Source organism: Bradyrhizobium sp. SZCCHNS3016, assembly GCF_032484535.1.
In the GTDB taxonomy this organism is placed as follows: domain Bacteria; phylum Pseudomonadota; class Alphaproteobacteria; order Rhizobiales; family Xanthobacteraceae; genus Bradyrhizobium.
This window is the reverse complement of the sequence record NZ_JAUETE010000009.1, coordinates 113,821-171,072: the sequence shown is the minus strand read 5'-3', so window position 1 is coordinate 171,072 and position 57,252 is coordinate 113,821. Positions and strand designations below refer to the sequence as shown.

The 57,252-nt window shown below is 66.0% G+C and carries 52 protein-coding genes (1 of these 52 only partly in view); 33 read left to right on the top strand and 19 right to left on the bottom strand.

Annotated features, from left to right (window positions below; genetic code table 11):
- A protein-coding gene (locus QW881_RS18665; protein ID WP_315757985.1) for a flavin-dependent oxidoreductase crosses the window boundary here: on the top strand, window positions 1–910 show its 3' portion. It extends 338 nt beyond the left edge of the window; only the last 910 of its 1,248 coding nucleotides appear in the window; its start codon lies off the left edge, out of view; the stop codon is at window positions 908–910.
- Between the two features lie 10 nt (window positions 911–920).
- Here the strand turns inward: QW881_RS18665 and QW881_RS18660 are convergent, their stop codons facing one another.
- Window positions 921–1,379, bottom strand: coding sequence for a cupin domain-containing protein (locus QW881_RS18660; protein WP_008963203.1), 459 nt, complete (start codon window positions 1,377–1,379; stop codon window positions 921–923).
- 21 nt (window positions 1,380–1,400) lie between these two features.
- A complete protein-coding gene (locus QW881_RS18655; protein WP_315757984.1) occupies window positions 1,401–2,585 on the bottom strand; it encodes an ABC transporter substrate-binding protein in 1,185 nt (394 codons plus the stop codon).
- A 305-nt stretch (window positions 2,586–2,890) separates the two neighbouring features.
- On the opposite strand from QW881_RS18655, the gene QW881_RS18650 reads away from it, so the two are divergent.
- The 4 genes from QW881_RS18650 (at window position 2,891) to QW881_RS18635 (ending at window position 6,677) form a co-directional block, all read left to right on the top strand.
- Window positions 2,891–3,385 (top strand): MarR family transcriptional regulator, encoded by a 495-nt coding sequence (locus QW881_RS18650; RefSeq protein ID WP_315741180.1) that lies wholly within the window; start codon window positions 2,891–2,893, stop codon window positions 3,383–3,385.
- Between the two features lie 165 nt (window positions 3,386–3,550).
- Window positions 3,551–5,242, top strand: coding sequence for a benzoate-CoA ligase family protein (locus QW881_RS18645; RefSeq protein ID WP_315757983.1), 1,692 nt, complete (start codon window positions 3,551–3,553; stop codon window positions 5,240–5,242).
- A gap of 21 nt (window positions 5,243–5,263) precedes the next feature.
- Entirely contained in the window at window positions 5,264–5,710 is a 447-nt protein-coding gene (locus tag QW881_RS18640; RefSeq protein ID WP_315741182.1) for a RidA family protein, read from the top strand.
- Window positions 5,711–6,404: 694 nt separating this feature from the next.
- Window positions 6,405–6,677 carry a hypothetical protein gene (locus QW881_RS18635; protein ID WP_315757982.1) on the top strand — a complete coding sequence of 91 codons (273 nt, stop codon included), beginning with the start codon at window positions 6,405–6,407 and terminating at the stop codon, window positions 6,675–6,677.
- A 420-nt stretch (window positions 6,678–7,097) separates the two neighbouring features.
- On the opposite strand, the gene QW881_RS18630 is transcribed toward QW881_RS18635, so the two are convergent.
- A complete protein-coding gene (locus tag QW881_RS18630; RefSeq protein WP_315757981.1) occupies window positions 7,098–8,465 on the bottom strand; it encodes a vWA domain-containing protein in 1,368 nt (455 codons plus the stop codon).
- Window positions 8,466–8,471: 6 nt separating this feature from the next.
- Window positions 8,472–9,431 (bottom strand): MoxR family ATPase, encoded by a 960-nt coding sequence (locus tag QW881_RS18625; RefSeq protein WP_315757980.1) that lies wholly within the window; start codon window positions 9,429–9,431, stop codon window positions 8,472–8,474.
- 262 nt (window positions 9,432–9,693) lie between these two features.
- Here QW881_RS18625 and QW881_RS18620 point away from each other — a divergent pair, with 262 nt between their 5' ends.
- From QW881_RS18620 to QW881_RS18575, 10 genes are all read left to right on the top strand, one after another.
- Window positions 9,694–10,107, top strand: a complete 414-nt coding sequence (locus QW881_RS18620) for a TspO/MBR family protein (RefSeq protein WP_315758084.1) — start codon at window positions 9,694–9,696, stop codon at window positions 10,105–10,107.
- 248 nt (window positions 10,108–10,355) lie between these two features.
- The gene (locus QW881_RS18615; protein WP_315757979.1) at window positions 10,356–11,255 is read left to right on the top strand and encodes a LysR substrate-binding domain-containing protein; all 900 of its coding nucleotides are present in this window, start codon (window positions 10,356–10,358) and stop codon (window positions 11,253–11,255) included.
- Window positions 11,256–11,698: 443 nt separating this feature from the next.
- Window positions 11,699–13,075 carry an MFS transporter gene (locus QW881_RS18610; RefSeq protein WP_315757978.1) on the top strand — a complete coding sequence of 459 codons (1,377 nt, stop codon included), beginning with the start codon at window positions 11,699–11,701 and terminating at the stop codon, window positions 13,073–13,075.
- A gap of 42 nt (window positions 13,076–13,117) precedes the next feature.
- The gene (locus tag QW881_RS18605; protein WP_315757977.1) at window positions 13,118–14,143 is read left to right on the top strand and encodes an amidohydrolase family protein; all 1,026 of its coding nucleotides are present in this window, start codon (window positions 13,118–13,120) and stop codon (window positions 14,141–14,143) included.
- Window positions 14,144–14,161: 18 nt separating this feature from the next.
- Window positions 14,162–14,857, top strand: a complete 696-nt coding sequence (gene ligK / locus QW881_RS18600; protein WP_315757976.1) for a 4-carboxy-4-hydroxy-2-oxoadipate aldolase/oxaloacetate decarboxylase — start codon at window positions 14,162–14,164, stop codon at window positions 14,855–14,857.
- Window positions 14,858–14,863: 6 nt separating this feature from the next.
- On the top strand, window positions 14,864–15,787 hold the full coding sequence (locus QW881_RS18595) for an NAD(P)-dependent oxidoreductase (RefSeq protein ID WP_315757975.1): 924 nt from the start codon (window positions 14,864–14,866) through the stop codon (window positions 15,785–15,787).
- An 8-nt stretch (window positions 15,788–15,795) separates the two neighbouring features.
- Window positions 15,796–16,710, top strand: a complete 915-nt coding sequence (locus QW881_RS18590; protein ID WP_315757974.1) for an amidohydrolase family protein — start codon at window positions 15,796–15,798, stop codon at window positions 16,708–16,710.
- 12 nt (window positions 16,711–16,722) lie between these two features.
- Window positions 16,723–17,112, top strand: coding sequence for a protocatechuate 4,5-dioxygenase subunit alpha (gene ligA / locus QW881_RS18585; protein WP_315757973.1), 390 nt, complete (start codon window positions 16,723–16,725; stop codon window positions 17,110–17,112).
- On the top strand, window positions 17,113–17,976 hold the full coding sequence (locus QW881_RS18580; protein WP_315757972.1) for a class III extradiol dioxygenase subunit beta: 864 nt from the start codon (window positions 17,113–17,115) through the stop codon (window positions 17,974–17,976).
- Window positions 17,977–18,948 carry a Gfo/Idh/MocA family oxidoreductase gene (locus QW881_RS18575; RefSeq protein WP_315757971.1) on the top strand — a complete coding sequence of 324 codons (972 nt, stop codon included), beginning with the start codon at window positions 17,977–17,979 and terminating at the stop codon, window positions 18,946–18,948. It begins immediately after the preceding gene.
- Window positions 18,949–19,005: 57 nt separating this feature from the next.
- On the opposite strand, the gene QW881_RS18570 is transcribed toward QW881_RS18575, so the two are convergent.
- From QW881_RS18570 to QW881_RS18560, 3 genes are read right to left on the bottom strand one after another with little or no spacing between them, the layout of a single operon-like run.
- Window positions 19,006–20,160, bottom strand: a complete 1,155-nt coding sequence (locus QW881_RS18570) for an ABC transporter substrate-binding protein (protein WP_315757970.1) — start codon at window positions 20,158–20,160, stop codon at window positions 19,006–19,008.
- A gap of 25 nt (window positions 20,161–20,185) precedes the next feature.
- Window positions 20,186–21,037 (bottom strand): amidohydrolase family protein, encoded by an 852-nt coding sequence (locus tag QW881_RS18565; protein WP_315757969.1) that lies wholly within the window; start codon window positions 21,035–21,037, stop codon window positions 20,186–20,188.
- 24 nt (window positions 21,038–21,061) lie between these two features.
- The gene (locus QW881_RS18560; protein ID WP_315757968.1) at window positions 21,062–21,904 is read right to left on the bottom strand and encodes a shikimate dehydrogenase; all 843 of its coding nucleotides are present in this window, start codon (window positions 21,902–21,904) and stop codon (window positions 21,062–21,064) included.
- A gap of 250 nt (window positions 21,905–22,154) precedes the next feature.
- Here QW881_RS18560 and QW881_RS18555 point away from each other — a divergent pair, with 250 nt between their 5' ends.
- The gene (locus QW881_RS18555; RefSeq protein WP_315757967.1) at window positions 22,155–23,639 is read left to right on the top strand and encodes an AMP nucleosidase; all 1,485 of its coding nucleotides are present in this window, start codon (window positions 22,155–22,157) and stop codon (window positions 23,637–23,639) included.
- A gap of 20 nt (window positions 23,640–23,659) precedes the next feature.
- Here QW881_RS18555 and QW881_RS18550 read toward each other — a convergent pair whose 3' ends face one another.
- Window positions 23,660–23,983, bottom strand: coding sequence for a helix-turn-helix domain-containing protein (locus tag QW881_RS18550; protein ID WP_315758083.1), 324 nt, complete (start codon window positions 23,981–23,983; stop codon window positions 23,660–23,662).
- A gap of 181 nt (window positions 23,984–24,164) precedes the next feature.
- Here QW881_RS18550 and QW881_RS18545 point away from each other — a divergent pair, with 181 nt between their 5' ends.
- On the top strand, window positions 24,165–25,283 hold the full coding sequence (locus QW881_RS18545) for an NADH:flavin oxidoreductase (protein WP_316158992.1): 1,119 nt from the start codon (window positions 24,165–24,167) through the stop codon (window positions 25,281–25,283).
- 105 nt (window positions 25,284–25,388) lie between these two features.
- Here QW881_RS18545 and QW881_RS18540 read toward each other — a convergent pair whose 3' ends face one another.
- Window positions 25,389–26,552 carry a cytochrome P450 gene (locus QW881_RS18540; RefSeq protein WP_315757965.1) on the bottom strand — a complete coding sequence of 388 codons (1,164 nt, stop codon included), beginning with the start codon at window positions 26,550–26,552 and terminating at the stop codon, window positions 25,389–25,391.
- 132 nt (window positions 26,553–26,684) lie between these two features.
- Here QW881_RS18540 and QW881_RS18535 point away from each other — a divergent pair, with 132 nt between their 5' ends.
- The 10 genes from QW881_RS18535 to QW881_RS18490 all read left to right on the top strand — a co-directional run bounded on the left by QW881_RS18535 (window position 26,685) and on the right by QW881_RS18490 (window position 39,990).
- On the top strand, window positions 26,685–27,599 hold the full coding sequence (locus QW881_RS18535; protein WP_316158993.1) for a helix-turn-helix domain-containing protein: 915 nt from the start codon (window positions 26,685–26,687) through the stop codon (window positions 27,597–27,599).
- A gap of 178 nt (window positions 27,600–27,777) precedes the next feature.
- Window positions 27,778–28,950, top strand: a complete 1,173-nt coding sequence (gene pobA / locus QW881_RS18530) for a 4-hydroxybenzoate 3-monooxygenase (protein ID WP_315741202.1) — start codon at window positions 27,778–27,780, stop codon at window positions 28,948–28,950.
- Window positions 28,951–30,009: 1,059 nt separating this feature from the next.
- Window positions 30,010–31,038 carry a LacI family DNA-binding transcriptional regulator gene (locus QW881_RS18525; RefSeq protein ID WP_316159125.1) on the top strand — a complete coding sequence of 343 codons (1,029 nt, stop codon included), beginning with the start codon at window positions 30,010–30,012 and terminating at the stop codon, window positions 31,036–31,038.
- A gap of 119 nt (window positions 31,039–31,157) precedes the next feature.
- Entirely contained in the window at window positions 31,158–32,606 is a 1,449-nt protein-coding gene (gene xylB, locus QW881_RS18520) for a xylulokinase (protein WP_315758429.1), read from the top strand.
- Window positions 32,607–32,612: 6 nt separating this feature from the next.
- On the top strand, window positions 32,613–33,935 hold the full coding sequence (gene xylA / locus QW881_RS18515; RefSeq protein WP_315758431.1) for a xylose isomerase: 1,323 nt from the start codon (window positions 32,613–32,615) through the stop codon (window positions 33,933–33,935).
- Between the two features lie 46 nt (window positions 33,936–33,981).
- Window positions 33,982–34,737, top strand: a complete 756-nt coding sequence (locus QW881_RS18510) for an ATP-binding cassette domain-containing protein (protein WP_315758432.1) — start codon at window positions 33,982–33,984, stop codon at window positions 34,735–34,737.
- Window positions 34,737–35,834 (top strand): ABC transporter permease, encoded by a 1,098-nt coding sequence (locus QW881_RS18505; protein ID WP_315758433.1) that lies wholly within the window; start codon window positions 34,737–34,739, stop codon window positions 35,832–35,834. The genes QW881_RS18510 and QW881_RS18505 overlap by 1 nt, the downstream gene beginning before the upstream one ends.
- 83 nt (window positions 35,835–35,917) lie before the next feature.
- Complete coding sequence (locus QW881_RS18500; protein ID WP_315758434.1) at window positions 35,918–36,853, top strand: sugar-binding protein; 936 nt, start codon at window positions 35,918–35,920, stop codon at window positions 36,851–36,853.
- A 365-nt stretch (window positions 36,854–37,218) separates the two neighbouring features.
- A complete protein-coding gene (locus tag QW881_RS18495) occupies window positions 37,219–38,091 on the top strand; it encodes a helix-turn-helix domain-containing GNAT family N-acetyltransferase (protein ID WP_315758435.1) in 873 nt (290 codons plus the stop codon).
- 354 nt (window positions 38,092–38,445) lie between these two features.
- Entirely contained in the window at window positions 38,446–39,990 is a 1,545-nt protein-coding gene (locus QW881_RS18490) for a L,D-transpeptidase (protein WP_315758436.1), read from the top strand.
- A gap of 55 nt (window positions 39,991–40,045) precedes the next feature.
- On the opposite strand, the gene QW881_RS18485 is transcribed toward QW881_RS18490, so the two are convergent.
- On the bottom strand, window positions 40,046–40,717 hold the full coding sequence (locus QW881_RS18485) for a hypothetical protein (RefSeq protein WP_315758437.1): 672 nt from the start codon (window positions 40,715–40,717) through the stop codon (window positions 40,046–40,048).
- A gap of 261 nt (window positions 40,718–40,978) precedes the next feature.
- Here QW881_RS18485 and QW881_RS18480 point away from each other — a divergent pair, with 261 nt between their 5' ends.
- Window positions 40,979–41,896, top strand: coding sequence for a PaaI family thioesterase (locus tag QW881_RS18480; RefSeq protein WP_315758438.1), 918 nt, complete (start codon window positions 40,979–40,981; stop codon window positions 41,894–41,896).
- Window positions 41,897–41,920: 24 nt separating this feature from the next.
- Here the strand turns inward: QW881_RS18480 and QW881_RS18475 are convergent, their stop codons facing one another.
- Together QW881_RS18475 and QW881_RS18470 are read right to left on the bottom strand one after the other, a co-directional pair.
- Window positions 41,921–42,274 carry a DUF2200 domain-containing protein gene (locus QW881_RS18475; RefSeq protein WP_315758440.1) on the bottom strand — a complete coding sequence of 118 codons (354 nt, stop codon included), beginning with the start codon at window positions 42,272–42,274 and terminating at the stop codon, window positions 41,921–41,923.
- A 132-nt stretch (window positions 42,275–42,406) separates the two neighbouring features.
- Window positions 42,407–42,697, bottom strand: a complete 291-nt coding sequence (locus QW881_RS18470) for a hypothetical protein (protein ID WP_315758441.1) — start codon at window positions 42,695–42,697, stop codon at window positions 42,407–42,409.
- 229 nt (window positions 42,698–42,926) lie between these two features.
- On the opposite strand from QW881_RS18470, the gene QW881_RS18465 reads away from it, so the two are divergent.
- From QW881_RS18465 to QW881_RS18455, 3 genes are all read left to right on the top strand, one after another.
- Entirely contained in the window at window positions 42,927–43,646 is a 720-nt protein-coding gene (locus QW881_RS18465) for a RibD family protein (RefSeq protein ID WP_315741214.1), read from the top strand.
- Complete coding sequence (locus QW881_RS18460) at window positions 43,639–44,916, top strand: NAD(P)/FAD-dependent oxidoreductase (RefSeq protein ID WP_315758442.1); 1,278 nt, start codon at window positions 43,639–43,641, stop codon at window positions 44,914–44,916. Before QW881_RS18465 ends, QW881_RS18460 begins: the two co-directional genes overlap by 8 nt.
- Before the next feature lie 77 nt (window positions 44,917–44,993).
- Window positions 44,994–45,380 carry a VOC family protein gene (locus QW881_RS18455; RefSeq protein WP_315758443.1) on the top strand — a complete coding sequence of 129 codons (387 nt, stop codon included), beginning with the start codon at window positions 44,994–44,996 and terminating at the stop codon, window positions 45,378–45,380.
- A 24-nt stretch (window positions 45,381–45,404) separates the two neighbouring features.
- Here QW881_RS18455 and QW881_RS18450 read toward each other — a convergent pair whose 3' ends face one another.
- Complete coding sequence (locus QW881_RS18450) at window positions 45,405–46,337, bottom strand: LysR family transcriptional regulator (protein WP_315758444.1); 933 nt, start codon at window positions 46,335–46,337, stop codon at window positions 45,405–45,407.
- 123 nt (window positions 46,338–46,460) lie between these two features.
- On the opposite strand from QW881_RS18450, the gene QW881_RS18445 reads away from it, so the two are divergent.
- Both QW881_RS18445 and QW881_RS18440 read left to right on the top strand, forming a co-directional pair.
- On the top strand, window positions 46,461–46,814 hold the full coding sequence (locus QW881_RS18445) for a protocatechuate 4,5-dioxygenase subunit alpha (RefSeq protein ID WP_315758446.1): 354 nt from the start codon (window positions 46,461–46,463) through the stop codon (window positions 46,812–46,814).
- Between the two features lie 2 nt (window positions 46,815–46,816).
- Entirely contained in the window at window positions 46,817–47,656 is an 840-nt protein-coding gene (locus QW881_RS18440) for a class III extradiol dioxygenase family protein (RefSeq protein ID WP_315758447.1), read from the top strand.
- Window positions 47,657–47,795: 139 nt separating this feature from the next.
- Here QW881_RS18440 and QW881_RS18435 read toward each other — a convergent pair whose 3' ends face one another.
- From QW881_RS18435 to dctA, 6 genes are all read right to left on the bottom strand, one after another.
- Window positions 47,796–48,479 (bottom strand): PadR family transcriptional regulator, encoded by a 684-nt coding sequence (locus tag QW881_RS18435; RefSeq protein WP_315758448.1) that lies wholly within the window; start codon window positions 48,477–48,479, stop codon window positions 47,796–47,798.
- A 126-nt stretch (window positions 48,480–48,605) separates the two neighbouring features.
- Window positions 48,606–51,683, bottom strand: coding sequence for an efflux RND transporter permease subunit (locus QW881_RS18430; protein WP_315758449.1), 3,078 nt, complete (start codon window positions 51,681–51,683; stop codon window positions 48,606–48,608).
- Window positions 51,684–51,716: 33 nt separating this feature from the next.
- On the bottom strand, window positions 51,717–52,832 hold the full coding sequence (locus QW881_RS18425) for an efflux RND transporter periplasmic adaptor subunit (RefSeq protein ID WP_315758450.1): 1,116 nt from the start codon (window positions 52,830–52,832) through the stop codon (window positions 51,717–51,719).
- Entirely contained in the window at window positions 52,832–54,352 is a 1,521-nt protein-coding gene (locus tag QW881_RS18420) for an efflux transporter outer membrane subunit (protein ID WP_315758451.1), read from the bottom strand. Before QW881_RS18420 ends, QW881_RS18425 begins: the two co-directional genes overlap by 1 nt.
- A 401-nt stretch (window positions 54,353–54,753) precedes the next feature.
- Complete coding sequence (locus tag QW881_RS18415; RefSeq protein ID WP_315758452.1) at window positions 54,754–55,674, bottom strand: PepSY-associated TM helix domain-containing protein; 921 nt, start codon at window positions 55,672–55,674, stop codon at window positions 54,754–54,756.
- A gap of 244 nt (window positions 55,675–55,918) precedes the next feature.
- Entirely contained in the window at window positions 55,919–57,232 is a 1,314-nt protein-coding gene (gene dctA / locus QW881_RS18410; RefSeq protein ID WP_315758453.1) for a C4-dicarboxylate transporter DctA, read from the bottom strand.
- Window positions 57,233–57,252 lie beyond the last annotated feature (20 nt).

The following is a 57,252-nucleotide window of genomic DNA, read 5'->3' as shown; positions in this document are numbered from 1 at the left end:
GGAGCGGCTCGGGCCGGAGAAGGTCCACACCGGCTGCCGGCTCGGCGCCTTCACCCAGGACGAGGGCGGGGTCACCGCCTATTTCTTCGATCGCACCGGGTCGCATGTCCACACCGTCCGTGGCGACGTGCTGATCGGCGCCGACGGCATCCATTCCAAGGTCCGGCAGACGCTGTTCCCCAACGAGGGCGCGCCGTGCTGGAACGGCCTGATGCTGTGGCGCGGCGCCACCGACTGGCCGGTGTTTTTGACCGGGCGGTCGATGATCATCGCCGGCGGCCTGAACGCCAAGGCGGTGATCTATCCGATCGCCGAGGGCTCGAGCCCCGCGACCCGCCTCACCAACTGGGCCGTGCTGGTGCGCATCGGCGATGCCAACACCGCGCCGCCGCGGCGTGAGGACTGGTCGCGGCTCGGCAAGACGGACGAGCTGATGCCGCATGTCAACGGCTTCTCCATCCCCCAGGTCGATTTCGCCGCCATGGTTCGGGCGACGCCGGAGTTCTGGGAATATCCCTGCTGCGACCGCGATCCGCTGCCGTACTGGTCGAGCGGCCGCGTCACCTTGCTCGGCGATGCCGCGCATCCGATGTACCCGGTCGGCTCCAACGGCGCCTCGCAGGCCATTCTCGATGCCCGCGCGCTCGCCGACGCCTTGGCCCGCTCCGAGCATCCGCGCCAGGCGCTGATGGCCTATGAGCAGAAGCGGCTGCCGATGACGGCCGAGATCGTCGCCTCGAACCGTCGCGGCGGCCCCGAGGGCGTCATCGATGCCGTCGAGCAGCTCGCGCCGCAAGGCTTTACGGACATCAACACCATCCTCAACTACGAGGCCCGCGAGGGCATCGTGCGCGGTTATGCCAGCCGGGCCGGCTTTGCCGCGCGGATGGTCACGCGGCAAGCCTCGTAGCATCAGATCCTCACGCCCCCGGAGGCGGGGGCAGGAAGTGGATGTTGTGCTCGGCGGCGAGCTTGACCACGTCGTCCGGGTTCTGCTCGCGCATGTTGTGGATCGCCCAGAACAGCTCGTAGAGCCGCCGCGTCGGCGACACCCAGAACAGCGTCTTGGCGGTCTGCTGCGACTTGTTGAAGATGCCGTGCGGCTTGCCCATCGGCAGTCGCACCGTATCGCCGGCGGTCGCATACTCCTCGGCGCCGTCGAGGAAGAAGTCGAGCCGTCCTTCGAGGATATAGAGGTACTCGTCCTGGTCGGGGTGGATGTGCGGCGGCACGAAGGTGCCGACCGGGAACGTCGCGTGCCAGGAGAAGCTGTGCTCGGTGCGGTTCTTCGGCACATAGATCTGGCCGAGGATGTTCCAGGAGATGCCCTGGATGCCCTCATTGGCCCGGGTGATGCCCGCGATTTCCGGATGGCTCATGTTGGTTTTCGCTCCCTGTTTTTACTTGGCCACGCAGTCCTTGGCGTAGCGGTCGGCGTAGTTCTCGAACACCTTCTGCACGATCTCTGTCTGGAACTTGCCGTCCGGGCGCTTGGCGACCTTGGTCAGATAGAAGTCCTGGATCGGGTAGCCGTTGGTGTTGAACTTGAAGTTGCCGCGCAGCGAGGCGAAATCGGCCTTCTTCAGCGCCGCGGCCACGGCGTCCTTGTTGCTGAGGTCGCCGCCGACCGCCTTCACGGCGCTGTCGATCAGCAGCGCGGCGTCATAGGCCTGCATGGCGTAGGTGCCGGGCACGCTGTTGTAGGCGGCCTCGTAACCGGCGACGAACTTCTTGCTCTGCGGATTGTCGAAATTCGGTGCCCAGTTGGCGCCGCCGAACATTCCGACCGCGGCATCCTGCTGCGCGGGGAGCGTGGACTCGTCGACGGTGAAGGCGGAGAGCACCGGGACGCTGTCGGCAAGGCCCGCCTGCTTGAATTGCTTGACGAGGTTCACGCCCATGCCGCCCGGCATGAAGGTGAACACGGCGTCCGGCTTTTGCGAGGAGATCTTGGACAACTCGGGCTGGAAGTCGAGCGTGTTGAGCGGAACGTAGGACTCTTCGACGATCTCGCCCTTGTAGTCGAGCTTGAAGCCGGCGACGCTATCGCGCCCGGCCTGATAGTTCGGCACCAGCAGATACATCTTCTTGTAGCCGCGGTCCTGTGCGACCTTGCCGAGAACCGCGTGCACCTGGTCGTTCTGGTACGACGTCACATAGAAGTACGGGCTGCACTCCTTGCCGGCATAGCTGGACGGACCGGCGTTCGGGCTGATCAGGAAGGTCTTGTTCTCGGTGATCGGGCGGTGGATCGCCTGCAGCATGTTGGAGAAGATCGGGCCGACGACGAAGTCGACCTTGTCGCGTTCGAGCAGGCCCTTGGCCTTGGTGATCGCGGCGTCCGGCTTCAGCTCGTCGTCGGCGACGACCACCTCGACCTCCTTGCCGCCCATCTTGCCGCCGAGGTCCTTGATCGCGAGATTGAAGCCGTCGCGGACCTGCCCGCCGAGCGCGGCGGCCGGCCCCGAAAGGGTGACGATGACGCCGATCTTGATCTTGTCGGCGGCCAGCGTCGGCTGCGCCAGCAGGGACGCGACGACGCCAAGTCCAGCGCCGAGACCGACCAGCTTCGAACTCACTTTCATGACAACTCCCCCGGATGCGGAAATTCAGGTTTATGTTTTTTGCACCTGACCAGATGATGCGTCAGACCGCAGCTTGGTCTCAAGCCTAGTCCGATGACGCCCTTACCCGCAAGCGAGCTGCCTGCGGCGAACGGCGGTTTCGGCTGCATGCAAGCAGCGCGCCAATTGCTTGAAGGTTAAAGGAATTGCCGTCCTCCATCCTCCGCCACAAGGGACGGTACGTTTTTCCTTGCTCCCGGAAGGTCCTGAAGGTCAAACTCGCGAGCCTCGCTGGACGGGGCTGAACGTGCCCAAGTGATTCCGTCATGACGCTTGATTCCGAGACCAAGGCCGTCGAGCTGCCCGAGGACCATGCGGAGGAGCTGCGGCTGTGGCTGCGCCTGCTCACCTGCACGACCCTGATCGAGGGCGAGATCCGCAGCCGGCTGCGCGAGCGCTTCGACGTGACCCTGCCGCGTTTCGACCTGATGGCGCAGCTCGACAAGGCGCCTGATGGCATGACCTTGTCCGATGTCTCCAAGCGCATGATGGTTTCGAATGGAAACGTGACCGGGCTGGTCGAGCGCCTGGTCGAATCCGGCCATCTCGATCGCCGCACCTCGGAGACCGATCGTCGGGTTCAGGTGATCCGCCTGACCAAGCTCGGCCGCGCCGAATTCCGCAAGATGGCGGCCGAGCACGAGACCTGGATCGCGGACATCTTCGGTGATCTCACGGAGAAGGACGTGCGCGAGTTGATGCGGCTGCTCGCCAAGACCAAGGGATCGGCGCAGAAGGCCGTGCAGCGCCGGCAGGATTGACGCGAGCCTGACAGGACGTCGCAGGCGGCGCTGCCGCGCGCGGCAAACGCTCAAACAATTTGCGGGCAGTGCACAATCTTCGGCTCTTGCGTCCGAATGTTTTAAGTCTAAAATGTTTAGGACTGAAACGTGCCGGGCGTCTTTCCTTTCAGACAGGAGCCTGTGATGGCCACCGCCGCCAAAGCTCAACTTCCGGACAGCGCAAGCGCAGAGGCGCATAGCGCCCATGTCGACACCTTCGCTCAGGACAATCTGCCGCCGCGTGAGCTGTGGCCAGACTTCGTGTTCAGCCGGCCCGAATTCCAGTATCCGCCGCGGCTGAACTGCGTGACGCATTTCGTCGATCGCTGGATCAAGGAGGGGCGGGGCGATGCGCCCTGCATCATCAGCACCGAGGTCAGCTACACCTATTCCGAGCTGCAGGCCCTGGTGAACAAGATCGCCAACGTGCTCGTCAGCAAGCTCGGCCTGGTGCCCGGCGGCCGCGTGCTGCTCCGCTCCGCGAACAATCCGATGATGGTTGCCACCTATCTGGCCGTCATCAAGGCCGGCGGCATCGTGGTCGCCACCATGCCGCTGCTGCGCGCCAAAGAGCTGTCCTATCCGATCCAGAAGGCGCAGATCGCGCTGGCGCTGTGCGACGGCAAGCTCGCCGACGAGATGGAAAAGACTCGCGCGGTCGCGCCGGCGCTGAAGCAGGTCTTGTACTGGGGCAACGGCCGGCCCGACGCGCTGGAAGCGCTGATCGCGGATGCCAGCCCGGACTTCACCGCGGTCGATACCGCCTCCGACGATCTCTGCCTGATCGCCTTCACCTCGGGCACGACCGGCGATCCGAAAGGCACGATGCATTTCCACCGCGACATGCTCGCGGTCTGCGACGGCTATGCCCGTAACGTGCTGCGCGCCAGCCAGAGCGATCGCTTCATCGGCACCGCGCCGCTCGCCTTCACCTTCGGTTTCGGCGGCGTGCTGTTCCCGATGCATATCGGCGCGTCCTATGTCGTGCTGGAGAAGACGACGCCGGACGATCTGCTCGGTGCGATCGAGCGCTACAAGGCGACCGTCTGCTTCACGGCGCCGACCGCCTATCGCGCCATGCTGAGCAAGCTGGAGGGGCGCGACATCTCCTCGCTGCGCAAATGCGTCTCCGCCGGCGAGACCTTGCCGAAGCCGACCTTCGACGCTTGGCTCAAGGCCACGGGGCTCAAGCTGATGGACGGCATCGGCTCGACCGAGATGCTGCACATCTTCATCAGCGCCGTCGAGGACGAGATCCGTCCGGGTGCCACCGGCAAGCCGGTGCCGGGCTACGAGGCCAAGATCGTTGACGACGAGGGCCATGACGTGCCGCCGGGCACGATGGGACGGCTCGCGGTGCGCGGGCCGACCGGCTGCCGCTATCTCGCCGACGAGCGCCAGCGCAAATACGTCCAGAACGGCTGGAACGTCACCGGCGACACCTATGTGATGGATGCCGATGGCTACTTCTGGTACCAGTCGCGCTCCGACGACATGATCGTGTCGTCCGGCTACAACATCGCCGGCACGGACGTCGAGGCGGCGCTGCTGACGCATCCCGCGGTCGCCGAATGCGGCGTGGTCGGTGCGCCCGACGAGGCCCGTGGCATGGTCGTGAAAGCCTATGTCGTGCTGGCGCCGGGTGCGGAAGGCACCCCGGCGCTGGTGGCCGAGCTGCAGGAGCATGTCAAACGCGAGATCGCGCCGTACAAATATCCGCGCGCGATCGAGTTCGTGACGCAACTGCCCAAGACCGAGACCGGCAAGCTGAAGCGGTTCGCCCTGCGCGCGATCGCACAGGCCGCCGCTGCGCCATCGTCCGGCACGGGCGCGTAGCAGAGACAGGGAGAGACGTTCGTGAGCACGACCAAAGCGCCCACGCTCGCCGTGGTGAAGCAGGAGGAGGGCGAAGGCCTGCGCGTCCTGCAGCCGAGCGGCTGGCCGATGCCGAAGGGCTATGCCAACGGCATCAGCGCGGACGGACGGATCGTCGTGACCGGCGGCGTCATCGGCTGGGACGCGAACGAGACGCTGGCCGAGGGCTTCGTGGCGCAGGTGCGGCAGGCGCTGCAGAACATTGCCGCCATCCTGGCCGAGGGCAACGCCGGGCCGGAGCATCTGGTGCGGCTGACCTGGTACGTCGTCGACATGGACGAGTATCTTGCCAACCTGAAGGATCTCGGCAGGATCTATCGCGAGATCTTCGGCAGCCACTATCCGGCGATGGCGCTGGTGCAGGTGGTGCGGTTGGTCGAGAAGGCCGCGCGCGTCGAGATCGAGGCGACCGCGGTGGTGCCGCGCTGAGGGCGACGTTCGAACGCGCAGGCCGGATGAGATATCAGGATGTGACATCGCGTTCTCGCGGCGCAGATGCGTCCGAGCCTTGCTGATCGATAACCCCCGGTAAAATCGAGGGCGCAGGGAAGGCCGGGTGTCCACCACACCCGCGGCCCCCGTGCGAAAAAAGTGCACGGGGCAGGAACCACAGGTGGGCCGAACATTCCGGCCTTCCCTGCGCGATGGTCTGACGGCTTATACGTGGTCTCCCTGGTGCACCGGGCTTGTTGGCCACCATGGCGCGCGCAATGCGCTGGGCATTGTCACGCACGTGATACCAGCATCGGGGTATCAGGACATCACGACTTCACCGTACGCCGCCACATCACTCGTCCGCGCGAGATGCGCATGATGCGAGCCGCGTCCATCGCAGCCTGCCTCACGTATCGTGACGACGCGTACGCCCCTCTTCACGAAGCAGGATGGCCGCAACCATCGGTCTGATTTGCCCGACGGCACAAGGCCTGAGCGCTGCGACATGGTAACGCGACGGGCAGTCACACACGGGATCACAGTTGTCGCGCCGTGCGTCGTCACGGACCGAACAAATATGGTCGCTTGATGAGCTTGCTGCCGAACGAAGGGCCAGACATCGCCATGGCGTAGACAAAAACCTGTTCGAGCGTGGCGGCGCAGTGGCGGGTGAGAGCAGGGGGCGAATTTGGACTGGAAACTCTTCGTAACGACAGCGCTGGCGGCCGCCGTCGGCGCTGCGGCCGGAGCATTGGCCCTGACCAGTAGCGGCGGCGGCATAGAACATCAGGCCGACGCCAAGATGCTGGAGATCGGCGTCGCTATCCTGCGCGAGCCGGCCCGGGTGGATGATGATCCGATGCGATCATGGGCGGTGAAAGTGGTGGAGAAGAAGTCCGGCGTGAGCTTTACCGATCAGCAGCGCGCGGCGCTATTGAAGCGGGCGGCGGGGGGACGGTAGATCAGCGATCCGCTGAATAGCGTGGGCAAAGGCGTGCCTGCGCGATTGCCTGTTTGTCGATGCTGTGTGATAGCAGCCGTGCTGACCATCTTGTGCTGATAGATTTTAGTCGGCGCGCCCCGTGGACTCGGGACCGGTTCATCAGGTGTCAGAACCAGTTGTGCCTCACGTTCCGGCCGGTGGTTGGGTCCCGGCGTTCGCCGGGACGACAGTTGTGAGTGGGGCGCACAGCTGTGTAGGACTGCCCCAGTCGAGCGACAACCACCGCTGTCGTCCCGGCGAACGCCGGGACCCATACCGCGGGATTGTCCTTGGGCCCGAATGGGAGAGATATCCAAGGCCCCGACGCGCTGCTCCATCATGTTGTCATTGGGAGGCGCGCAGCTTCGCTGCGCTCGCAATGAGGGGGGAGAGCGGGGGCTACTGATACGCCGACACGATATCGCTGACGGCGCGCTCCAGCTGCTGCGCGGTCGCGCAGGGGCGGACCACGTTGCAGAAGGTCTGGTAGCGCGGCATCTCGGAATCGCCCCAGCCCCAGGTCACGCGCCCTTCGGGGTTGAGCCAGACCACGCGCTTGGCGCGCTCCGAGATGGCTTTCAGGATGTCGGCGCGTGGGTCGAGTTTGTTGCTGCGGGCGTCGCCGAGCACGATCACGGTGGTCTGCGGCGTGACCGAGGCCATGAACTGCTTCTCGAAATCGACGAGCGAGCTGCCGTAGTCCGACGAGCCGAAGCCGACCTTGTCCATGATCTCGGCCATCGCCTCCTCGGCGGATTTCTGCTCCAGGATCTCGCTGACCTCGATCAGATGGCCGGAAAACGCGAACGAGCGGACGTCGCTGACGACGTCGTGCAGGCTGTGGATCAGCAGCAGGAAGAAGTCGGAGACGCGGGCGACCGAGCCGGAGACGTCGCACAGCGCCACGATCTTCGGGCGGTCGCGATGCCGGCGCTTCCAGGCGGTGAGGAAGGGCACGCTGCCCCAGGCGGCGTTGCGGCGAAGCGTGCGGCGGACGTCGAGATGGCCGCGGCGCTGGCGCTTGCGCGGCTTGCTGTAGCGCTCGCGCAGGCGGCGGGCGATCTGCCGGATCAGCGCCCGCATCGCCGCGACCTGGCGCGGCTCGATGCGCGATAGCTGGGCGTTGCGCAGGATCTCGTGGCGCAAATTCTCGGTTTCCTCGCGGCCGTACAGTGCGAGCGCCTGCGCGACGGCATCACGCACGGTGTCGCGCAGGCCATCGAGCCCGGCCTGCAGCCGTTCGGCCAGCGCAGGATTGCTTTCGGTCAGTGCGTCCAGGTCGTCGCGCAGCCGCTGGATGCCCATCGTCTCCAGCATGCGGCTGGAGAACAGGCCGCGCTGGGTGAAGTAGCGGATGTCCGACAGGCCGACGGCGCTCGAGGCGTTGGCGATCGCAGCCGAGATCTCGGCCGTGCTCTGCGCGAGCAGCATCTGGGCAAGGGGGCCCAGCTCGGTATTCGCTTTGCCGGTCTGCTGCCCCAACGTCGGCGCTGGCCGGGCTTCGGTCTGCGCCGCCTCCTCTGATCCCTCGTTCGTCTCTGCCTGTGCCGGATCGACATGCGCGAAGAACAGATCGAAGCAGGCGCCGAGCGCCTTCTTCTCGTCCTCGCTCTTGGCCAAGGTCAGCAGCAGGCTGTCGCGCAGCACGGTGCGATCGGACAGGCCCACGCGCGCCACTGCCCGCATCGCGTCGATGCTCTCGGCCGGCGAGACATGCACGCCGGCGCCGCGAGCGGCGCGAAAGAAGCGATGCAGGTTCTCCTGCATGGGGCCCTATCCGAAGATGTTCTGGCGCTGCGCCTTGGCGACGAAGGTCGTCACCTGCGGCAGCGCCACCTCGATATCGGACTCGTATTTCAGCAGCACGTTGAGCGTATCCTTGACCACGTCATGGCCGAGCTCGGCCGTCTGCAGCAGCACCAGCACGCGCGCCCAGTCGATGGTCTCGCTGACCGACGGCTGCTTCTTCAAGTCGAGCGTGCGGATGTCATGGATGAAAGCCACGAGCTGCCGCCGCAGGGTTTGCGAGATGCCGGGGATGCGGCTCTCGACGATGCGCTCCTCCAGCTTCTGCTCCGGGAAGCCGATGTGCAGATGCAGGCAGCGCCGCTTCAGGGCGTCGCCGAGATTGCGCTCGGAGTTGGAGGTCAGGATCACGGTCGGCGGCTTGGCGGCGGCGATGCTGCCGAGCTCGGGGATCGTGACCTGGAAGTCCGAGAGGATCTCCAGTAGCAGCGACTCGAACTCGGCGTCGGACTTGTCGATCTCGTCGATCAGGAGCACGCAGCCATCAGGCTCGAGCAGGGCCTGCAACAGCGGCCGGGGTTCGACGAATTCCTTGGAGAAGAACACGTCGCCGAAATCATGCAGCTGGGCGAGCGCCGCGTGCAGCGTCTGGGCGCCGCCGAGCACCTCGCCGAGCTTGTCCTTCAGGATCTGGGTGTAGAGCAGCTGCTTGGCGTATTTCCACTCATACAGCGCCTTGGCCTCGTCGAGCCCCTCATAGCATTGCAGCCGGATCATCTTCAGGCCGCGCCAGGCGGCGATGGCCTTGGCCAGCTCGGTCTTGCCGACGCCGGCCGGGCCCTCGACCAGGATCGGCTTGTCGATCGCCTGCGACAGGTAGACGGCGGTGGCGATCTGGCGGCTGGCGATATAGCCCTGCGCGGCGAGGCCGGCTTCGACGGCGGCGATCGAGGCGATGGCTGAAGAGGGGGCCGGGGAATCAGCCACTGATCGAACTCCGTTTCCTTGGGCAGTCGGACCTGGAGCTGACGTGATCGGCGGTCCGGTCCCTGCGATGCCCGTCAGGCGAAACCCCTGACATTTGCTGACTTTGTGTTATGTCCTGGCTACGCGCCCGGCCCATCCTTGTCCAGTGCGGGCGCGTCGGCAGGGCAGCATGGCTGCCTGTCCCGGATCGACGGACCCCGAAAATCACGCCGAGCGGAATATGAACCGATCCATCCTGCATCTCCTCGTCCTCTTGGTTCTCGTGGTCGGAGGCGGCTGGATCATCGGCGCCTCCAACATGCCCGGCGCCTGGTACGGCTCGCTCAACAAGCCCTGGTTCACCCCGCCGGGCTGGCTGTTTCCGATCGCCTGGACCGTGCTCTACATCATGATCGCGGTCGCCGGCTGGCGCACCTATGAGCGGGTCGAAAGTGGTGCGGTGATGCAGGTGTGGTGGGGACAGCTGGTGCTGAACTTCGCCTGGTCGCCGGTGTTCTTCACCGCGCATCTGATGTGGGTGGCGTTCGCGATCATCGTCAGCATGTTCGTGCTGATCGTGACCTTCATCGTGATGCAATGGCGCGACGACCGGATCGCGGCGCTGCTGTTCGTGCCCTATGCCTGTTGGGTCGCGTTTGCGTCCGCGCTGAATTTCGCGGTGAATGTGCTGAACTGAGATGGGGCTGAGTTGATGGGGCGAAGCTGTAACTTTTTGTCCGCGGCGCAGCCTCGAATTCCGCTGTCGTCCCGGCGAACGCCGGGACCCATACCGCGGACGGCCGGTTGTTGGAAAAGACTCTGCATCATCCTCCTTTGTCGACAACGAGGGCCGGTGGTTATGGGTCCCTGCTTTCGCGGGGACGACAGCGGAGGGTGGGGCAGCCGGCTGTGCATACTGAGGCACGATATTCGAGGCCTCCAGCCATGAACCTCAAGCAGCTCGAATATTTCGTGCAGGTCGCCGAGCTCGGCTCGTTCAGCAAGGCGGCAAGCGTGCTCGACGTGGCGCAGCCGGCGCTGTCGCGGCAGGTGCGGGCGCTGGAATCGGAGTTGAAGCAGCAGCTGTTCGCACGCAACGGGCGCGGCGTGGCGCTGACCGAGGCCGGCAAGCGGCTGCTCGATCACAGCGTCGGCGTGCTGCAACTGGTGGCGCATGCGCGCGAGGATCTCGGCGCCAGCCGCGACGCGCCGGTCGGCCGCGTCACCATCGGCCTGCCGCCGAGCATCGCGCGGCAATTGACGCTGCCGCTGATCGACCGCTTCCGCAAGGAATATCCGGCGGCGCGGCTCGCGGTGGTCGAAGGCCTGTCGACGCATGTGGTGGAGTGGGTGACCACGGGGCGTATCGATGTCGGCATGGTCTACAATCCCGAGGCCCAGGCCGGCATCGAAATTGCGCCGGTGCTGCAGGAGCCCTTGGCGCTGGTGAGCCACGCGCCGAAGGGCAAGCGCCGCGTCACCGCGCCGCTGCCGATGGCCGAGCTGTCGCGCTATAAGCTGATCATGCCGGAGCGGGTGCATGCGATGCGGCGTCTGCTGGAGACGCAAGCCGCGCTCGCCGGGATCAAGCTCGACATCGCCTGGGAAGTGTCGAGCGTGCCCTCGATCATCGACCTCGTCTGCGCCGGCTACGGCCACGCCGTGCTGACCCCGAGCGGCGTCGCCGCGTCCGGGCGCGCGAGCGAGCTCGCGATCCGTCCGCTGACCGAGCCGGCGCCGACCAGCGTGCTGTGCCTGGTGACATCAGCGCACAAGCGGCCGACCCCGCTGGCCCAGCACACGATGAAGCTGGCGACGGCCCTGATCAGGAAACTGCCGCGCTGACTGCAGCAATCCGTTTCGGCTCGGCGGGTGCCACCCTCCCCTGGAGGGGGAGGGTGGGTCGCCTGCGAAGCGGGCGAGCGGGGTGGGGTGAAGCCACGGGCGCCGGAGCATCTGGAGAGATCACCCCACCCCGGCTCACTTGCGCTGCGCGCAAGTGAGCCGCCCCTCCCCCTCCAGGGGAGGGTGGAGCCCGGGGCGTCTACGTGATGCGCAATCCGCAGCCCAGACCCGTTGAGACCCGTTCTAAAATCAGCATGGCTCACCTGATATCTTATGCCGTTTTGGAATAGCTGATAGACGCAGCCCGGCGCTGGCGCGCCCTGTCGCGCCCGGTCACATATCCCGTCAAGCCGCCGCAGGCGCAGGGCTGATCGCGCACGGACGCGCGCTCCTTGCGGACCTCGGTGAACGAGTAAGAACAGCCCCCAAGGAAAGCAGAAACGATGCAAACGACCGGCCGCGTCGACGTCCAGGCCTTTCTCGACGATCACAAGTTCTCCGCCTTCCAATGGCTGATCTTCGCGCTCGGCTTCGTCATCGTGCTGCTCGACGGCTTCGACACCGCGGCGATCGGCTTCATCGCGCCGTCGCTGCTCAAGGAGTGGGGCATCGAGAAGTCGGCGCTGGGGCCGGTGCTGAGCGCGGCCCTGTTCGGCCTTGCCGGCGGCGCGCTGTTTGCCGGTCCCGTGGCCGACCGTCTCGGCCGCAAGCTGGTGCTGGTCGGCTCCGTCCTGATCTTCGGCGTCGCCTGCCTGGCCTCGGCGTTCGCGACCAACCTGACCGAACTCACCGTGCTCCGTTGTGTCACCGGCATCGGCCTCGGCGCCGCCATGCCGAATGCCGTGACGCTGCTCAGCGAGTATTGCCCGGGCCGGCTGCGCGCCACCATGACCAACCTGATGTTCTGCGGCTTTCCGCTGGGCGCGGCCTGCGGCGGCTTTCTCGCCGCCTGGATGATCCCGCAATGGGGTTGGCGCAGCGTGCTGGTGCTCGGCGGCGTCACGCCGCTGGTGTTGACCGTGCTGCTGATCGCGATCTTGCCGGAGTCCGTGCATTACCTGCTGTCGCGCGGCGCGAGCGTCGAGCGCGTGCGCAAGGTGATGCGCAGGATCTCGGCGGCTGCCGCCAATGTGAGCCAGTTCGTGATGCTGGAGCCGGAGCATGCGGAGACCACCCGCCGCGTCAACGCGACCGGCATCGGCATGGTGCTGTCGCCGGTGCTGCGCATCGGCTCGCTGATGCTGTGGGTCACCTATTTCATGGGGCTCGTGATCTTCTATTCGCTGATCAACTGGATGCCGGTCCTGTTCAAGGATGTCGGGCTCAATCCGCAGACCGCGACCCTGATCTCGGCGCTGTTCCCGCTCGGCGGCGTCGGCGCGGTGTTCTTCGGCGTGCTGATGGACCGCTTCAACGCCAACCGCATCGTCGCGGTCGGCTACGCCCTGACCGCGGTGACGATCTTCCTGATCGGGCAGGCGGTCGGCAACATGGGCTTCCTGGTGGTGATCGTGTTCGTCGCCGGCGTCGTCATGAACACGGCCCAGTCGTCGCTGCCGGCGCTGGCCGCCTCCTTCTATCCGACCCAGGGCCGGGCCACCGGCGTGGCCTGGATGATGGGCATCGGCCGCTTCGGCGGTATTGCCGGCTCCTTCCTGGTCGCCGAGCTCACGGCCCGCCATCTGACCTTCAGCGAGATTTTCACCGTGATCGCAGTTCCCGGCTTGATCGCGGCGCTCGCCCTTGTGGTAAAGCAGGCCGTGGGACCGGGAGGCCGCGTCAGCGGCAAGGATGTCGGCAGCCCTGTGATTGCGCATTGAGCGGCGCCCCGGAAGACAGAGAAGCTTGAGGGAGAGACTGACGTGATCATCGACGTGCACGGCCATTACACGACGGCCCCGAAGGCGCTCGAAGAGTGGCGCAACCGGCAAATCGCGGGCATCAAGGATCCGTCCGTGATGCCGAAGGCCTCCGAGCTCAAGATCAGCGACGACGAGCTGCGCGAGAGCATCGAGAGCAACCAGCTCAAGAAGATGAAGGAGCGCGGCAGCGATCTCACCGTGTTTTCGCCGCGCGCCAGCTTCATGGCCCACCATATCGGCGACTTCCAGGTGTCCTCGACCTGGGCCGCGATCTGCAACGAACTGTGCTATCGCGTCAGCAAGCTGTTCCCGGACAATTTCATCGGCGTCGCGATGCTGCCGCAGTCACCCGGCATCGACCCCAAGACCTGCATTCCCGAGTTGGAGAAATGCATCAAGGAGTACGGCTTCGTCGGCATCAATTTGAACCCCGACCCGTCCGGCGGCCACTGGACCTCGCCGCCGCTGTCGGACCGGCACTGGTATCCGATCTACGAGAAGATGGTCGAGCTCGACATCCCCGCGATGATCCACGTCTCGACCAGCTGCAACGCCTGCTTCCACACCACGGGCGCGCACTACCTCAACGCCGACACCACGGCGTTCATGCAGTGCCTCACGTCCGACCTGTTCAAGGATTTCCCGACCCTGAAGTTCCTGATCCCGCATGGCGGCGGCGCGGTGCCCTATCACTGGGGCCGGTTCCGCGGCCTCGCCCAGGAGCTGAAGAAGCCGCTGTTGAAGGATCACCTGCTCAACAACATCTTCTTCGACACCTGCGTCTATCATCAGCCGGGCATCGACCTGCTGACCGGCGTGATTCCGATCGACAACATCCTGTTCGCGTCGGAGATGATCGGCGCCGTCCGCGGCATCGATCCCGAGACCGGCTTCTATTACGACGACACCAGGCGCTACATCGAGGCCGCCAAGCTGACGCCCGAGCAGCGCCACCAGATCTACGAAGGCAATGCGCGGCGCGTGTTCCCGCGTCTCGACGCCGCGTTGAAGGCCAAGGGCAAGTGATTTAAGGGCAGACGAGCGATGAGCACCCCCATGAACAATCTCGGCATCGTCAAGACGAAGATCACCCGCGCCGACAAGGCCGCGGTGGAGAAGCTGTCGAAATTCGGCGTCGCCACCATCCACGAGGCGATGGGCCGCGTCGGCCTGATGCAGTGCTACATGCGTCCGATCTATCCGACCGCGAAGATGTGCGGCACCGCCGTGACCGTGCTGCTGCAGCCGGGCGACAACTGGATGCTGCATGTCGCCGCCGAGCAGATCCAGCCCGGCGACGTTGTCGTCGCCGCCTGCACGGTCGAGAACACCGACGGCTTCTTCGGCGATCTCCTGGCCACCAGTTTTCGCGCCCGCGGCGCCCAGGGCCTCGTCATCGACGGCGGCGTCCGCGACGTCGCTGATCTGACCGAGATGCAATTCCCGGTGTTCTCGCGCGCAATTTCCGCACGGGGAACGGTGAAAGCCACGCTCGGCTCGGTCAACATCCCGATCGTCTGCGCGGGCGTTGCCGTGAATCCTGGCGACGTGATCGTCGCCGATGTCGATGGCATCGTCGTGGTACCGGCCGCGGTCGCGCACCAGGCCGCTGAAGCCGCCGCCGCGCGCGAGGCCAATGAGTCCGACAAGCGCGAGAAGCTGGCGTCCGGCGTGCTCGGACTCGACATGTACAAGATGCGCGAGCCCTTGGCGAAGGCCGGGCTCAAATACATCGATTGAGCGACGATGACTGTGGCGTCCAACCAGTGGCGTGTCGGGCTGATCGGCTACGGCGAGGTCGGCAAGATCCTCGCCGAGGATCTGCGCAAGGACGGCGTGCGCGTCAGCGCCTACGACGTGAAGTTGGCTGACGCTAGGGGCGACGCGATGCGCAGCCACGCCGCTGAAATCGGCGTGACGCTCGCAGCCTCGCATGCCGAATTGGCGGCGCAGGCCGACTTCATTGTCTCCGCGGTCACCGCGAGCCAGGACGTGGCGGTGGCGCAGGCCTGTGCTGCCACGATCAAGCCGGGCGCCTGGTTCCTCGACTTCAACTCGGCCTCGCCCGGCGCCAAGCAGCGCGCCGCCGCGCTGATCGACGGCGCCGGCGGACGTTACGTCGAGGGCGCTGTCATGACCTCGGTGCCGCCCTATCGCATCAAGGTGCCGCTGCTGCTCGGCGGCGCCGGCGCGCGCGAGCTGGCGCCGCTGCTCAACGACCTCGGCTTTGCCGCGAAGTTCGCCAGCGACAAACTTGGTGTCGCCTCGGCCACCAAGATGTGCCGCAGCATCATGATCAAGGGCCTCGAGGCGATGGTGATCGAGAGCTTCACCACCGCGCGCGCCTATGGCGTCGAGGATGCCGTACTGGCCTCGCTGAAGGAGACCTTTCCCGGCATCGACTGGGAGAAGCAGGGCGCCTATTTCTTTCAGCGCGTGATCGAGCATGGCCGCCGCCGCGCCGAGGAGGTAAGGGAGGTCGCCGAGACCGTGCGCGACATCGGCCTGACGCCGTGGTCGGCGGAAGGCACGGCCGAGCGCCAGGCCTGGGTCGCCGATCTCGCCGATGACGGCCTGTTCGGAACCCGCGGAACGAAGGACTTCGCGCGCAGCCCCGACTGGCGCACCGAAGCCGATCGCATTCTCAACAAGATCAAGTCCAAGGAGTAGGGAACCTCATGGAGTTCCAGAAGACCCCGGGATGGCTCGACTGGTACGATGGCCCGTCGAAGCCGCGCTTCAAGGTGCCGGCCGGCAGCGTCGATGCGCATTGCCATGTGTTCGGCCCCGGCGCCGAATTCCCCTACGCGCCCGAGCGCAAGTACACCCCCTGCGACGCCTCCAAGCAGCAGCTCTATGCGCTGCGCGACCATCTCGGCTTTTCCCGCAACGTTGTCGTGCAGGCGACGTGTCACGGCGCCGACAACCGCGCCATGGTCGATGCGCTCGTGCATTCCAACGGCAAGGCGCGCGGCGTCGCCACCGTGAAACGCAGCGTCACCGACGCCGACCTGAAGGCGATGCACGACGCCGGCGTGCGCGGCGTCCGCTTCAACTTCGTCAAGCGCCTCGTCGACTTCACGCCCAAGGACGAACTGATCGAGATCGCCAACCGCATCAGCAAGCTCGGCTGGCATGTCGTGATCTATTTCGAAGCCGTCGATCTGCCGGAGTTGTGGGACTTCTTCACGTCCTTGCCGACCACCGTCGTCGTCGACCACATGGGCCGCCCCGACGTGACCAAGCCGGTTGACGGTCCGGAGTTCGAGCTGTTCGTGAAGTTCATGCGCGAGCACCAGAATGTCTGGTCCAAGGTGAGCTGCCCGGAGCGTCTGTCGGTCAAGGGGCCGCCGGCGCTGAATGGCGAGCAGAACGCCTATCGCGACGTGATCCCGTTCGCCAGGCGCATCGTCGAGACCTTCCCGGATCGCGTGCTGTGGGGCACCGACTGGCCGCATCCGAATCTGAAGGACCACATGCCCGACGATGGCCTCCTGGTCGATTTCATTCCGCATATCGCTGTCACCGCGGAGTTGCAGCACAAGCTCCTGGTCGACAATCCGATGCGGCTCTACTGGCCGGACGAATCCTGAAGGAGAGAAGCGATGTCGCTCGACAAACCCTATACCGACGTTCCCGGCACGACCATCTTCGACGCGGACATGTCGCGGATGGGCTATCATCTCAATCAGTTCTGCATGTCGCTGATGAAGGCGGAGAACCGCGCCCGCTTCAAGGCCAACGAGCGTGCCTATCTCGACGAATGGCCGATGAGCGAGGAGCAGAAGCAGGCCGTGCTCGACCGCGACCTGAACCGCTGCATCGCGCTCGGCGGCAACATCTACTTCCTCGCCAAGATCGGCGCGACCGACGGCAAGAGCTTTCAGCAGATGGCCGGCAGCATGACCGGCATGACTGAAGAACAATATCGCGACATGATGGTGAAGGGTGGCCGCTCGGTCGAGGGCAACCGCTACACCGGGGAGAAGAAGTAAATGGCCCATATCTCCGCAAGCGTATTCACCTCGCACGTGCCGGCGATCGGCGCGGCGCTTGACCTTGGCAAGACCGGCGAGGACTATTGGAAGCCGGTGTTCGCCGGCTACGACTTCGCCAAGCAGTGGGAGAAGGAGCAGAAGCCCGACGTCGTGTTCCTGGTCTTCAACGATCACGCGACCGCCTTCAGCCTGGACATGATTCCAACGTTCGCGATCGGCACCGCCGCCGAATATCAGCCGGCCGACGAGGGCTGGGGCCCGCGCCCGGTGCCGAAGGTGATCGGGCATCCGAAGCTCGCCGCGCACATCGCGCAGTCGGTGATCCAGGACGATTTCGATCTCACCATCGTCAATAAGATGGACGTCGACCACGGCCTCACCGTGCCGCTTAGCCTGGTGTTCGGCCAGGTCGACGCCTGGCCGTGCCCGGTGATCCCGTTCGCGGTCAACGTCGTGCAATATCCGGTGCCGTCGGGCCGCCGCTGCTTCATGCTCGGCAAGGCGATCCGCAAGGCGATCGAGAGCTATGACGAGCCGCTCAACGTGCAGATATGGGGCACTGGCGGCATGAGCCATCAGCTGCAGGGCCCGCGCGCTGGCCTGATCAATCGCGAATGGGACAACATGTTCCTGGACAAGCTGATCAACGATCCCGAAGGCCTGTCCAAGGTGCCGCACATCGAATACGTGCGCGAGGCCGGCAGCGAGGGAATCGAGCTCGTGATGTGGCTCATCGCACGCGGCGCCATGAGCGACGTCAACGAAACCAAGAAGGGCAACGCGCCGACCGTGCGTCACCGCTTCTACCATGTGCCGGCCAGCAACACCGCCGTCGGCCATCTGATCCTGGAGAACAACTAAATGGCCAAAGACGGCTCTAAGACCATCAAGGTCGCGCTCGCCGGCGCCGGCGCCTTCGGCATCAAGCATCTCGACGGCATCAAGAACATCGACGGCGTCGAGGTGGTGTCGCTGGTCGGGCGGCGCTTCGACCAGACCAAGGAAGTCGCCGACAAATACGGCATCAAGCACGTCTCGACCGAACTCGCCGACAGCCTGAAGCTGCCGGAGGTTGACGCCGTCATTCTCTGCACGCCGACCCAAATGCATGCGGCGCAGGCGATCGACTGCCTCAAGGCCGGCAAGCATGTCCAGGTCGAGATCCCGCTCGCCGACTCGCTGAAGGACGCGCAGCAGGTGGTGGAGCTGCAGAAGGAGACCAGGCTGGTCGCGATGTGCGGCCACACCCGCCGCTTCAATCCCAGCCACCAGTTCGTGCACAAGAAGATCAAGGCCGGCGAATTCCACATCCAGCAGATGGATGTGCAGACCTACTTCTTCCGCCGCACCAACATGAACGCGCTGGGCCAGCCGCGCAGCTGGACCGACCATCTGCTGTGGCACCATGCCGCCCACACCGTCGACCTGTTCGCCTATCAGGCGGGCTCGCCGATCGTGAAGGCCAATGCGATCCAGGGGCCGATCCACCCGACGCTCGGCATCGCGATGGACATGTCGATCCAGCTGAAGGCCGCCAATGGCGCGATCTGCACCTTGTCGCTGTCGTTCAACAATGACGGCCCGCTCGGCACCTTCTTCCGCTACATCGGCGACACCGGCACCTATATCGCCCGCTACGACGATTTGGTGAACGGCAAGGAAGAGAAGATCGACGTCTCCAAGGTCGACGTCTCCATGAACGGCATCGAGCTGCAGGACCGCGAGTTCTTCGCCGCCATTCGCGAGGGCCGCGAGCCCAACGCCTCCGTGGCCCAGGTGCTGCCCTGCTACCAGGTGCTGCACGATCTCGACGAGCAACTCGCCAAGGGCTGATACTTCTTCCCTCCTCGCGCGCGTTGCGCGTGAGGAGGTTTCTACCATGGCGCTGATCTACGGCGCCTTGGATGGCTTCAATTTCGGCAGCGTCGCCACGATCTTCTGCTTGCCATCGACGATCTCGGCCAGGAAGCTCTCCCGGTCGATGTCGCCGTTCTGGTCCCAGCTTGCCTCCATCAGCATGCCCGGCGCCTTGTCCGGCGTCAGCGTCAGCCCTTTCATGGTGGCGCCGAAGGCGTGGCCGTCAAACTTGCCGATCATCTCGGTGACGTATTTGACGAGATAGACCGCGGTATAGCCCTTGATGCCGTTATGGTCGGGCCAGTAGTGGTAGCGCTCGTTGAACTTCTTCGCAAAGGCCTGGATGGCTGGGACCGGCGCATCCGCGCTCAGGCCGACATGGCCGCGCACGCCGTTGGCGGCGGGGCCTGCGAGCTCCACGACCTTCTGGCTGAGCAGCGTCGTCTCTCCGAACAGCGGCACCGACAATCCCTGACGTTTGGCCTCGATCAGGAAACGCGCGCTTTCTTCCTCGTTGGTGTAGACGAAGATCGCGTCGGCCTTGACGTTCTTCAGCTTGATGACGTCGGAGCCGAAATCGACCTGGCCCTGTTCGGTCGAGATGTCCGACACCACCTCGATGCCGCGCGCCTTCATCTCCTTGACAAAGCTGTCGCGGCCGCCTCTGCCGAAATCGTTATTCACCCAGACCACCGCGACGGACTTCACGTTCAGCTGGTCATGCAGATAGTTGGCGATCTTCGGCATGCTGAACTGCTGGCCGAAGGCGGTGCGGAAGATCCAGGGATTGCCCTGCGTGGTGATGTCGGCCGCCTCGGCGCCGACGATCTGCGGCACCTCCGCCTGCTGCGTCAGCGCCATGTTGACCTTGACCGAGCCGGAATAGATCGGGCCCAGCACGACATAGGGCTCGCGGTCGAGCACCTTCTGCACCTGAGCCCGGGAGACGCCGGGATTGCTCTGGGTGTCGAGGTGCTCGGTCGCGATCTTGCGGCCGAGAATGCCCCCGGCATTGTTGATCTCGTCGACCGCCAGGGCGACGCCATCGCGCCAGTTCGTGCCCGACACGGCTCCGGGGCCGGACAGCTCGACGACATCGGGAATGTAGACGGTGTTCTCTGCCCAGGCCAAACCCGCCCACAGTGACATGGCGGCCGCCAAGCCGCTCAATCTTCCCAGATGCCTCATGACGTCCTCCCGATTTGTTTTTTACTTATGATGACGAACTCGCCGGTCCCTCTGCAAAGCCCAGCAGCCGCGACGGCGTTCGCCATAGCAGCCGGTGCTGATCGTCCGGGTCCGGAAAGATCTCGGTGATGCCGGCCAGCAGCGGCCCGTAGTCGAGGCGTTCCGGTGCGCGCAGGAACGGCCAGTCGGAGCCCCACACGCAACGGTCGAGCGTGAAAGCCTCGACCAGCGCGGCGATGAAGGGCCATGCGTCGGCGTAGGGATAGGGCTGGCGCGCGAATTTGTAGTAGCCGGATAGCTTCACATGTGCGTCGCGGTCGCGGCCAAGCGCGAGCAGGGCCTGGAAGGATGGGCGTTGCAGCCCATGCTCCACGGCAGGCCGGCCGCAATGATCGAACACGAGACGGACCTTCGACCGCTCGATGAGGGGCAGCAGGTCGAGCAACTGATCCTGCTCGACCTGGACCTGCAGAAACAGGTCAAGGTCGGTCAGCTTGTCCAGCAGCGGCGCGGCATCACGGCAATAGTCGGTGCCATGAAACGGTACGTTGAAGGCGATGCCGATGACGCCTGCGGCCTTCAACCGCTCCAATTCCCTGACGTCGACGTCCTTCTCGACGACCGCGACGCCCTTGAACCTGCCATCTCCGAGCCTCAGCGTATCGAGCAGGATGCGGCTGTCGGAGCCATAGCCGGAGTTGGTCGCGACGATCAGCGCGTGCCGGACGTCGAAGACGTCGAGCACGCGAATGAGATGTGCGGCAGGCGCGATCTCCTGGCCGGTCGGACGATAGGGCGTGTCCGGCGCGTAGGGAAAGCGCGCGGGATCGATGGCGTGGATGTGGCAATCGATCCTGGGGCCTGCCGGAAGTGCCATGGTCGAGCCCTCTCTGACCGACGTTCAGAACGTCGCCTGAATCGCCTTGATCAGTTCGGGCGTGACGTCGGGCAGCACCCCGAACCAGGCCTGGAAGGCGAGGCGGGCCTGGTTGAGCAGCAGGCCGAGCCCGTTCACCGTCGTGCAGCCGCGGGCGCGAGCGTCCGTGAGGAAGGGCGTCTCCAGCGGGGTGTAGATCAGGTCTGCCACGAGCGTCTTGGCTGAGAGCCGCCCCAGATCGATCTCCAGCGCCGGCTTACCGATCATGCCGCGATCGGTGCTGTTGATCAGCAGCGCGATGTCGGCCACCGCCGCCGAGCGGTCGTCCCACACCACCGTGCTGATCGCCGACCCGAACTCGGCCGCAATGGCCTGCGCCTTCTCGGCGGTGCGGTTGCTGATGCGGATGTCGCGGGCGCCGTTCTCCAGCAGCGCCACCACCACCGCGCGCGCAGCGCCGCCGGCGCCGAGCAAGAGAATAGGACCTTCGTCAGTACGCCAGTCCGGCCTGGCGTCGCGCAGGCTCTGGACAAAGCCGTTGCCGTCATTGTTGAAGCCGCTCAGCGTGCCATCCGCTTCGACCACGATCGTGTTCACGGCGCCGATGCGTCGTGCGGTGTCGTTGACCCGGTGCAGCAGCGGCATCGCCGTCTGCTTGTGCGGCATGGTGACGTTGCAGCCGCGAAAGCCGAGTGCCACCAGTCCTGCGAGCGCATCCTTCAGCCGCTCCGGCTGAACCGCGAGCGGGACGTAGGCGCCGCGCAGGCCGTGCGCATTGAGCCAGAAATTGTGGATCGTGGGCGAGCGGGAATGAGCGACGGGCATGCCGATGACGCCAGCCAATCCGAATCCATTCGCTTGCGACATGCTCCGCGATGACCTCCCTTTTCAGATATCGACCTGTTCCGGCCAATGTGAAACCGTCTTATGAGCGATGACGCGCACAGGCAATTGAAACATTCGGTCACAAATCCTTGTCGCAATGCAGCGCATCATGGCTCAATGTCCAGTTCATGGGCGTCGTCGCGTGACCCGCCCCCTGGGCAAAGCCAGGGGTGATTTCTATGATTGCGCAAGTCTGCGTCGACGACCGTCCGCCGGACACAAAGGATCGCCATTGACTGTCCAATCTCCGCCACCCGTGGCAACAGAAACCTTCACCGACGCCGCTGCCGCGGTGGCCCGGCTCGAAGAGATCTACGAGCGCAATACCGCCTTCCTGCGCGGTCATTTCGAGGCCTATGCCAACGGCGTCGTGCCGGCGACGCGGATCCGCGCTACCTATCCGTTCGTGCGCCTGACGACGGCGAGCCATGCCAGGCTCGACTCGCGCCTCGCCTACGGCTTCGTTGCGGGTCCTGGTGCGCACGAGACCAGCGTGACGCGGCCGGATCTGTTCCGGTCGTACCTGACCCAGCAGATCCGCCTGCTGATCGAAAACCACGGCGTGCCGGTCGAGATCGGCGAGTCGGCCGAGCCGATCCCGGTGCATTTCGCCTACCGCCGCGACATCAACATCGAGACGGCGCTGCCGCACCACGAGAGCCCGCTAGTGACGCGCTCCTTGCGCGACGTGTTCGACGTGCCGGATCTGTCGACCATGGACGACGCCATCGCCGACGGCACGCTCGAGCTGACGCCGGGCATGCCGGAGCCGCTGTCGCTGTTTCGCGCCGCGCGCGTCGACTACTCGCTGCGCCGTCTCTATCACTACACCGGGACCGATCCCGACCACTTCCAGAACTTCGTGATCTTCACGAACTACCAGTTCTACGTCGATGCCTTCGCGGATTGGGGCCGTCAGCAGCTCGCGGCGGGGCAGGGCGTCGCCGAGACGTTCGTCGAGCCGGGCAACGTCATCACGCGCAATGCGCGGCTCGGCGGCGGCACCACCGGCACGGCGCCGGCGCGCACGCCGCAGATGCCGGCCTTTCACCTGGTCGAGCCCGGGCACCAGGGCATTACCCTGATCAACATCGGCACCGGGCCCTCGAACGCACGCAACGTCACCGACCACATCGCCGTGCTGCGGCCGCATGCGTGGCTGATGGTCGGCCATTGTGCGGGTCTTCGCAACACGCAGCGGCTCGGCGACTATGTGCTGGCGCACGGCTATGTCCGAGAGGATCATGTGCTGGACCAGGAGCTGCCACCCTGGGTGCCGATCCCGGCGCTTGCGGAGGTGCAGGTCGCACTGGAAGAGGCCGTCGAGGCGGTCACCGGCTTTTCCGGTTTCGAGCTGAAGCGGCTGATGCGCACCGGCACCGTCGCCAGCGTCGACAATCGCAACTGGGAAATCAGCGGTCCGGCGGTGATCCGGCGGCTGTCGCAATCGCGCGCCATCGCGCTCGACATGGAGTCGGCAACGATCGCGGCCAATGGCTATCGCTTCCGCGTGCCTTACGGCACGTTGCTCTGCGTGTCCGACAAGCCGCTGCATGGCGAGATCAAGCTCGCCGGCATGGCGGGCGACTTCTACCGGCAGCGCGTCGGCCAGCATCTCCAGATCGGGCTGAAGGCGCTGGAGCTCCTGAAGCACCAGGAGTCGGAGCGGCTGCATTCGCGCAAGCTGCGCAGCTTCGCCGAAGTCGCATTTCAATAGCGGCCCGTGGCCGCCTGGGATCAGCGGCCCCGGCGCCCGTCGAACGCCTGACGCGCCTGCTCGACCTCCGGCATCTTGGCGATGGTCCAGGCATAGAGCGCGCGGAACGGTGGCTGCAGGGTACGGCCGAGCGGCGTGATCTCGTACTGAACCGCGACAGGCGAGTCCGCGATCACCTCGCGGGCGAGGAGGCCGTTCCGCTCGAGCCGGCGCAGGCATTGCGTCAGCGCCTTCTGGGTGACGCCCTCGAGTTGCTTTTTGATCGCGTTGAAGCGCAGCGGTCCGGAGTCGAGCACCGCCAACACCATCATCGACCATTTGTCGGCGATCTGGTCGATCAGCACCCGGCTCGGGCATTCCGACGAGAAGTGCTGCGGCTTGCAGCGGAGCGGGGCGGTCTCTGATGTCGACGTGGCGGTCACGACAGCGGTTTCCTCGGATATACCTGAGCGACTTTGGGTGCCTGATTGACTTCAGGTTTACGAAGTATACTGGAGCGGTTCCGAACGCAATGGAGCCCCCTGAATGTCCGATCTCGATACCAGCGTGCTGTTTCGTCCCTTCCGCCTGAAGACGCTGGAGCTGAAGAACCGCATCGTCATGGCGCCGATGACCCGCAATGCGGCGCCGAACGGCATTCCCGGCGAGGCCAACGCCGCTTATTACCGCCGCCGCGCCGAAGGTGGCGTGGGGCTGATCCTCACCGAGGGCACGGTCGTCAACCGCCCGGCCTCGCGCAACGAGCCCAATATTCCCTTCTTCCACGGCGATGCCGCGCTGGCCGGCTGGCAGAACGTCGCCACGGCCGTGCACGCCGCCGGCGGCCGCATCGCGCCACAGATCTGGCACACAGGCTCGACCAGGGGCATGAGCCGCTGGGAGCCCGATGCGCCGGTCGAGAGCCCGTCCGGGCTGGTTGCGCCGGGCAAGCCGCGCGGCAACGCGATGAGCGAGAACGACATTGCCGACACCGTTGCCGCATTCGCGCAAGCCGCGGCCGATGCCAAGCGGGTCGGCTTCGATACCGTCGAGATCCACGGTGCGCACGGCTATCTGATCGATGAGTTCTTCTGGTCCGGCACCAACAAGCGCGAGGACCGCTACGGCGGCGCCACCATCAAGGAGCGCTCGCGCTTCGCCGGCGAGGTCGTCGCCGCGATCCGCAAGGCGGTGGGTCCCGATTTCCCGATCATCCTGCGCGTCAGCCAGTGGAAGCAGCAGGACTATGCGGCGCGCCTCGCCGAGACGCCGGCGTTGATGGCCGACTGGCTGCAGCCGCTGGTCGCTGCCGGCGTCGACATCCTGCACTGTTCGCAGCGCCGTTTCTGGGAGCCGGAATTCCCGGACGTGGACGGCGAGAAAGGCCTGAACTTTGCCGGCTGGGCCAAGAAGATCACGGGGGCTGCAACCATCAGCGTCGGCTCGGTCGGCCTGTCCGATGAATTCTTCTCGGCGTTTGCCGGCAAGCCGTCGACGACGGCCGATCTCGACGCGCTGCTGGAGCGCATGGCCAAGGAGGAGTTCGACCTCATTGCGGTCGGCCGCGCGCTGATCAGCGATGCCGAATGGGTCGCCAAGATCAAGTCCGGCGACAAGGCGGGCCTGAAGGGCTTCAGCGCGGCGGATCTCGGCGCGCTGGTTTGAGCTCTTGTCGACCCGTTGGTGCCCCTCGCCCGGCGCAAGCGGGGCGAGAGGGCGTAACGTCAGCGAGGCGCGAGCTCGAGCCTGCCATCCCGTCCTTGCGACGGACTAATGCACCGTCAGCTCGAGATACATCGGGCTGCGGAAGGTCGAGGACGGCATCCAGGGTAATTGCTCCTGGGTGCGGCGATAGTCCGGCACGACCTTGTGCAGCTCGTCGAACGCGATCCTGATCGCCATGCGCGCGATCGCCGAGCCCAGACAGGCGTGCACGCCGCCGCCGAAACCGAGATGGCCGCGCGGTTTCCGCGTGATGTCGTAGACATCCGGATTGGGAAACTGCCGCTCGTCGCGATTGGCGGAGCCGTAGGCGAGGCAGACGAAATCGCCCTCGCGCATGGTCTGGCCGTGCAGGGTGACGTCCTTCTGCAGGCAGCGGCGGAAGCGCTGCGCCGAGGTGTTGAAGCGCAGCGACTCTTCCACGGCGTCCGCCATCAGGTCGGGATTGGCGACGACGGCCCGGCGCGCCTCCGCGTGATCGGCGAGATTGTAAGCCAGCATCGTCATGAAACCGCCGAGCGACTCGATGCCGGCCATGATCAGCGTTGTCGTCGTCAGCAGCACCTCGCGCTCGTCGAGCTTGTCGCCGTCGATCTCGGCCATGCTGAAATGCGAGATCAGGTCGTTCTGCGGCCGCGCGCGGCGCTCCGCGATGATGCCGGCTGCATAGTCCTGCATCCAGTTGTAGGCTGCGATGTGCTGCGGTCCCTTGGCGCGGCTCACCGGATCGCTCTGCACCATCAGCACCGCCTTGTCGCGCACGGTCTGCTCGTCGCCGAGCGGCAGGCCGAGCGCGGCGAACAGCACGCGCACAGTGAATTTCGAGGAGAACGCCTCGATGAAGTCGAACCGGTCCTGGCCGCGCAGTGCCTCGGCGCAGTCGCGCGCGATGTCGCGGATCGGGCCTGACAGGCTCTCCAGATTGCGCTTCATGAACGCGTGCTGGACGAGGCCACGCAGCCGGTCGTGGCGCGGCGGATCGGTGGTGCCGAGCGTCGCGCCGGCGCGGTTCGGCAGCTCGGTCATCAGGTTGCCCTTGGCCGACGAATAAGTCTGCCAGTTCGTGCCGGCCGCCGCCACATCGGCATAGCGCGACAGGATCCACACCTGCGCCTGTTGGCTCCAGAAGCAGGGGTGCTCGTCGCGCAGCGTCTTGTAGAACGGAAACGGGTCGGCATCGACCGCAGGCGAATACGGGTCGAACGCGAACATGTTGGGCCTCCTCTCCATTGAGTGTGGTCGTTGTTGTTCTTTTCACTGATCTAGCCGAGCCGTGGCCGCGGCGTGAGACACGAAAGCCGGCCAAGACTTGTACTTTTCCGACATTCAGGTTAGCTCTCGCTCATGCCCCGCTTTCGCACCAAGCCGTCGATCCCGGCCTTCGCGCTGTACGGCGAAGCGTCGGCCGCGCAGCCGGACATGCTGCATGTTGAGCCGATCCAGGTGCGCAGCAAGCTGTATCGCTGGGAGATCGAAGCGCATACACACCATGGCCTGCACCAGATCCTCTGGGTCGCCTCCGGTCCGGCCGAGATCGCCTTGGACGAAAGCCGCGAACGCTGCACCGGCCCGGTCGCCGTGATCATTCCGCCCGGCGTGGTCCATGCCTTCCGCTTCTCGCGCGACACCGACGGCTATGTGCTGACGTTCAATCCGCGGGCGGTGGTGGAGGGCGATGTGCCGGCGACCGGCGAGGCGCTGCGCGACCTGTTCGCAACCGCGCAGATCCTGCATCTCGATGCGCAGGCGGTCGCGACGCGACGCATTGGCGCGCTGTTCGTCGACCTCGCCGATGAGTTCGCCGCGGCAGATTCCGCGGCATCGCCAGTGCCGCACTGGCTCGGGCGCTCGATCGTGTGGCGGCTGGCGCAGCAGAGCGCGCGGCAGTCGCAAGGCGCGCGGCGCGGCAGCGGGCATGCGGCGCTGTTCACCCGCTTCATCGTGCTGGTCGAGGCGCATCACCGCGATCACTGGTCGGTGGCGCGCTACGCCGACGAGCTCGGCATGACGCCGGAGCGGCTCAATCGGTTGACGCGGGCCGAGACCGGTCAGTCCGCGCTCGACATCGTGCATGCGCGTCTGGCGCGCGAGGCGTGCCGGCGGCTCACCTATATTGCGGCGCCGGTGTCGAAGCTGGCGTTCGAGCTCGGTTTCAAGGACCCGGCCTATTTCTGCCGCTTCTTCAAGCGGCACACCGGGGCGAGCCCGCGCGACTATCGCCGTGCGATGGGGGTGGGGGACGGCGCGGCGCCGCCGTAAGGGTGATCGGCGCCGCCCGATACCACCTTCGCATTCGTTTTGCATCGCGGCATGGTGTCGGAAAAGTGCAAGAGAATGCCGCGTCCATCCAAGTGATCCCTGCACATTCCTTGCTAAAATCCGCGACTGAAAAGCATACCCAACAAGCCTGCGTCTGCAAATCCGGGAGAACACGCCCATGAAAGTCCAAGTCTGCATCATCGGCGGCGGCCCGTCGGGCCTGATGCTGTCGCAGCTTCTGCATCTGCAGGGCATCGATACGATCATCCTGGAGAAATCCAGCCGCGACTACGTGCTGTCGCGCATCCGTGCCGGCGTGCTCGAGCACGGCTTTGCCGAGCTGATGCGCGAGGCGCAGTGCGGCGAGCGCATGGACCGCGAGGGCGAGATTCATCACGGCTTCTACATCGCCCATGACGGCAAGCTCGACCGCGTCGACCTGCACAAATATTCCGGCGGCAACTCGGTGATGGTCTACGGCCAGACCGAGCTGACGCGCGATCTCTACGAGGCCCGCGACAAGCTCGGCGGCAAGGTCGTGCACAACGCGACCGACGTGACGCCGCACGACATCGCCTCCGACAAGCCTTACGTCACCTACCGTCAGGACGAGGAGGTCGTCCGCATCGACTGCGACTACATCATCGGCGCCGACGGCTTCCACGGCGTCAGCCGCAAATCGATCCCGCACGACAAGCTGACGGAATACGAGCGGGTGTATCCGTTCGGCTGGCTCGGCGTGCTGTCGCGCACCAAGCCCGTGTCGCCGGAGCTGATCTATGCCAAGCACGAGCGGGGCTTCGCGCTGTGCTCGCTGCGCTCGCAGGTGCTGAGCCGCTACTATGTCCAGGTGCCGCTCACCGACAAGGTCGAGGACTGGAGCGACGATGCGTTCTGGGAGGAGCTGAAGCGCCGGCTGCCGGCCGAGATCGCGGCCAAGCTGATCACCGGACCGTCGATCGAGAAGAGCATCGCGCCGCTGCGCAGCTTCGTCGCCGAGCCGATGCGCTACGGCCGGCTGTTCCTCGCCGGCGACGCCGCCCACATCGTGCCGCCGACCGGCGCGCGCGGGCTGAACTCGGCTGCGTCCGACATCTACTATCTCTATCATGCGCTGCTCGATCACTACAAAAAGGGCGACGACCGCGGCATCGACGGCTATTCGCAGCGGGCGCTGGCGCGGATCTGGAAGGCGCAGCGCTTCTCCTGGTGGATGACGACGCTCCTGCATCGTTTCCCCGACCGGTTGTCCTACGACGACAGGCTGCAGGACACCGAGCTCGCTTATCTGTTCTCGTCGGAGGCCGCGCAGCGGTCGCTGGCGGAGAACTATGTCGGACTGCCGTTCTGAGCGAGGTCAACGCGACGCGTTTCGCCTGCGCTGCTTGATGGCACCACGCATCAGTAGCCTCGCTGTCGTCCCGGCGAACGCCGGGACCCATACCCCCAGGGAGCGGTTTGAGGCAGGCTGGCGATTGGCTTTGTGCCCATCATGACTGCCGCGGGGTCTGGGTCCCGGGTCGGCGCCGTGACGCGCTTCGCGCCTCACGGCTTGCCCGGGACGACGGTTGGGATAGATCGGATTCACGTCTCAAACAGCGCAGGCAGGACGTGGCAACGCGGTCTCGCGGCACATGATGCCCGAGGTCTGCGATCAACTCGCCCCTCCCAAAATCGAGAGGGCGCAGGGAATGCCGGGTGAAGGCCTCACCCATGGCCCGCCTGCGAAAAAAATGCAGGCGGCAGGTACCACAGGCAAAGCCGATCAACCGGCATTCCCTGCGCGATGTCTTCACGCTTATACGCAGTCTCCCTGGTGCGCCGAGCGTGTTGGCCACCATGATCCGCGCGGCGCCTCGAGCGCCGTCGCGAACGTAACACCAGCATCGGGGTGTCAGGACGCTGCGACTTCACGTCCGCAAGAGATCGCTCGTCCGCATGCTCTCGCGAGCCTGCTCGAACTCTCGCGGCCACCGCATCCCCGCCTCGCGTGTCGTGACGATCGCGCGCAACGCCCCTCTCGTTGAGGCGGGATGGCCGGAGATAAGCACATTTTCCGATAAGGCGAAAGAGAAATTTTCTGAAAAGCGGAAAATTTTCGAAGGGGGCCGGGCAGATCGCGTTCAATGCGCGCAGGAACGACGGCTGCCCGCGAGCCCCATGAGCAGGATGCAGCATGTTGATCGAACACGCGACCGTCAGCCCCGTCACCGCTCCGCGGCCGCTTGGAGGATGACGCCGTGTTTCGCTGGTGCAACTTCGCTCAGCTCGAGATCGGCGGACAGATGACCGGGGCGCGCTGTTGGACTAGCGCCAACTGCTAAAGTCTGTCGGTCTCCCCGCGCGCCCTGAAAAATGAGTTGCGTACCTCAAAAACCGCGCTATGGTCCTCAACCCAAAGGGGAGGAGCATGAACGCGCCGCTGACATTGCGGGATATTGCGCGGCAGGCGGGCGTGAGCCTCGCCACCGTCGACCGCGTGCTGCACAACCGGCCGGGCGTGCGCCCGGACACGGTGCGACGCGTCAAGGATGCGATGGCGCGCAGTGCATTCCAGCCGCATGCGGCGGCCTCCGAACTCGCCCGTGCCCGCTCGCGGCGTTTTGCCTTCGTGATGCCGTCCGGTGCCAATCCCTTTATGCAGCAGATTCAGGCGCATCTCGGCGAGTTGGCGAGCTGGATGGCCGCGCGCCGGCTCTCGGTCGATGTCGTCACGACGGACGTGTTCGATCCGGCTGTGCTGGCCGGCAAGCTCGAAGATCTGGTCGGTCGCGTAGACGGTGCGGCGGTGGTGGCGCTCGACCATCCGAGCGTGCGCGCCGCGATCAATGATCTCGTCGAGTCCGGCGCCAAGGTCGTGACTCTGGTCTCCGACGTGCCGTCGTCGCGGCGGCATCATTATGTCGGCATCGACAACATCGCCGCTGGCCGCACCGCGGGTGCGCTGGTCGGACGCTTCGCCGGCGGCAAGGCGGGGCGGGTCGCGATCATGGCCGGCTCGCAAGGCCTGCGCGATCATGCCGAGCGCATCTTCGGCTTCGGCCAGGTTCTGGCGGCGGAGTTTCGGCAACTTGAGGTTTTGCCGGTTGCTGAGGGGCATGATGTGGACGATCGCTCGGAGCACCTCATGCGCGAGCTGCTGACCGAGTATCGCGACATCGTCGGACTCTACAATGTCGGCGCTGGCACGGCCGGCGTCGCCAAGGCGCTGACCGAGTCGGGGCGGGCCGATGACATCGTGTTCGTCGGCCATGACGTGACGGCGCTGACGCGCAAGCTGCTGCTGAACGGCGTGATGGATGCGGCGATTTCGCAGAACCCGGGACACGAGGCGCGCTCCGCGGTGCGCGTGCTCTTGGCGCTGGCGCGCGGCGAGCCGATCCTGAGCGAACAGGAGACGATCCGCATCGACATCGTGATGCGGGACAATCTGCCGTGAGCGGATGGCCGCGGTGACGCGGTCGGCCCGAACACGGAATGAGAAACGACCGAGGCGCTGGTTTCGAGGCGACGCAGATCGCCGAGGCGCCTGGCGGTCCGTGTGGGAGGAGTGGAGTCGTGTTTCTCGGACTGGATGTCGGCACATCCGGCGTGAAGGCCGTGCTGGAGGACGAGACGGGCGCGCTGATCGCGAACGCCTCGCGTCCGCTGTCGCTGTCGCATCCGCAGCCGCTGTGGTCCGAGCAGAATCCGCATCATTGGGTCGAGGCCGTCATCGGCGCGGTCGATGATCTCGCGCGTGAGCGTCCGCGTGAGACGTCAGCGGTGCGCGGCATCGGCTTGTCCGGCCAGATGCACGGCGCGACCTTGCTTGGTCGCGACGGCCGGCCGCTGCGTCCCGCGATCCTGTGGAATGACGGCCGCTCGCAGGCCGAATGCGCCGAGCTCGAACGCCGCTGCCCCGAATTGCACACGATCGCCGGCAATCTCGCGATGCCCGGCTTCACCGCGCCGAAGCTCGTCTGGGTGGCGAAGCACGAGCCGAAGATCTTTGCAGAGGTCGCGACGGTGCTGCTGCCGAAGGCCTATGTGCGCTATCGGCTGTCCGGCGAGATGGTCGAGGACATGTCGGATGCGGCCGGCACCCTGTGGCTCGACGTCGGCGCGCGGCGCTGGTCGGAGAAATTGCTGGCGGCGACCGGGCTCGGTCTCGATCACATGCCGCGCCTGGTCGAGGGCAATGAGCGGAGCGCCGTGTTGTCGCCCGAACTGGCGCGGCGCTGGGGCATGGGCGCCGATGTCGTGATCGCAGGGGGCGCCGGCGACAACGCGGCGAGCGCAATCGGACTCGGTGCCATCACGCCCGGCGATGCCTTCCTGTCGCTCGGCACATCAGGCGTGCTGTTCCGGGTGACCGACCGCTTCGCGCCGGCGCCGGAAGCGGCTGTGCATGCGTTCTGCCATGCGCTCGGCGGGCTGTGGCATCAGATGGGCGTGATGCTTTCGGCCGCGGCCTCGCTGGCGTGGCTGGCGCGCATTCTCGAGACGCCGGAAGCCGCGCTGCTGGCGCCGCTCGGCGCGCGCGTCGAACGTCCGAGCCCGGTGCAGTTCCTGCCTTATCTCGACGGCGAGCGCACCCCGCACAACGATGCCCATGCCGCCGGCGCCTTCGTCGGCCTGCGCAGCGCCGCCGGCCGCGGTGATCTCGTGCAGGCGGTGCTTGAGGGCGTGGCGTTTGCCTCACGCGACATGTTCGCCGCGCTCGCGCGTAGCGCGCAGCCGATCAAAGAGCTCGATCTGGTCGGCGGCGGCTCGCGCTCCTTGTTGTGGGCACAGATCATGGCCGACGTGCTCGGCGTCACCGTGCACCGGGTCGAGGAGGGCGAGGTCGGCGCCGCCATCGGCGCCGCGCGGCTCGGCCGTCTCGCCGCGACCGGCGCAGCACCGGCCGATGTCTGCCGCAAGCCGCAGCGGCTGCAGAGTTTCGAACCCCGCGCCACGCAGCGCGCGGCATACGACGCCGCCTACGCGCAATGGCGTAAGCTCTATCCCGCTCTCAAGGAGTAGACCCTCGTGAACGTCCAGGCTCCCTTCTTCCAGACCGGCGCAACCGTCACCTATGGCGGGCCCGAGTCGCGCAGCCCGCTGTCGTTCCGCTGGTACGACAAGGATCGCGTCATCCGGGGCAAGCGGATGGAGGACCATCTGCGCTTCGCGGTCTGCTACTGGCATTCGTTCTGTTGGCCGGGCGGCGATCCGTTCGGCGGCGAGACCTTCCTGCGGCCGTGGCAGCATGGCGATGACGCGATGGCGATGGCGCGCGCCAAGGCCGACGTCGCGTTCGAATTGTTCCGGCTGCTCGACGTGCCGTTCTTCACCTTCCACGACGTCGACGCCGCGCCGGAAGGCGCGACGCTGAAGGAGTCGGTCGCCAACCTCAACGCCATCGCCGACCTGTTCGAGCAGAAGATGGCCTCTGCCAAGGTGCGGCTGCTATGGGGCACGGCCAACCTGTTCTCACATCGCCGCTACATGGCGGGCGCCGCGACCAATCCGGATCCGGACGTGTTCACCTACGCGGCGGGACAGGTGCGTGCCGCACTCGAGGTGACGCATCGTCTCGGCGGCGCCAACTACGTGCTGTGGGGCGGCCGCGAGGGCTACGAGACGCTGCTCAACACCGACATGAAGCGCGAGCTCGACCAGCTCGGCCGGTTCGTCTCGCTGGTGGTCGAGCACAAGCACAAGATCGGCTTCAAGGGGCCGCTGCTGATCGAGCCGAAGCCGAAGGAGCCGACCAAGCATCAGTACGACTTTGACGTCGCCACCTGCTACGGCTTCCTGCGGCGCTACGATCTGCTCGACGACGTCAAGCTCAACATCGAGCAGAACCACGCCATCCTCGCCGGCCACTCGTTCCAGCACGAGATCGCGCTGGCGCAGGCGCTCGGCGTGTTCGGCTCGCTTGACATCAACCGCGGCGACGATCTGCTGGGCTGGGACACCGACCAGTTCGCGATGAACGTGCCGGAGCTGGCGCTGGTGTTCCACGACATGCTCAAGGGCGGCGGCTTCACCACGGGCGGGCTGAACTTCGACGCCAAGATCCGCCGGCAGTCGATCGATCCGGATGATCTGCTGCACGCCCATGTCGGCTCGATGGACGCTTGCGCGCGTGCGCTGATCGCCGCCGATCAGATGCTCGAGGACGGTGCCCTGACGGCGCCGCTCGCGCAGCGCTACGCCGGCTGGGACGGCGAGGACGGGCAGGCGATCCTCGCCGGCCGCCGATCGCTCGCCGAGCTCGCCGACCGCGCCGTCAACACCGGCCTCGATCCGCAGCCGCGCTCCGGCCGGCAGGAATATCTCGAAAGCGTGGTGAATCGCTATGTCTGATGACAGCAGCCTGCGCACGATGACGAATGAGGCTGAGCGAGCCGTGATGAGCACCGCCGCGCAGCCAGTCTTGGAGCTCAAGGGCCTCGGCAAGCAGTTCGGCGCGATCCGCGCGCTGCACGGCGTCGATCTTTCGATCGACGCCGGCGAGGTCGTCGGCCTGATGGGCGACAACGGCGCCGGCAAGTCCACCCTGGTGCGCATCATCGCCGGCAATTTTCCGCCGAGCCAGGGCACCATCCGTTTCGGCGGCCGCGAGGTGCATTTCCATCGTCCGATGGATTCGCGCAGCGTCGGCATCGAGGTCGTCTACCAGGACCTGGCGCTCGCCAACAATCTCACCGCCGCCGCCAACGTGTTTCTCGGTCGCGAGCTGAAGCGCAATTTCGGCCCGCTGGTGCTGCTCGACCACAAGGGCATGGAGGCGCGCGCGCTCGAGCTGTTCCGCGAGCTGCGCTCGGAGACACGCCCGCATGATCTGGTCAAGGACATGTCGGGCGGCCAGCGCCAGGCGGTGGCGATCGCGCGCACGCGGCTGTCCAACGCCAAGCTCGTGATGATGGACGAGCCGACCGCGGCGATCTCGGTGCGCCAGGTCGAGCAGGTGCTGAGCCTGATCCATCGGCTGAAGGAGCAGGGCATCGCCGTCATCCTGATCTCGCACCGCATGCCCGACATCTTCGCGGTGTGCGATCGCGTCGTGGTGATGCGTCGCGGCGAGAAGAAGGCCGACAAGCCAGTCGGCGAGACCAGCCCCGAGGAAGTGACTGCGCTGATCACCGGCGCCAAGGAGGCGGCGTGATGTCCGTTCCATCCGAGACCCGCTCCGCCGGCACCGAAGTCACCTTCACCAATGTCGGCGCCATCAGATGGTGGCACCGCGGCGTGTTCGCCTCGCAGACCGCTTATGTCACGCTGGCGCTCATCGCCCTCATCGTCGTGATGAGCTTCGCCAGTCCCTATTTCCTGACCGAGGGCAATCTGCAGAACGTCGCCAAGAACTTCTCCTTCATCGCCATTGCGACGCTCGGCATCACCTTCGTGATCATCACCGGCGGCATCGACCTGTCGGTCGGCTCGATGATGTGCTTCGCGGCGATGATCACCTCGATGGTGATGACGACGCTGTCGACACCGGGGATGCCGCTGTCATCGCTGTTCGTGCATCTCGCCGCGGACGGCAAGACCGTGGTCGCCAACGTGCCCGGCCTGATCCTGATCGTCTCGGTGCTGGCGGGCCTTGCGGTCTCGCTCGTCGTCGGCCTGATCAACGGCGTCTGCATCGCCTTGCTCGGGCTGTCGCCGTTCGTGACCACGCTCGGCATGCTGTCGATCGTGCGCGGTCTCAGCTACGTGATCTCGAACGGCAAGGGCAGCTTCCCCGGCGGCCCCGACGCCGATTATTTCTACGCGCTGACGCAGGGCGATGTCTACGGCGTGCCGGCGCCGTTCATCTATCTGATCGCGCTGGCGCTGGTGATGGCGCTGGTGCTGCACCACACCGCGTTCGGCCGCCACGTGTTCGCGATCGGTGGCAACGAGAAGGCGGCGGAGCTGACCGGCGTCTCGGTGCCCCGCGTGAAGATCGAGGTCTATGTGATCGGCGCGCTCGCCGCCGGCCTGCAGGGCATCATCATCTCCGGCTGGCTCGGCTCGGCGCCGGCCAACATGGCGACGTCCTACGAGCTCAACGTGATCGCGGCGGCCGTGATCGGCGGCGCCAACCTCGCCGGCGGTCTCGGCGGCCCGCTCGGCGCCATCGTCGGCTGCGTGCTGCTCGAGGTGATCAGGAACGGGCTGGTGCTGGCGCAGGTCAACTCCTACTGGCAGCAGACTCTGGTCGGCGTGATCATCATCGCCGCCGTGCTGGTGGATCGTATCCGCGCACGCCTGCTGTGACGAATACTGGCCGGGATGACAAGCGCGTCTATCCTCACCCGGAACAGACAATCATCAGGGATAGACATGGAGGAGGGAAACCCATGAAGAAGCTGCTCTATGCGGTCGCATCGCTCGCGATCATGCTGGCCCCGGCGCAGGCCGAGACCAAATACCGCTTCGCCATCGTGCCGAAGGCGATGAACAATCCGTTCTTCGACGTCGCGCGCGACGGCTGCCTGAAGCGCGCCAAGGAGCTCGGCAACGTCGAGTGCATCTATAAGGGTCCGGTCGAGCACGAGCCGGCCACGCAGGCGCAGATCATCCAGGACTTCGTCACGCAGAAGGTCGACGGCCTGGCGATCTCGGTGGCCGACGTCGCCGCGATGACGAAGTCGATCGAGGCGGCGACCGCCGCCGGCATTCCGGTGATCACCTTCGATGCCGATGCGCCGGGCTCCAAGCGCATCGCTTATATCGGCACCAACAACAAGGATTTCGGGCTGGCGCTCGGCAAGCAGCTGCTGCAGCTCCGACCCGACGGCGGCAAATATGCCGTCGTCTCCGGCGGCCCCGGCGCCAAGAACCTCGCCGAGCGCGTCGATGGCGTGCGTGAGGCGCTGAAGGGCTCGAAGTGGACGGAGGTGGCGGGCTCGCCGACCTTCTGCAACGATGATCCCGCGCTCGCCGTCCAGCAGATGGCCGATCTGCGCACCGCGACGCCGGATCTCGGCGCCATCGTGCCGATCGGCGGCTGGCCGATGTTCGCGCCCGAGGGTTACAAGGCCTTCGTCAACAAGAACCGCAAGGACATCGACGCCGGCAAGCTGACCCTCGTCGTCGCCGACACGCTCAAGATGCAGCTCGAATTGCTGCGTGACGGCTATTCCAACGCGCTGACCGGCCAGCGTCCGTTCGAGATGGGCGAGAAGGCGATGGACACGCTGCTCGCGATCAAGAAGGGCGAGAAGGTGCCGGACGTGATCTACACCGGCCTCGACCTCGTCACCAAGGATAACGTCGCCAAGCTTCTGAACTGAGTTCCTCCCGGGGAAAACCTGGCGGTCCGGCATCCGGCTTCGGCCGGCGGCTGGGCCGCCCTTTTTGTTTGGGATGCTTAGTGCGCGTTGGTGCCGGCGCTTGAGCCGGCTCGTATGTGTGCCTCTGTCTTAGCCAACAAGATGCTGCCGATCGTCTCTCCGTCATCGTCCGCGACGGCGGACGATCCAGTATTCCAGAGACGGTCGTGGGCAATCGAGACGCCGCGGCGTGCTGGATCATCCGCCGGAGCCTGTCATTGGGCTCGCCGAAGGCGAGACCCCGGTGGCGGATGATGACAGTTGGGGAGAGGCAACACGGGCCCGGACGATTGACAGCAGAAAATATCTGACTAAAGTCAGATATCATGCTCGACTCCATCTCTCGCGTCCGCCGCTTCAACCGCGCCGTCACCTCGGAGGTTGGCGCGCTCGACACCTCGTTTCTCGGGCGCGGGCGGCCGCTCGGGGCGGCCCGCGTGCTCAATGCGATCGGCCATGGCCGCAGCGACGTCGCCGATCTGCGCGACTATCTCGCGCTCGATTCCGGGCTGATGAGCCGGCTGCTGCGCAGCCTGGAGGAGGAGGGGCTGGTGACGACCAGGCCGCATCCCGACGACGCACGCCGCCGCATCGCCAGGCTCACCGCCGCCGGACGGCGCGAATTCGAGGCCTATGAGACGCTCTCCAACGCCCAGGCCGAATCGATGCTGGCGCGTCACGGCCAGCCCGAGGCGCTTTTGGCGGCGATGGACCTGGTCGCGGCCGCGCTGGGACGCAGCCGCATCAAAATCGAGGAGACCGATCCCAGGAGCGAGCAATCGCGCTATTGCCTCGGCAAGTACTACGCCGAGCTGTCGAGACGGTTCGAACGTGGCTTCGACGTTTCGCTGTCGCGCGATCCCGACGCCGCAGACATGACGGCCCCGCGCGGGGCCTTCTTCGTCGCGCTGTCCGACGGACTGCCGCTCGGCTGTGTCGGGCTGAAAGGGACTGGCGGTATCGTCGCCGAGATCAAGCGGCTGTGGGTCGCGCCCGCGGCGCGCGGGCTTGGCCTCGGCCGGCGGCTGATGGATGCGGCCGAGGACGCCGCGCGAAAGCTGTCGATCACGACGCTCCGCCTCGACAGCAACAGCGCGCTGACCGAGGCCGTCCAGCTCTATCGCCGCACCGGCTGGATCGAGATCGACCGCTTCAACGACGATCCGTATCCGGATCTGTTCTTCGAGAAGCAGGTTTGAGGTCGATCTCCCGTGACGCTCGGCGCGTGCATCGGGCTTCAGGAACGCGAGCGCCTTGTGGTCGGCGAATTGCTAGGGGACCTCTGCGACGGACCCCGTCGGCCTGCTTGGCGTTAAGCGATGGGCAACCGGCGGGTGATTGGATGAGGGTCGTTGGGTTCCAGCGATGAGAGGCAGACGGGCGTGCTTTGAGTCTAATTTGTTGCCTGAGCCTGACGCAATTGCGGCGAGGGCCTCGTGACTCGGGGACGCTTCTTCGCCTCACTTCACCCCAAGACTTGATCAAGCGTATAGATCGTCCTGCGCCGATCGCGCCGGCGCGGGCGGAACAGCAATGACGAATCGGGACAAGGCATGGTGACACGATCCACGGCGGCTCAGAACCTTGCAGCGATGCGGCGTCGCGGACCGGTCTTGATGACCCTTGCGGCCTTGGCGGCACTAGCGATGCCCAGCTCCGCGGCCAACGCGCGGCAGGCGCGCCCCGCGCCGGCGACCGAAGCGACGGCGCCGCGCGCGCATGGCGATCCGATCATGGCGATCGTATCGATCAAGGCCCAGAAGGTGACGTTCTACGACGCCGACGGCTGGATCTGGCGGGCGCCGGTGTCGACCGGCGTCTCCGGCCGCGAGACGCCGGCCGGCGTGTTCGCCGTGCTGGAAAAGGACAAGGACCACCGCTCGACGCTCTATGACGACGCCTGGATGCCGAACATGCAGCGCATCACCTGGAACGGGGTGGCGCTGCATGGCGGGCCGCTGCCCGGCTATGCCGCCTCGCATGGCTGCGTCCGCATGCCCTATGGCTTTGCCGAGAAGCTGTTCGACCGGACCTGGATCGGCATGCGGGTGATCATCGCGCCCGGTGACCCGGCGCCGGTCGAGTTCTCCCATCCCGCCTTGTTCGTGCCGGCCGCTGAGGCGCTCGCCGCGGTGCCCTCGCGCGCCGCGACGCTCGGCCGCGAAGCCGAGGACGCCGCCAGGCTCGCCGACGAGGCCAAGGCGGCGGCTACCGCGGCCGAGCGCGAGGCCAAGGCTCTGAAGGCGTCCTTGCGCAAGCTGGAGCAGGCCAAGGCGCGCGCCGAGGCCGAGCTCAAATTCGCCGGCAGGAAGCTGGCCGCCGCCAAGACCGATCAGGCGAGGACGCTGGCCGAGGATGCGAATCAGAAGGCCGCCGCCAAGGCGACCGACGCGGCGGCGCAGCTCGAGGCCGCCAAGTCGGACGCGACCGCGAAGCTCGCTGCGGCGACCTCGACCAAGGATGCCGCCAAGGCGGCTGCGGCCAGGAAGGCCGATACGAGCAAGGCTGCGACGGACGCCAGGCTCGCGACCGAGCCGGTCTCGGTCTATATCAGCCGTTCCACGCAGATGCTCTATGTCAGGCGCAACACGCACAAGCCAGCCCCCGACGGCGGCGGCGAGGTGTTCGACACCTCGATCGAGGCGCCGGTGACCATCCGCGATCCCGACCGGCCGATCGGAACGCATGTGTTCACCGCAGTGGCACAGAACGGCGCGGGGCTGCGCTGGACGGCGGTGACCATCGACGACGGCGACACTGCCAAGGACGCGCTCGACCGCATCACAATTCCGAAAGACGTGCTCGCCCGGATTGCGCCGACGGCCGTGCCACGCTCCTCGATCATCGTCTCGGACGAGCCGCTGTCGAGCGAGACCAATTACCGGACCGAGTTCGTCGCGGTGCTGAGCAACCAGCCGCAGGGCGGCTTCATCACGCGCCGGCCGACGACCAATGTCGACGTTGCCAGCGGTGACGAATATGACGATGGCTTCGGCAGCTTCTTCCAGCGCAGCTGGGATGGCCAGCCCGTCGCGGCGCCGCGCCGTCGCGGTCCGGCTCCGACCTATTACCGGCCGGTGCAGCCGGGCTGGTGGTGACCAGTCGGGCTGGTGCCTGACTGCGTTCGCGGGTCAGGGCGGATGGCACTTCAAATCAGTTGCGGCCCGCGGGGATGACGCCGGGCCATTGCATCAGGAAAGGCTGCGGCTCGTGCTGCTGCGCCTCGGTCGCGCGCGCCACGCGCCTGACACGGTGAGGCCTGCGGGAGATCGAGCTGGTCGCCTCGCGAGCGGTCTCGATGCGTGCCAACTGCTGACGCATCTCGCCGGTGGAGGTCCGGAGCTGCTCGATGGTCATGTCGCTGTTCGCGGCCGCAGTGCGCAGCCCGCTCAGCTCGGTCGCCGCATCTTCCTGGGCGCCGCGGAGGCGGACCGTCTGGCGCTTCAGCAGCGCGAGATCGGACTCGATCTTGTCGGCCGTATCGCGGCGGCGCGCCTCGGTCTCGTCGGCGGTGGTGCGCAAGGCGGCCAGGCCCGTTTCGGCCGTGGTGAGGCTGGCGCGCAATTGCAGAAGCTCGCCGGAGGTGTCGCTCTGGCGGTCGCGCAGCTGGGCGGTCTCGGCCTTGAGCTGCGCCAGCTCCGATGTCAGCGTGGCGACGCGGGTCTCGAGCGAAGGCGCTCCGGTCCCGAAGGAGAAGCTGTTGGCGCCGCCGCTGCTCCACCACATCGCACCGGCGCTGGCTGCGAGCGCCAGGCTCAGGACAATTCGTAGAGAGGCCGTGCCGCTGCTCGGCGGGGCGTCCGGCGTCTTGGTGGGTCTGCGCATCGACAGGTCTCCGGGATTTGATGGCAGCAATTATGATCATATTAAGGTTGCCAATGTTCTAAGCGCGCCGCGCCGGCGGAACATTTCATCCACGTAGTTTTGCGGGAATGCAGGCTCACAGCCTTGAGTCGTGAGCACGATCGGCGGCGCTCAATCGTGCGGATGCAGGGACGGCGATGATCCGGCCTGGATCGCCGGCACACAATTCGGATCCGTCGGAAAAGGCTTCGTGCGTCCTCGGGATCATGATCTAAATCGCGCATGTCCAACATTCCGCCCATCGCCACACCGCCGGCATTCGACGAGCTCGCCGAGGCCATCAGGCAGCGCCGCTCGGTCTATGGCCATATCAGCGGGCTCAGGATGGACCGGTTCGCGCCCGGAGAGGCCTGGTCGACCTTGCCCTATCGTCCGGTGTTCGTCGGCGACAGCGAGACCGGCGTCATCCATGGCGGCGTCGTCACCGCGATGCTCGACGAGAGCTGTGGCATGGCGGTGCAGCTCGCGCTCGACGGCAGCCGGGCGATCGCCACGCTCGATCTGCGCATCGACTATCAGAAGCCGGCGACGCCGGGCCTCGACATCAAGGCCCATGCGGTATGCTTCCGCGTCACCCGGTCGATCGCGTTCGTGCGCGCCACCGCCTATCAGGAGGAGGAGACCGCACCGGTCGCCACCGCGACCGCTTGCTTCATGATTGGCGCCAACCGCACCAACATGCTGACCGACCGGGCGGCCTTCGACGGCGCGCCACCGCCGCTCGACGCCCCGGACGATCCGGCGGGGCCGTTTCCCACCAGTCCGTTCGCGCGCTGCCTCGGCATCCACTTCGCCGAGAACGACACGCTGGTGATGCCGTTCTCGCACCGGATCATCGGCAATCCCGTGCTGCCTGCGATCCATGGCGGCATGACCGGCGCGTTTCTCGAAACCGCGGCGATCGTCACCGTGATGCGCGAGCTCGGCGCCACGGCGCCGCCGAAGCCGGTCGGCCTCACCATCAACTATCTGAGGTCGGGCCGTGCGCTCGACACCGTCGCATCGGCATCGATCGTCAAGCAGGGCCGCCGCGTCGTCGCCTTCGAGGCCCGCGCTTGGCAGGACGATGCGACGAAGCCGATCGCCACCGCCTTCGGCCATTTCATGCTGCGGCAAGCGCCAGGGCAGGAGCAGGACTGAGGAAGATCGCGTCGCGGGTCGCGATCATGCCTTGCGCAGGATCTTGTCCATTGCTTTTCCCCGCGCCAGCTCATCGACCAGCTTGTCCAGGTAGCGGATCTCCCGCATCGTCGGTTCCTCGACATCCTCCACGCGGACGCCGCAGATCATGCCCTTGATCAAGGTCCGCGCGGGATTCATCGCAGGCGCCTGCGCGAAGAAGGTCTCGAAGTCCGTCTGACGTTCCAACCGGGTCTCAAGCTCGTTTTGGCCATAGCCCGTCAGCCAGCAGATCACCTGATCGACCTCTGCCTTGGTGCGTCCCTTCTTCTCGGCCTTCGCGACGTACAATCGGTACACGCTCGCGAAGCTCGTCGTGTAGATGCGGTGTTTTGCCATGCTGGCTCCATCGGATCGTAGGCGACGCATGTCGGGTCTGAGAGGGGCGACGGCGCGGCACAAGCGCGTGGTTCATGTCCGCGTTTCGGATCGTCGTACAGCACGTTCGTTCGCACATGTCGGAAACGGACGCTAGCCCGGCAGGAACATCGGAAACGACACCCCGAGCGACCACGCCAGGATCAGGCCGAGACCCAAGCCTTCGGCCAGCGGCGAGCACGTCCTGCGACCGACACAGCCGCCGATCACGCCGAACACGATGAGGAACAGCACGATCACGGGGATAATGATGAGCAGGAAGAACAGCCGCTTGAGGTCGAGCGCGACTGCCCCGCCCAGCGAGGCCTGGAAGGCGGCGCGAATCCACACGGAGCGCCACGGCGCGGCGTGGCCGCCCTGGTTGGCGATGCAGTCCGCCAGCATGCAGGGCACCGCGCCGTGCCCCGCGCAAACCGATGGCGTCTCGTCTGCGCGGCGCAGCGTCCATGATCGGCTCCGTTTCAATCCCAAAACTAGCGCAGGAACTCGTGCGGTTACAGCGACGGCGCAGGCGAGCGTTGCGGCCGCGATCGAACGAAACGCACGCCGTTTCGTTGACAAGGCCGCCGAGGCGATATTCGGTGACCCCGTTCAGCGGCGACAAGGAGGATGCATGAAACCGGAAGTCATCTGCCTGATGGCGTCGAGCGTCGACGGCCGGACATTGCCGAGCCGCTGGCGTCCGAAGGGATCGGGCGATCTGTTCGAGCAGGTGCATGACCAGCTCGGGGGCGATGCCTGGCTGATCGGCCGCGTCACCGGCCAGGAGTTCGCCAAGGGCTCGGCCTATCCGGCCGAGACCACCGAGCGAATCCCGCGCACCCATTGGATCGCACGACGCGGCGCCAAGGCCTACGGCATCGTGCTCGATCCCCATGGCAAGATCTGCTGGGGCCGCGCCGACATCGGCGGCGATCCGATCGTCGTCGTGCTGACCGAGGCCGTGTCGGATGCGCATCTCGCGGGCCTGCGCGGCGAGGGTGTCTCCTACGTCTTCGCCGGCCAGTCGAAGCTCGATCTCTCACGCGTGCTGGAGATCGTCGCGCAGGAGCTCGGCGTGAAGCGCCTGCTGCTCGAGGGCGGCGGCGGCGCCAACGGCGCGTTTCTGCGCGCGGGTCTGGTCGACGAGTTCAACCTCGTTCTGTGTCCGGCCGTGGACGGCGCCAAGGGGGCACCCAGCGTGTTCGATTCGACCGAAGCCGAGTCCGGCGAGCGCGCGCCGATCACGGCGATGACGCTCGAAAGCAGCACGGCGCTGGAGGGCGGCGCGCTGTGGCTGCGCTACAAGATCACCAACGGCTCGCCCTTGCCGGCCCAGGCAAGTCATGGCTGAGCGGCGAATGCACGTCATCGTCGTCGGGGGCGGTGCCGCGGGCCTGATGGCGGCGCGTGAGTTGGCCCGCGCCGGCAAGCAAGTGACGCTGCTGGAAGCGCGCGACCGCTGCGGGGGGCGCATCCATCCGCTGCCCGCGAGCAGGTTTGGATATCGCGCGGATGCCGGCGCGGAATTCATCCATGGCGAGGCGCCGGTCACCCACGCGCTGATGGCCGAGGCGGGGCTCACCTCGACGCCGGTCGATGGCGCGCGCTGGTACGTGACGGACGGCGCGTTCTCGCGCGAGGATCCTGCCGATCGGCAGATGCGCCAACTGCACCGCGTGGCGCGGCAGCTCGATCAGGATATGACCGTCACGGCGCTGCTCGAGCGTCATTTCGGCGGCGCGGAGTTTGCCGCCCTGCGCAAGTCGGTGCTCGGGATGGTGCAGGGCTATGATGCCGCCGATCCTGGTCGTGCCAGCGTGTTCGCGCTGCGCGACGAGTGGATGGGCGGCGACCGCGGTGCTCAGGCACGCATCGTCGGCGGCTACGCGGCGCTGCTCGATCATCTCTTGGCGGAGTGCCGGGCGCATGGCGTGGCGATGCAGCTCGAGGCAGTGGTCGGTGCGGTGGAGAGCTCCGATGATGGCGTCGTCGTGCGCTGCGCCGACGGCCGCGCGCAGCGCGGCGATATCGTCCTCCTGACCGTGCCGCTGCCGCTGCTGCGGACCATCGCGCTGCCGCCGGCGATGCGCTCGCAACTGGCCGCAGCCGAAGCCATCGGCTTCGGCAACGTCATCAAGCTGCTGCTGCGCTTCGAGCGCCGGTGGTGGCGAGAGGCTCGGACCGAGAATCTTTCCGACATGCTGTTCGTGCTGTCCGATGCCGACGTGCCGGTGTGGTGGACGCAGCATCCGAACGATGATGCGGTGCTGACCGGCTGGCTCGCCGGGCCGCCGGCCGGCGCTTTCGTCGCGCTCGACGATGTCGCCTTGATTGAGTCGGGTCTCTCGGCGCTTGCGAGTATTTTCTCGCAGCCGGTGGACTCGCTGAGGCAGCAGCTCCTCGCGTCGCATGTCACGGATTGGGCGAAGGATCCGTTCGCGCGCGGGGCCTATTCCTATGCGACGCTAGGATCCCGCGAGGCGCAGGATACGCTTTCGTGCTGCGAGGGCGAACGGGTACTGATCTCCGGCGAAGCACTGTATCGCGGGCGCGACATGGGAACGGTCGAGGCGGCGCTGGCCAGCGGGCAACAGACGGCGCGGCGCATCCTCGCGATGTGATCGCGCGCCGCGCGCATGATGTTGCGCCCGTAGGGCCACGGCGCTAGCATTCGCCGATCACCATGGAAAGGATCGTCATGCTCGATCACGTCGGTTTCCCTGTCTCCGACTTTGTCCGCGCCAGGGCTTTCTATGCGGCGGCCCTGGCGCCGTTGGGCTACGTCCTGATGATGGAGATCACCAACGAGCAGACTGGCGGCCACGGTGATCACGCCGGCTTCGGCGACGGTCGTCCGGATTTCTGGATTGGCACCGGCGGGACGGCCGCGACCTCGACGCATGTCGCATTCCACGCCAAGGATCGCGCCACGGTCGATGCGTTTTATCAGGCGGCGATCGCGGCAGGCGGACGGGACAACGGCGCGCCTGGACTGCGGCCGCATTATCACGAGAACTATTACGGCGCCTTCGTGCGCGACGCCGACGGCAACAACATCGAGGCGGTGTGCCACGCGCCGGCGTGAGGGCCGCTCACCCCTCGGGATGAGTCACGCCATCACCGGCATGTGCTCGGCGGCCGCGGCCAGGCTCGGCGCGACCACGATCTCGAGCTGCTGGCGCAGCCAGCGGTGCAGCGGGTCGTCGTGGTGGCGCAGGTGCCAGACCATGTACATCGGCATCGCCGGGCAGGGGACCGGCACCGGCGCCACCGCCAGGCCGCGCAGCATGTAGGCGCGCAGGAGGCTCGGCAGCGTCGCGATCATGCGGCTGCCGCGCAGGAACGGGCCGATGCCGCCGAAGCCCGGCACCTGCGCCGCGAACCGCCGGACGATGCCGCGCTCGGCCATGACCTCGTCGATGTCGAGCCGGCGCCGCGGCTCGTACAGCACCGTGACGTGGTCGCTGGCGAGATAGTCCTCGAGGCTCTGCGGCGGCTCGCGTTGGCTCGCATCGTAGAACACGCGATAGCTGTCCTCGAACAGCCGCTTCTGCAGGATGTCGCTGCCCTCGGGCGGGCGCGGCGTGATGATGAGCTGACAGTGCTCTTCGCGCAGCATCTCCGGCGTCGGTGCGCCGGAAGGGATCACGCGCAGGCTGAGGCCCGGCGCCTGCGCGCGGGCGTAACGGAGCAGGGACGGCAGCAGCAGGTCACGCTGCAGATCATTGGCCGCGATCGTCACCTGCGCGGAGATTTTCGCCGGCTCGAACGCAGCGGTGTGCGAGAAGCTCCGGAGGTCGTCGAGCAGAGCGCGGGCGCGCAGCGCCAGGAGCTGCGCATGCGCGGTCGGCACGATGCCGCGGCCGGACTTCACGAACAGCGGATCTCCGGTGATCGCGCGCAGCTTGTCGAGCAGATGGCTGACGGCCGACTGCGTGACTCCGAGCCGCTGCGCAGCGCGGGTGACCGAGCCTTCCTCGATGACGGCGAGCAGGAGCTGCAGCAGGTGGCCGTCGAGGTCCAAATGATCGAATTGGCTCATGGATCGGATCGGTCGCGCGGCCTTTATTGACGGTGTCTGTCGGTGATACTGGCGGGCACGAACGGCGCCGCGTTTGATCCAGATCAAGCGCGGCCGTCCGAAACACGACCAGGGGAGGCTCAGATGTCCACCACGTCAGCCCGGCAGCCCGTGCCCGGCACCACCATCTTCGACGGCGAGCAGGCCCGCAAAGGCTACGCCCTCAACAAGATGTGCTACTCGTTCAACGATGCCGCCAACCGCAAGGCCTTCGTCGCCGACGAGGACGGCTATTGTGCCAAATATGGCCTCAACGCGCAGCAGCGCGCGGCGATCAAGAATCGCAATGTGCTCGAGCTGATCGAAGCCGGCGGCAATGCCTATTACCTCGCCAAGTTCGCCGGCATCTTCGGTCTGGACATGCAGGACATCGGCGCGCAGCAGACCGGGCTGACGAAAGAGCAGTTCAAGGCCAAGCTTCTGGCGGCAAGGGGGTGATCATGGCGAAGATCGTAGGTTGCATCACCACGTCCCACGTTCCGGCCATCGGCGGCGCGATTGCCAAGGGGTTGCAGCAGGACCCGTATTGGAAGCCGTTCTTCGACGGTTTCCCGCATGTGCGCGAATGGCTCGCCAAGGTCAAACCCGATGTGGTCGTGCTCGTCTATAACGACCACGGCCTCAACTTCTTCCTCGACAAGATGCCGACCTTCGCCGTCGGCGCGGCCGACAGCTATGGCAATGCCGACGAAGGCTGGGGCATTCCGCAGACCGCGCCGTTCAAGGGTGACAGCGAATTGTCCTGGCATTTGATCGAGCATCTGGTGAAGGAGGATTTCGACCTCACCACCTGCCAGGAGATGGTGGTCGATCACGCCTTCACGCTGCCGATGGCGCTGTGCTGGCCCGATCAGAAATGGCCGGTGCGGGTGGTGCCCGTGGTCGTCAACACGGTGCAGGCGCCGCTGCCGTCGGCCGCGCGCTGCTACAAGCTCGGCCAGGCGCTGGCGCGGGCGATTCAATCCTGGCCGAAGGACGAGCGCGTCGTCGTGATGGGGACCGGCGGCCTGTCGCATCAGCTCGACGGCGAGCGCGCCGGCTTCATCAACAAGGATTTCGACGAGAAGTTCATGGCCAGCATGGTCGACGATCCCGCCTGGGCGACGAAGTATTCGACCACCGAGCTGGTCGAGCTGTCGGGCACCCAGGGTGTCGAATTGCTGAACTGGATGGTCGCGCGCGGCACCCTGCCGGAGAAGGTCCGCAAGGAGCATTCCAACTATCACATCCCGATCTCCAACACGGCGACCGGGCTGATGGTGCTGGAGCCTGCGGCCTAGCGGCTCCTGTACGCGATCGGCTCACACATGTCGCGCGCCATTGCGCGCCGCTTTGCGACGACCAAGGCTGTGGCCCCCCGCGAACGCGGGGACCCCTACCGCGGATGCTATCGAAGAGCGTCACTGACCCTTCTGATGGTCAGGTCGTCGCGCTGTCGTCATCGCCCTGGATCTCGGCGATGGCGCGGGTGAGGATGTCGCTGACACGCTTCGCTTCCGCATCGCTCCAGCCTTGTCGATGCATCTTCAGCGCCATCTTCAGCGTCTGCACCGTCTGCAGCACCTGCTCCGGCGGGCGCATGCCGCCCATGGTGCGGGCCATGATGCGCAACCGGCTCAGCAGGCCCTCGATCGCCGCCTCGTCGTCCTTCAGCGCCTGGCGTCCGGCGTCGGTGATCGCGAACAGCTTCTTGCCGCCCTCGGCCGATGCGGCTTCGATCTGGCCCATGTCCTCGAGCAGGTTGAGGATGGGATAGACCGAGCCGGGGCTCGGCGAGTAGGAGCCGCCGATCAGCTGCTCGACCGCCTTGATCAGCTCGTAGCCATGGCGCGGCTTCTCGCCGATCAACCACAGCAGCAGGCTGCGTAGGTCGCCGGGGCCGAAGAAGCGACCGCCGCCGCCACGTCCGAACTCCTCGCGGCCGCCGCGGCGGCCGCGCTCGAACAGGCCGGGTCCTCGCGGTCCGAAGCCGGGACCGCGGCCGCCGAGGCGGACGTCCTCGCAGGCTTCGCCGAAGCCATGCCCGCCGCGATGGCCCCAGCCGCGCTCCTCGCGATCATCGTCCCAGCCACGACGCCCGAATTTCCAATGATGATGTCTCATACGATATGATCTCCGTTTCGTACGAACGATATATCGTTATCATATTACGTTTGTCAACGTCGATCGCTTCAGTTGGCTCGGCCTTTGGCTTAAGTACATGAGTTAAGAAGTAATTTACCGCGCGTCTTACGTTGTCGCTTCCGCCGTATGAGCCGTTGCCGCCGGCTCGGTCGTCGTGCCGCGATGAGCGATCAGCGCATAGGCGACGGGGACCACGAACAGCGTGAACAGGGTGCCGATGGCGAGCCCGGTGGCGATCACCAGCCCCATGTTGAAGCGCGACACCGCGCCGGCGCCGCTCGCCGTGATCAGCGGGATCACGCCGAGCACCATCGCCGCCGTGGTCATCAGGATCGGCCGCAGGCGGACCGTGGCCGCCGCGATGATCGCCTCGGTGCGGTCCTTGCCCTGTTCGCGCAGCTCGTTCGCGACCTCCACCATCAGGATGCCGTGCTTGCTGACGAGGCCCATCAGGGTGACCAAGCCGACCTGGGTGTAGATGTTGATGCTGGCGCCGCCGATGCCGAGGCTGATGAAGATCAGCGCGCCTGCCAGCGACATCGGCACCGACACCAGGATGATGATCGGATCGACGAAGCTGTTGAACAAGGCGGCGAGCGCCAGGAAGATGATGATCAGCGCGAACACGAAGGTGGTGACGAAGCCGCCGGATTCCTGCTCGAGCTGTCGCGACGCGCCGCCATAGTCGATCGAGTAACCCGATGGCAGCGACTTCGCGATCTCCTTCAAGGTGGCGAGCGCGTCGCCCATCGCGATACCCGGCATCGCCACGCCGGAGATGGTTGCCGCATTGATCTGCTGGAAGTGATTGAGCGACTCGGGAATCGTCTTGCGCTCGAGCCGGGCGACGGTCGACAGCGGCACCATGGCATTGCCGCTGGTGCGGATCGAATAGTCGAGCAACTGACTGTCGGTGAGGCGGTCGTTCTGCCGGACCTGGGGGATCACCTTGTAGGAGCGGCCCTCCAGGCTGAAATAGTCGAGATAGTTGCCGCCCAGCATGGTCGCGAGCGCGCCGCCGAGATCGCTCATCTTGAGGCCGAGATCGGCGGCCTTGTCTCGATCGAACACCACGGTGGTCTGCGGCTTGTCGATCTTCAGATCGCTGTCGAGGAAGATGAATCGGCCGCTCGCCAGCGCCTTGGCCATGAAATCGCGCGACACGTCGTTGAGCTCGCCGAATGCGCCGGTGGTGCCGATCACGAACTGGACCGGCAGGCCGTTGCTGCCCGGCAGCGGCGAGGGCTGGAACGCCACCGAGCGGGCGCCGGCGATGCCGTTCAGGAGCTGCTGGAATTCCGGCTGCAGGGTCTTGGTCGTCGCCTTGCGCTGATCCCAGGGCTTGAGCACCCAGCCGCCGATCACCTGCGTCGAGGTGTCGATCTGGAACACGGTGCGCGTCTCCGGCCGCTGGGCAATCAGGCCGTACAGCTGCTGGCCGTAGAACTGGCGCTGCTCGAGCGTGGCCGAGGGCGCCGAATTCGTCAGCGACAGCACGATGCCCTGGTCCTCGTCCGGCGCGAGCTCGCTGGTGGAGCTGACATAGAGCCAGGGGATCATCGCCAGCAGCAGCAGCGCGAACACCACGACCACCGGCTTGGTCGCGAACACGCTTTCGAGCCCGCGGCGATAGCTCTGTGCGAGCCGTTCGAGCACGTGGTCGATCGCACGCACCAGCCGCGCCTCGAGCGTGGTGGCGTCGCGCTCGGTCCGGCGCAGCAGCCAGGCGCAGTTCATCGGCGAAAGCGTCAGCGCGATCACCGCCGAGACGGTGACGGCGCCGGCGAGCGTGAAGGCGAACTCGGTGAACAGGGCCCCGGTCAAGCCGCCCTGGAAGCCGACGGGCACGTAGACCGCGATCAGGACCACGGTCATCGCGATGATCGGGCTCGCCAGCGCCCGCGCCGACTGGATCGCGGCTTCGACCGGCGGTACACCCTCGTCGATCAGGCGGTGCACGCTCTCCACCACGATGATGGCGTCGTCGACGACGAGGCCGATCGCGAGCACCAGGGCCAGCAAGGTCAGCAGGTTGATGGAGAAGCCCATCAGCAGCATCAGACCGAAGGTGCCGATCAGCGACAGCGGAATGGCGATCACCGGGATCAGCACCGAGCGCCACGATCCCAGGAACATGAAGACGACGACAATCACGATCCCGATCGCCTCCACCAGCGTATGGATCACCTCGTCGATGGACGAGTTCACGAAATCGGTGGAGTCGTACAGGATCTCGCTGGTGATGCCGTTCGGCAGCTGTCGCTGCAGCTCCGGATAAACGGCCTTCACGCCGTTGATGACGTCGAGCAGGTTCGCCGTTGGCGCCACCTGGATGCCGATGTAGACCGCGGTCTTGCCGTTGAAGCGCGTCGCGCTGTCGTAGTCGTCATTGCCGAGCGTGACATTGGCGACATCGCGCAGGCGGATGATGGCGCCATTGACCTGCTTGACGACGAGATTGCGGTATTGCTCCAGCGAATGCAGATTTGTCGCGGCGGCGAGGTCGACCTGCACGAGGCGGCCCTTGGTGGTGCCGAGCCCGGAGATGTAGTCGTTGCCCGACAGTGCCGTCGACACGTCGGTCGCGGTCAGGCCATAGGCCGCGAGCTTGTCGGGGTCGAGCCAGGCGCGCAGGGCGAATTTCTTGGCGCCGAGCAATTCGGCGGTCTGCACGCCGGAGACCGCCTGCAGCTTCGGCTGCACCACGCGCGTGAGGTAGTCGGTGATCTGGTTCGGCGCCAGCACGTCGCTGGCGAAGCCGATATACATCGAATCGATGGTCTGGCCGACCTTCAAGGTCAGGGTCGGCTGCTGCGTGCCGGTCGGTAGCTGGTTGAGCACCGAGTTCACCTTGGCGTTGATCTCGGTCATCGCCTTGCCGGAATCGTAGTTGAGCCGCAGGTTCACGGTGATGGTGCTGCTGCCGGTGACGCTGGTCGACGTCATGTAGTCGATGCCGTTGGCCTGGGCGATCGCGTTCTCCAGCGGCGTCGTGATGAAGCCGGCGATGATGTCGCTATCGGCGCCGGCATAGGCCGTGCTCACGGTGACGATCGCGTTCTGCGTGCGTGGATATTGCAGGATGGCGAGCGTCGTCATCGAGCGCAGGCCGAGCACCAGGATGAGAGCGCTGACCACGAGCGCCAGCACCGGCCGGCGGATGAAGATGTCTGTGAAACGCATGGTGATGACTCTGATGGGCGCGGGCTGGCCGGATTATTGATCGACGACGTTCGGCGCGGCTTCCGCGACCGGTACGTGTGAGTTGTCGATTCTAACCGGGCTGCCGTTGCGCAGCTTGATCTGTCCCGCGATCACGACCGCCTCGCCCGGCTTGACGCCGTCGGTGATCGCGATCCGGTCGCCCTTGGCCGGCTTGCTCTTGACGAACATCTGCCGCGCCTTGCCCTGGCCGTCCTTGAGATCGTCGACGACGTAGACGAGATCGCCGTAGGGGTTGCTGACGATCGCCGTCAGCGGCAGCGTGACGAGCTGCTCCGGGCTGCCGGTCGCGATCTCGACCTTGGCGAACATGCCCGGCAACAGCCGGGCGGCCTCGTTGTGCAGGGTGGCGCGGACCTGGACGTTGCGGCTGGTGGAATCGACCTTGGCGTTGATCGCCGAGATCTGGCCGGTGAAGCGCTCGGATGGGAAGGCATCCACCGTGATGGCGACGTCCTGGCCGATCCGAATGTCGGCGAGCGACTGCTGCGGCAGATAGAAATCGACGAAGATCGGATCGAGGCTCTGCAGGGTGACAATGGTGGTGCCGGCGCCGAGATACTGCCCGAGATCGACGGCGCGGATGCCGAGCCGGCCGGCGAACGGCGCCTTAAGCGTCTTCTGCTCGACGATCGCCTTCTGCTGCGTCACCAGAGCCTGCGCGTTTTTCAGGTTGGCGCGGTCGCTGTCGAGCGTGGCCTGGCTGACCGCGTTGAACTTGATCTGCTCCTCGTCGCGCTTGACGACGATGGCGTAGTTCTCGGCTGTGGCCTGCAGCGATTGCAGCTTGGCGACATCGTCGGTCGCGACTAGCTGCAGCAGCGGCTGGCCGGCTTCGACGGTATCGCCCGAATTGAATTGGATGCCCTGCACGATGCCTGCGGCCTGCAGCGCCAGATCGGCGCCGTTGACGGCGCGCAGCGAGCCGACCGCGGTGAGGTTGGAGCGCCATGGTGCGGTCGCCGCAACGACCGTCGAGATCGTCTGCGGCGGGTTGGCCATGGCGCCGATCGCCTTGGCGATCATGATGCCCTTGAATGTCTGAAAGCCGTAGAGGCCGCCGAACAGCACCGCCATGGCGGCCAGCATGATCGTCATGCGTTTCTTCATTACATTGCTTCCTGGGTCGTACGATTGGGACCGGCGAAGTAGCCGGGATTGGCGCGGGGCAGCGCCGCCGGGGTCTCGTCCTGGCGATTCCACCAGCCGCCGCCGAGCGCCTGGAACAGCGCCGCGGTGTCGCTGAAGCGCGTGGCCTGCGACTTGATGCGGGAGACGCGGGCGTTCAGATAGGATTGCTGCGCGTTGATGACGTTGGCGTAGGGCACCGCGCCGCTCTTGAACTGCTCGACCGCCATGGCGAGACTGTCGGCGGTGGCTTTCTCGGCGGCGGCCTGGGCCTTTAGCGCCTCGGCGTCGTACTGGATGGCGCGCAGCGAATCGGCAACGTTCTGGAACGCGGTGATGACCGTGCTCTTGTAGAGCGACAGGTCCTGCTCGAAGGTGGCGACGTCCGCCTCCTTGGTGTGATACAGGGTGCCGCCGTCGAGCAGTTTCTGGCTGACGCTCGAGGCCGCATCCCACACGATGGTCGTCGGCGAGAACAGCCGACCCGGTCCGCTTGCGCCGTAGCTGCCCGACAACGTCACCTGCGGCAGCAGATTGGCGACGCCGACGCCGACCGTCGCTGTGGCCTGGTGCAACGTGGCCTCGGCCTGCCGGATGTCCGGACGCTGCCGGACGAGCGAGGAGGGCAGTGACACCGGCAGCTTGCGCGGCAGCCGCAGCTCCGCGAGGGTCACATGCTCGCCGCGGTCCTGGCTCGGCAGCCGGCCGAGATAGGCCATCAGCTGGTTGCGCTGCTGCGCCAGTTGCTTCTGCAGCGGCGCCAAGGTCGCCTTGGCCTGCGCCAGCGTCGCCTCCTGCGCCAGCACGTCGGATTTGGAGATGGCGCCGACATCAAACTGGTGTTGGATCCGGCCAAGCTGGTCGGTCTCGGCCTTGATGATCTCCTCGGTCGCTGCGATCTGATCGCGCAGTGAGGCGTCGCTGATCGCGGCGGTTACGACATTGGCGGTCAGCGCGAGATACGTCGCCTCCAGCTTGAACGCCTGGTAGTCGGCCTGCGCCTGCAGCGCCTCGACCTGGCGTCGCGTGCCGCCCCACAGATCGAGCGCGTAGCTGACGCTTACCGACGTGCCATAGAGCGTGTAGAGCGAGGTCTGGCCGGGCCATTGCCCGCTCTGTGTGGTGGAGGCCTGGGTGCGTTCGGCGGATCCGCTCGCGCTCAGCTGCGGAAACAGCGCGCCCTGTTGCGACAGCGCGTTCTCGCGCGCAGCACGCAGCGCCAATTGCGCGGCTTCGATGTCCGGGTGGTTGCGAATCGCTTCCTCGACGAAGGCGTTGATCTGCCGGGAATGAAACAGCGCCCACCAGGTGCCGGGCAGATCGCCTCCGGGTGCGAAGCTCTGCACATTGCCGCCCGGCGTCGAGGCGCTGGCGGTCGCGGCGAGGCGTCGCTCGGCGACGTAACCGGTCGCGACCGGCGCCTCGGGGGACATGAAGTCCGGGCCGACGGCGCAGGATGCGAGCAGCACGCTGCAGCCAAAAAGGCCGAGCGGGACGGACATCGCGCGGCCTGTCGGGACCCCCCTCAAACGCGCGGGAAACATTCGGACATGATCGGACATAAAACTAAACCGTTTCGTTTTCTATCGGGACCATGCGGGGCAGCACAGACGTAGTCAAGTCACGTTGATGACAGGACGGTGATGCGCACAGCTTCGTCCTGTGCGGCGCCGGTGCTCGCTTGCACCGGACGGGCGCATCAAATTTTTGAGGTGAGAGTAGACAACGCGCCGCTTCCATTCCCGCAGCGGTCGGGCAGCGACGTCGTTCTTGTCACAATGATCGAAAAAGGTCTGCCGCCGAGCTCGCGCGGCGCGGGCCGGCCTTTGGCGAAGCAGCGCGCGAGACGGAGTTGGAGGCCGGCTCGCGGCGTCGAGCCGGCTCCGTGGACGGTCGCCGCTCGTCAGGACGGCATCGAGGATGCGACCACCGGCTTTGCCAGCACGGTGCGCGCGCGATTCGGGCGCCGCAGCCGGCGCTGCGCCCAGATCAGCACGCCTGTGATCAGCAGTGCGAACAGCGCGATCGAGATCAGCACGTTGGCCGCGCTGCCGATCAGCGACCAGTTGCCTTCGTGCAGCAGGCGCGGCCAGTTGCGCGGCAATGCGGAGAGCCCGTCGGGCGTCACGGCATAGGCCCTGAGCTCATCGTCCTCGATGATCCTCGCCATCATCCGCCCGCCGCGATTGCCGATCGAGTTGACCGCCGAAAGGTCGTGGTCCCTGGAGACGATGCTGACGGCGTCAGGCAGCGAGATGCGCTTGGCTGCGGTGGGCGGAGCGCTGCCAGCGAAGGTCAGGCCGAGCTCGAGACAGAGTCCGGTGAGCGGGCTGAGCAGAATCAGAGGCAGCGTGAACCAGGCCGCGCCCTTGTGCCAGCCGGACAGCGTGTTGCGCAGTCGCGGCAGTCCCATCAGGATGCCGATGATCATGATGGTGACCATTGCGATGGTCGAGATCAGGGTGAGGCCAGGGATGCCGATCAGATGCTCGTGGGTCCTGCGCGCCCACGGGAAGACGCTCGCCATCGCGGGCTTCTCGACCGCGGCGCCGGTCGTGATGTCGACCTCGGCGCCCGGCGTACCCTGCAAGGTGAGGTGCTGCGTGGACGCATCGATCGACAGGCCGCGTGCCTTGCCGTCGGGATCATGCTGCTTGATCAGCGCGATCACGCGCGCCGGATCGACGCTCTGCGGTTTGACGGCAGCGACCTGCGCCATCGGCTCGAAGGAGAGGATCAGTCCGGTCACGATGATGACAAGCAACGGCAGCGCGAAGACGAGGCTGATCCAGCGGTGAAGTTTGAGCAGAAGCTGCTTGTTCATGATCGTCTCCGATTGATCGTCTCGCGCACAGTGTCATGCGGGACCGTTGGTCCTCTGGCGCTTGCTCCGTGAACGTTTCTGATCGTTCTCGCTGGACGACGCCGGGATATCAACACATCGTCCGCTACGCCTTATTAGCTGAGCGCCGCGGTGAGACGAAAGGAGATAACCATTAATTTTAGGTCATGCGCCGTTTGATCGGCGTCAATGCGGCGGGACTCGTTTCATGTCTGCTTGGATGATTTCAATTTGCATCGGATGCCGTCTTGCCGCCATCGAGCACCTCGCGCAGGCGCGCCGAGTCCAGCGCGTTTTCCCACCTTGCGATGACGATGGTGGCGACCGCGTTACCTATCAGGTTCGTCGGCGTCAGCCCCTGCGACATCAGCCGGTGAATGCCGAGCACCAGTGCGACACTGGCGACCGGAATCGTTCCGGTCGCGGCGAGCGTCGCGGCCAGCACGACGAAAGCGGCGCCGGCGATGCCGGCTGCGCCCTTCGACGTCACCAGCAGGATCAGCAGCAGCCCGATCTGGTGGCTGATGTCGAGATGCGTGTTGGTCGCCTGCGCCAGGAAGACCGCGGCGGTGGCGAGGTAGAGGCAGGTGCCGTCGAGATTGAACGAGTAGCCGGTGGGGATGACCAGGCCGACGATGCCGCGCTCGCATCCGGCGGCTTCGAGCTTCGCCAGCATGCGCGGCAGCACGGTCTCCGATGACGTGGTGGCGATGCAGACCAGCACCTCGTCTCTGATGTAGCGGATCAGCTTCCACAGGCTGAAGCCGGTGAGGGCGGCAATGGGGCCGAGCACGGCGGCGATGAAGATCAGGCAGGTGAGATAGAAGCTGCCGAGCAGCAGGCCGAGCTTGGCCAGCGAGCCCAGGCCGAACTTGCCGACGGTGAAGGCGATGGCGCCGAATGCGCCGAGCGGGGCGGCCCACATCACGATCCGAACGACACCGAAGATCATCTGGCCGGCGACATCGATCACGTCGGTCACGGGCTTGGCGCGGTCGCCGAGCCAGATCAGCGCAAAGCCGCACATGACCGAGATGAACAGCACCTGCAGGATATTGCCCTCGGCAAAGGCGCCAACGAAGGTCTGCGGGATGATGTTGAGCAGGAACGGCACGAAGCCGACCGCAGCGGTCTGCTTGACATAGGGCTCGATGGTCGCGGAGTTGATGGTCGCCGGGTCGATGTTCATGCCGACGCCGGGCTGAAACAGGTTCACCGCGGTCAAGCCGATGATCAGCGCCAGCGTCGTGATCGCCTCGAAATAGATCAGCGCCTTGATCGCGACGCGGCCGACCTTGGTCATGTCGGCCATGTGGGCGATGCCGTTGACCACCGTGCAAAAGATGATCGGCGCGATCAGCATCCGGATCGCCTTGATGAAGGCATCGCCCAGCGGCTGCATCTGCGCGCCGAGATCCGGCTTGACGGCGCCGAGCAGGATGCCTGCTGCCATCGCGATCATGACCTGGACCCAAAGCTCCTTCCACCAGCCGCGGCGGGCGCCTGCCTTGCTGTCGGCGGTGAGGGTCGTGGCAGTCATGATCGGTCCTGTCGCTGAAG

Bases quoted from the DNA above. Each gene is read 5' to 3' on its own strand.
- QW881_RS18580 (WP_315757972.1), top strand. From the start codon at position 17,113: ATGGCCCATATCTCCGCAAGCGTATTCACCTCGCACGTGCCGGCGATC.
- QW881_RS18655 (WP_315757984.1), bottom strand. From the start codon at position 2,585: ATGAAAGTGAGTTCGAAGCTGGTCGGTCTCGGCGCTGGACTTGGCGTC.
- QW881_RS18465 (WP_315741214.1), top strand. From the start codon at position 42,927: ATGAAACCGGAAGTCATCTGCCTGATGGCGTCGAGCGTCGACGGCCGG.
- QW881_RS18425 (WP_315758450.1), bottom strand. From the start codon at position 52,832: ATGAAGAAACGCATGACGATCATGCTGGCCGCCATGGCGGTGCTGTTC.
- QW881_RS18615 (WP_315757979.1), top strand. From the start codon at position 10,356: ATGAACCTCAAGCAGCTCGAATATTTCGTGCAGGTCGCCGAGCTCGGC.
- QW881_RS18440 (WP_315758447.1), top strand. From the start codon at position 46,817: ATGGCGAAGATCGTAGGTTGCATCACCACGTCCCACGTTCCGGCCATC.
- QW881_RS18430 (WP_315758449.1), bottom strand. From the start codon at position 51,683: ATGCGTTTCACAGACATCTTCATCCGCCGGCCGGTGCTGGCGCTCGTG.
- QW881_RS18590 (WP_315757974.1), top strand. From the start codon at position 15,796: ATGGAGTTCCAGAAGACCCCGGGATGGCTCGACTGGTACGATGGCCCG.
- QW881_RS18495 (WP_315758435.1), top strand. From the start codon at position 37,219: ATGCTCGACTCCATCTCTCGCGTCCGCCGCTTCAACCGCGCCGTCACC.
- QW881_RS18540 (WP_315757965.1), bottom strand. From the start codon at position 26,552: ATGTTCGCGTTCGACCCGTATTCGCCTGCGGTCGATGCCGACCCGTTT.
- QW881_RS18660 (WP_008963203.1), bottom strand. From the start codon at position 1,379: ATGAGCCATCCGGAAATCGCGGGCATCACCCGGGCCAATGAGGGCATC.
- QW881_RS18535 (WP_316158993.1), top strand. From the start codon at position 26,685: ATGCCCCGCTTTCGCACCAAGCCGTCGATCCCGGCCTTCGCGCTGTAC.
- QW881_RS18445 (WP_315758446.1), top strand. From the start codon at position 46,461: ATGTCCACCACGTCAGCCCGGCAGCCCGTGCCCGGCACCACCATCTTC.
- QW881_RS18480 (WP_315758438.1), top strand. From the start codon at position 40,979: ATGTCCAACATTCCGCCCATCGCCACACCGCCGGCATTCGACGAGCTC.
- ligA (WP_315757973.1), top strand. From the start codon at position 16,723: ATGTCGCTCGACAAACCCTATACCGACGTTCCCGGCACGACCATCTTC.
- QW881_RS18505 (WP_315758433.1), top strand. From the start codon at position 34,737: ATGTCCGTTCCATCCGAGACCCGCTCCGCCGGCACCGAAGTCACCTTC.
- QW881_RS18450 (WP_315758444.1), bottom strand. From the start codon at position 46,337: ATGAGCCAATTCGATCATTTGGACCTCGACGGCCACCTGCTGCAGCTC.
- QW881_RS18510 (WP_315758432.1), top strand. From the start codon at position 33,982: ATGAGCACCGCCGCGCAGCCAGTCTTGGAGCTCAAGGGCCTCGGCAAG.
- QW881_RS18415 (WP_315758452.1), bottom strand. From the start codon at position 55,674: ATGAACAAGCAGCTTCTGCTCAAACTTCACCGCTGGATCAGCCTCGTC.
- QW881_RS18575 (WP_315757971.1), top strand. From the start codon at position 17,977: ATGGCCAAAGACGGCTCTAAGACCATCAAGGTCGCGCTCGCCGGCGCC.
- QW881_RS18560 (WP_315757968.1), bottom strand. From the start codon at position 21,904: ATGTCGCAAGCGAATGGATTCGGATTGGCTGGCGTCATCGGCATGCCC.
- QW881_RS18650 (WP_315741180.1), top strand. From the start codon at position 2,891: ATGACGCTTGATTCCGAGACCAAGGCCGTCGAGCTGCCCGAGGACCAT.
- QW881_RS18490 (WP_315758436.1), top strand. From the start codon at position 38,446: ATGGTGACACGATCCACGGCGGCTCAGAACCTTGCAGCGATGCGGCGT.
- pobA (WP_315741202.1), top strand. From the start codon at position 27,778: ATGAAAGTCCAAGTCTGCATCATCGGCGGCGGCCCGTCGGGCCTGATG.
- QW881_RS18435 (WP_315758448.1), bottom strand. From the start codon at position 48,479: ATGAGACATCATCATTGGAAATTCGGGCGTCGTGGCTGGGACGATGAT.
- QW881_RS18610 (WP_315757978.1), top strand. From the start codon at position 11,699: ATGCAAACGACCGGCCGCGTCGACGTCCAGGCCTTTCTCGACGATCAC.
- QW881_RS18470 (WP_315758441.1), bottom strand. From the start codon at position 42,697: ATGCTGGCGGACTGCATCGCCAACCAGGGCGGCCACGCCGCGCCGTGG.
- QW881_RS18630 (WP_315757981.1), bottom strand. From the start codon at position 8,465: ATGCAGGAGAACCTGCATCGCTTCTTTCGCGCCGCTCGCGGCGCCGGC.
- QW881_RS18570 (WP_315757970.1), bottom strand. From the start codon at position 20,160: ATGAGGCATCTGGGAAGATTGAGCGGCTTGGCGGCCGCCATGTCACTG.
- QW881_RS18485 (WP_315758437.1), bottom strand. From the start codon at position 40,717: ATGCGCAGACCCACCAAGACGCCGGACGCCCCGCCGAGCAGCGGCACG.
- QW881_RS18420 (WP_315758451.1), bottom strand. From the start codon at position 54,352: ATGTCCGTCCCGCTCGGCCTTTTTGGCTGCAGCGTGCTGCTCGCATCC.
- QW881_RS18595 (WP_315757975.1), top strand. From the start codon at position 14,864: ATGACTGTGGCGTCCAACCAGTGGCGTGTCGGGCTGATCGGCTACGGC.
- QW881_RS18545 (WP_316158992.1), top strand. From the start codon at position 24,165: ATGTCCGATCTCGATACCAGCGTGCTGTTTCGTCCCTTCCGCCTGAAG.
- dctA (WP_315758453.1), bottom strand. From the start codon at position 57,232: ATGACTGCCACGACCCTCACCGCCGACAGCAAGGCAGGCGCCCGCCGC.
- QW881_RS18460 (WP_315758442.1), top strand. From the start codon at position 43,639: ATGGCTGAGCGGCGAATGCACGTCATCGTCGTCGGGGGCGGTGCCGCG.
- ligK (WP_315757976.1), top strand. From the start codon at position 14,162: ATGAGCACCCCCATGAACAATCTCGGCATCGTCAAGACGAAGATCACC.
- QW881_RS18525 (WP_316159125.1), top strand. From the start codon at position 30,010: ATGAACGCGCCGCTGACATTGCGGGATATTGCGCGGCAGGCGGGCGTG.
- QW881_RS18455 (WP_315758443.1), top strand. From the start codon at position 44,994: ATGCTCGATCACGTCGGTTTCCCTGTCTCCGACTTTGTCCGCGCCAGG.
- QW881_RS18500 (WP_315758434.1), top strand. From the start codon at position 35,918: ATGAAGAAGCTGCTCTATGCGGTCGCATCGCTCGCGATCATGCTGGCC.
- QW881_RS18645 (WP_315757983.1), top strand. From the start codon at position 3,551: ATGGCCACCGCCGCCAAAGCTCAACTTCCGGACAGCGCAAGCGCAGAG.
- QW881_RS18565 (WP_315757969.1), bottom strand. From the start codon at position 21,037: ATGGCACTTCCGGCAGGCCCCAGGATCGATTGCCACATCCACGCCATC.
- QW881_RS18475 (WP_315758440.1), bottom strand. From the start codon at position 42,274: ATGGCAAAACACCGCATCTACACGACGAGCTTCGCGAGCGTGTACCGA.